Genomic DNA, 57671 nt, shown 5'->3' with positions numbered 1-57671 from the left:
ATGCTGGTAGTGGTGGCGACACTGTCTACACCAGTTGGAGTCACGTAGGCACGACAGCGACCAACTATACGGATGCCCTGGCCACAGGTACGGATTCCATTCACCTGAATTTCACCGCCGCCCAGTTGCAGGAGATCCTGACCAACGTCACGGCGCGTGACGATCTGCAGACCTTCCTGTTCAACGCCGATGGCAATGACCTGAATCTGGATGCGACCAGTTGGAACGCCACGGTCAGCCCCAGCGGTTACTTCGAAAATGCGTCTATTGGACTGGCCAATGTCTGGTCGACTAGGGACACCGCAACCCCATCGAACAACTACCTCGACATCAATACGACCTGGAAGGGCGTCATTGCAGCGAACAGTGGGGGCACCGGTGAGATTCTCGGCCTGACCGGTACGGCCAGCGCCGAGATGATTATCGCCAACGCAGCGGGCACGGTTTCCGGCCTGTCGGGCAATGACGTGCTGGTGGCGCAGAATGGTGGCAATACCCTCGATGGTGGCGCCAACAGCGATCTGCTACTAGGCGGTACCGGTGCGGACGTGCTGATCGGAGGCTCCGGAGTCGACATGCTGGCCGGTGGCGCTGGCGGTGACACCTTCCAGTGGGGCGCAGAGGCTGTAGGTGTAGCGAATGCCGATACCATCGCCGATTACAACTTCACAGAAGGCGACAAACTGGATCTCTCATCCCTGCTCAGTGGTTTCCAGGTGGGCGACAACGTGGCCAAGTTTGTCAAACTGTCGGTGTCGGGTGAAAACCTGCTGGTATCGATCGATACGACGGGCAGTGGCAATTTTGCCAGCGGTCAGACCTATACCCTGATCGGCGCCAGCGCGCAGGGCGCGGTGCCGGTGAAGGTGGTCTTCGGCGGTTACGATCACATACTGTCTGTCGACAGCAGCGCACCTTCTGCTCCTTCGGCTCCCGACTTGCAGGCGGTTTCCGACACCGGCACCTCGGCTACGGACAATATCACCAACGACAATACACCGACTGTCAGCGGCACAGGTGCCGAAGTCGGTGCCACGGTAACGCTTTACGACACCAATGGCACTACGGTACTGGGTACGACCACTGCTGCACTGGACGGCAGTTGGAGTATCACCAGCAGCGCACTAAGCAGTGGCTCACACACACTGACAGCCAAGGTGACCGACTGGGCGGGCAATGTCAGTCCGGCCTCAGGGGGGTTGGTGGTGACGATAGATACCAGCGTGGCAGCGCCGGTAGTTAGCGCAGTGACCGCCGACAATGGCAGCAGCGGCACGGATGAAATCACCAACGACAGCACGCTGATCATTAACGGCACGGCGGAGGCGAACAGCAGCGTCCAGGTATTCCGCGATGGCGTCAGTATCGGCACCACCACGGCCAATGGTTCGGGCAACTGGAGCTTCGATCACACAGGTACCACGTTGGCTCAGGGAGGCTACAGCTTCACCGCCCAGGCCACCGATGTGGCAGGCAATGTGAGCGCAGTGTCTGCAGCCTTGCCGGTGACTGTGGACACGACTGCGCCGATACAAACCGCCTCGATCAGCACGGTAACCGACAACGTCAACCCAGTGACGGGTGTGCTGACCAACGGCGGAGTTACCAACGACACTTCACTGGCGTTGGTGGGAACTTATAGCGGCACGTTGGGTTCAGGCGATGTGATCGCGATCTATGACGGTGCAACACGCCTGGGCACAGCCTCTGCATCGGGTGGTGCTTGGAACTATACGGACAGCACGCTCGCCAACGGCAATAGCGTCAGTTACACAGCGCGGGTCGAAGACGCGGCGGGTAACCAAGGAGTCGCCTCTGCGGCCTTCACTGTCACGATCGACACGGCAGCCCCTGTGGCGCCGACTTCGCTCAACCTAGCGGCGACGGACGATACCGGCTCGAGCAGCACCGACAACATAACCAAAAACACCAGTGCGCTGACCATTGATGGCGTGGGTGAAAACGGCGCGACCGTCACCGTGTTCCGTGACATTGACAACGATGGTGTGATCGATGGAGGCGAGAGTTTGGGCACGACTGTGGTGTCTGGCGGCGTATTCAGCCTGGATGTCTCGTTGGCACAGGGCACTCACAACGTCCGGGCAATCCAGACGGATACTGCTGGTAATGCCAGTGCCGCTTCGACCAGCAATGCTCTCAGTATCAGGGTGGATACCACGGCGCCGACGGCGGCGATTACACCGGACGATCAGAATGGTTCCACTCGCACCCAGACTGTCCAGTTCAGTGAGGCAGTGGTCGGATTCACTGCCGGCGACATTACTGTGTCGCAAGGTAGCGTTTCGAGCCTCACCGAGGTCGATAGCGATACCTACGACGTGGAAATCACCGGTGCGCCATCGGGTGGCACTAATATCACAGTGAGCATTGTGGCGGGCTCGTATACCGACGTGGCTGGCAATAGTGGCACTGCCGCAACGGTCACCAATGCGCCTGCCGGAATTGCTGGGGAGCCTATTAATCTTGCCCTGACCGACCTGGCCGACTACATCGGCACTGTCACCGTAACGGTTGCCGGCATGCCAGTGGGCTGGAGCTTAAGTGAGGGTAGCGATAACGGCGATGGCACCTGGACGGTAGTCACCGACGACCCGAGTCGCTTGACTGTGACCACAGCAACCGACTTCAGCGGCGCAATAGTGCTACCGGTGGCGATGACGTGGATCAACGTCGACGGCTCAACGGGCAGCATGCTGGTACGAGACAACGTGGAGGCCTACGCCCCCGGCTCGCCGATCTTTGCGTTGTCCCAGGATGACAACCTGAGCGGCTCGTCCGGTGCCGATACCTTCGTGTTCGCCCAGCCCATCGCCCACAACCAGGTCTATGGCTTCGATGTGGCGGCCGACCGGCTGGATCTGATCGGGTTTGGCGCAGGCCTGAACTTCGCCAGCCTGCAGATCGCAGACGATGGTCAGGGCAATGCCGTCATCACCCTGGGCCCTGACTCCAGCATCACCTTGCGCGGGGTGGATGCCGGGGCGCTGGGGGCGGCGAACTTCGTGTTCGACCTGGCCCCAGAGATGAGCAACAGCGGCACCATGATGCTGCACGATGGCGCCATGCTGCCGCTGGGGGGCTTCCTCGACAACAGCGGCAGCGTTCTCCTCGATTCTCACGGCCAGGCAACCCGCCTGGAAGTGCTGGTCGAGCACCTCACTCTGCGCGGCGGTGGTCAGGTGGTGCTGTCAGACAGTCCGACCAACCTGATCGTCGGCAGCACGCCGCAATCACGCCTGGTGAACGAGAACAACACCATCTCGGGCGCCGGCCAGCTGGGTGGCGGGCAGCTGATGCTGGCGAATGCGGGCCTCATCCTGGCCAACGGCCTGCATGCCCTGCTGCTGGATACCGGCAACAACGTCATCGACAACAGCGGCACCCTGGCAGCGACGGGGGCGGGGGGCATGACGGTGGCCAGCGCGCTGGATAACAGCGGACACCTGTGGGCCAATGGTGGCGATCTGCGCCTGCTCGGAGATGTGACGGGCGGCGGCAGTGCCACCATAGACGGCGATGGGACTCTCGCCTTCGGCGGGGCGGCCCGGCTTGGCAGCGTGGCCTTCCACGGTGACGGGGCAGGTACCCTGGCGGTCGAGGCGGATGATGCCATGTCGCTTGGCACCATCCTCGGCCTGGAGCAGGAGGATGGACTGCTGCTGAGCGATCTGATCTTTGGCGTCGATACCCGGCTCAGTTACAGCGCCAGTGCCGATGGCACCGGCGGCTTGCTGACGGTTAGCGACGGCACCCAGAGTGCCGCACTCCGGCTGCTTGGCCACTACTCGGAAGGGGACTTCCTGCTGGCCGGGGAGGCGGATGGCAGCGTCAAGGTCGGCTATGGTGGCGCCGCCAGCGGTACCCTGGTAGGTACCATGGAGGACGACGATCTGCAGGGGGGCGCCGGCAACGACATCCTGGTGGGCAGGGCAGGGAGCGACCTGCAGCACGGCGGCAGTGGCGCCGATACGTTCGCCTGGCTGCAGGGGGACCTCGAGGCCGGCAAGGTGACCTTGGACTATGTGGCTGACTTCAATCAGGGGGAGGGCGACAGGCTGGACTTGAGTGACCTGCTGGATCAGGATGGCAGCCAGACGATGGATTCCCTGAAGAGCCTGCTCTCCATGGTGCAGGAGACAGACGGGATCCATCTGCAGGTGCAGGACACCACCACCCATCAGGTGGCGCAGGACATAGTGCTGATGAACCACAGCTTCGGCTCCCTGACGGGGGATGCGAGCAGCACGGCCTCTCAGGTGATCGACTACCTGCTGAGCAACCACAGGCTTGATATCGACAACCCCTAAGCAGGAAGAGACGGGGAGAACAGCGGCGGGGCATCCCGCCGCTTTTTTATCTGCCCCATTGCCCGGCGATAAAAGGGGGAGGCAAGGTGCTCGCCAGGGAGGGGGCGCTCAGGGAGGGCCGAGGCCCGGGCTGCACCTAAATGGACTCGGCATGACGAGAGCGACTGGCCAGGTTTCGGCTCCTCGCCCCTTGACCTTCGACTCCGCGAGGGCGAGTGTCAGGCAGGGATCAGCCGCCCACCAGCTTGACTTGAAAGCCGGCCTTCTCCAGCTCGGCCTTGATAAGGTCCCGCTTGTCCCCCTGGATCTCGATGATCCCCTCCTTGAGGCCGCCGCCGGTGCCGCACTTCTTCTTGAGCAGGGTGGCGATGGTTTTCTGCTGTTCGGCCGGCACGCCGTGAATGGTGATGACACCGGCGCCCTTGCGCCCCTTGGTCTCGCGGCGGATGCGCACGACCCCGTCGGCGGGGAAGGGGGAGGCGCTCTGGGCGGGGGCGGATTCCTTGATCATGCCGCCGTCCGTGCTGTAGACCAGGCGGCTGTTGTTGTCGTGACTCATGGCAATACTTTGTCGGTTAGCTAAGCGGAGTTTGATTTTACGCAAATAAATGTTGAGGGCACAGCTTATAATCCTTCCCACTAAAAGCGAATTATTCTTGTTTAACTTCAGGAGCCCGTCATGGTACTCACAGAGTTGTCGCCGGGGCAGCGTGCTCGTATCAAGAACATGAACCAGCTTGGCCGCGCCTTGCGACGCAAGCTGATGGTGATGGGGCTCCTGCCCCAGACCGAGATCCTCTATCTGCGGGCGGCCCCCCTGGGGGATCCGCTCCAGATCCAGTGCCAGGGCATCTGCCTCTCCATGCAAAAGAGCCTGGCCCAGCAAATCGAGGTCGAACCGGTATGAACTACTCCCTGGTAACCGTAGGCAACCCCAACAGCGGCAAGACCTCGCTGTTCAACGCCCTGACCGGTGCCCGCCAGCAGGTGGGCAACTGGAGCGGGGTCACCGTCGACAAGAAGATGGGCGAGTTTTCCGCCAAGGGGCAGGATTACACCCTGATGGACTTGCCCGGTATCTACTCCCTGGCCAATCAGGAGGCGAGCCTGGACGAACAGATCGCCAGTCGCTTCGTGCAGGGCCAGCAGCCGGACCTGCTGCTCAACGTCATCGATGCCGCCAACCTGGAGCGCTCTCTCTATCTCACCCTGCAACTGCGGGAACTGGGTCTGCCCATGGTGGTGGTGCTCAACAAGATGGATCTGCTGCAAAAGCGCCGCATCACCATAGACGAGGGGCTGCTCGGCCAGGCGCTCGGTTGCCCCGTGGTGTCGCTCTCGGCCCACAATCGCCAGCAGGTGGCGGCCTTCAAGGAGCAGATCCACCAGTTCATCGGCCAGCCCCAGCCCGCCCTGGTGCTCGATTACGGTCAGCCGCTGGAAGGCGACATCGCCGAGCTCGAGACCCTGCTCGCCCCTCACCACCTCAGTGACCGCGGCCGTGCCCTGCGCCTGCTGGAGGAGGACGTTGCCATGCAGGAGACCCTGGCGGCGGGTCAGCAGGCGGCGGCCGACAACGTGGTGAGCCGTGCCCACCACGCCCAGGACATCGATCTGCAACTGGCAGATCTGCGCTACGGCCACATCCACCACTGGTGCCAGCAGGCGTGCCGTCAACAGGGCAAGCTCACTGTCGCCCAGAGCGAGCGGCTGGACAGGGTGCTGCTCAACCGCTGGGTGGGCATCCCCTTCTTCCTGCTGGTGATGTACCTGATGTTCATGTTCGCCATCAAGGTGGGCAGCGCCTTCATCGATTTCTTCGACATCCTGGGGGGCGCCCTGTTCGTGGACGGAGTGCACCACCTGCTGGGGCTGGTGTCGGCCCCCGACTGGCTGGGAGCCGTGCTGGCTGACGGGGTCGGAGCCGGTCTGCAGACGGTGGCGACCTTCATCCCCGTGGTGGGCTGCCTCTTCCTGTTCCTCGCCGTGCTGGAGAGCTCGGGCTATCTGGCCCGCGCCGCCTTCGTGGTGGATGCCCTGATGCGCCGCCTCGGCTTGCCCGGCAAGGCCTTCGTCCCCATGCTGATGGGCTTTGGCTGCACCGTGCCCGCGGTGATGGCGACCCGTACTCTGGGGTCGGAGCGCGAGCGGCTGATGACCTCGGCCATGGCGCCCTTCATGTCCTGCGGCGCCCGGCTGCCGGTCTATGCCCTGTTCGCGGTGGCCTTCTTCCCCGCGTCGGGCCAGAACCTGGTGTTCGGCCTCTACCTGCTCGGCATACTGGTGGCCGTGCTCACCGGCCTCTTCCTGCGCAGCACCCTGCTGCCGGGCAAGAGCGACTCCATGGTGATGGAGATGCCGGACTACGAGTGGCCCCGTCCTGTGGACGTGGGGCTGCGCACCTGGCAAAAACTCAAGGCCTTCATCTTCGGCGCGGGCAAGACCATAGTGCTGATGGTGGCGGTGCTGAGCGTGCTCAATTCGCTGGGCACCGACGGCAGCTTCGGCAACCAGGATCAGGAGAACTCGGTGCTGAGCAAGATCAGCCAGTCGGTGACCCCGGTACTGCATCCCATCGGGATACGGGAGGAGAACTGGCAGGCCACGGTCGGCATCCTCACCGGCATCTTCGCCAAGGAGGCGGTGGTCGCCACCCTCAACAGCCTCTATGCCGGCAGCGCCGGTGACGAGGAGGAGAGTGAATACTCCCTGCTCGGCAGCCTGAAGGAGGCGCTGGCCACCATTCCCGCCAACCTGGCGGACATAGATCCCGCCGATCCCATGGGGCTCAAGGTCGGGGAGCTGGCCGATCAGCAGGCGGCCGCCGAGGCCCAGGAGGTGGATACCTCCACCTATGGCAACATGCAGACCCACTTCGACGGGGCGGCCGGTGCCTTCGCCTACCTGCTGTTCGTGCTGCTCTACATGCCCTGTGCCGCCGCCATGGGCGCCCTGGTGCGGGAGACCGGTCGTCAGTGGGCCCTGTTCACCGCCGCCTGGTGCAACTACATGGCCTTCATGTGCGCCACCCTCTTCTACCAGCTGGCGACCTTTGCCGCTCACCCCGAGCAGAGCCTGCTCTGGACCCTGAGCTACGGGCTCTCCCTGGCGCTGCTGTGGTGGTTCGGTCGCCGCCACGGGGACATAGTTGCCCGCAAGGTGGTGACTCTGTGAGGGCGCAAACGAGGGGATGTCCCCATCAAGAGGAGGTTACGCCATGATATTGCGAGAGCTGGGTGATTATCTGGCGGCGCAGCAGAGGGTGAGCCGGCGGGAGCTGGCCCGCCACTTCCACACCTCGGAGGATGCGGTGGAGGCCATGCTCGGCGTCTGGATGCGCAAGGGCCGCGTCACCAAGCGGGAGACCCGGGTGTGCGGCGGCAGTTGCTGCGGCAAGAGCGAGGAGGTGATGTTCGAGTGGTGCGAATCCGGCCGGATCGGCCTGGTACAGCAGCGCTGAGCGCATTGCCGCCAGAGAGCGTCAGCTGACAACAAGAGACCCGCCAGTGCGGGTCTCTTTTTTTGTCTGTTGCCGACATGGCGGGAGGGTTGCTGGGCCATCACAGCCTGGCCAGCATCGCCTGGGTGACCAGCACTATGCCCTGCTCGGAGCGATAGAAGCGGCGGGCATCCTCGCAGGCGTTCTCCCCCACCACCAGCCCTTCCGGCAACCGGCAACCCTTGTCGATCACCACCCGGCGCAACCGGCAACCGGCCCCTATCTCGACCCCGGGGAAGATCACCGCCTGATCCAGGGTGCAGAAGGAATCGACCCGCACGTTGTTGAACAGCACAGAGCTCACGATGAAGGAGCCGCTGACAATGGTGCCGCCGGCGAACAGGGAGTTGATGGTCATGCCGTGCTGGCCGTTCTGATCCTGCACGAACTTGGCGGGGGCCGTCATCTTCTGGCTGGTCCAGATGGGCCAGTCCTGATCGTAGATGTCGAGCTCGGGGGTCACCGAGGCGAGATCCATGTTCGCCTCCCAGAAGGAGTCCACCGTCCCCACATCGCGCCAGTAGGGGCGTTTCTGCGGGCAGCAGCCGACGCAGGAGAGGCTGAACGGGTGGGCATAGGCGGTGCCCTCCTTGACCACCCGCGGGATCACGTCCATGCCAAAATCGTGGTGGGACTGCGGGTTGGCGAGATCCTCTTCCAGCAGCTGATAGAGGTAGTCGGCGTCGAAGATGTAGACCCCCATGGAGGCCAGCGCGGTGTCGGGTTTGCCCGGCATGGCGGGCGGGTCGGCGGGCTTCTCGACGAAGGCGTTGATCCTGCGGCTCTCGTCCACCGCCATCACGCCGAAGGCGCTGGCCTCCTGGCGCGGCACTTCGATGCAGGCCACCGTCACCCGGCTGCCCAGGTTGACGTGATCGAGCAGTATGGCGGCGTAATCCATCTTGTAGATGTGATCCCCCGCCAGCACCACCACATATTTGGGGCCGTGCTCGCGAATGATGTCCATGTTCTGGTAGACCGCATCGGCGGTGCCTCGATACCAGCTGACCTCGTCAATGCGCTGCTGGGCCGGCAGCAGCTCGATGAATTCGTTCATCTGGTAGCGCAGGAAGGACCAGCCCGACTGCAGGTGACGCAGCAGACTGTGGGACTTGTACTGGGTGACCACGCCGATCCGGCGGATCCCGGAGTTGATGCAATTGGAGAGGACGAAGTCGATGATGCGGAACTTGCCGCCAAAATGAACGGCCGGTTTTGCCCTGTTGTCCGTCAACTGCTGGAGCCGACTGCCTCGCCCCCCGGCTAACACCAACGCCATGGTCTCGTTCAATAACTGTCTGGACCTTGCTGTGTTGGCTGGTTGTAACAACATTGAATACCCCTTTATTGATATACCTCCTCAATGGTGCCTCCTTTGAGGCCTTTTTGAAAGGGTTTTCAACCCGGGTTGGGATTCAAACTGATTTTTTTGTCATTTATGTGAGCGCGCGCCATTGCCAATCAGGGGAGGGCTCGGTGTGTGGTCGAATGAAGGGCAGAGGGCAGCGCGAAGGGAGAGGGACCCGCCGTGCTCTTGTTGAGCACCCGGCCGCGACGGCGGCCGGGTGTGGCGGGGGAGGGGGCGCGCCTGACTAGAAGAGATCGTTGTTATCATCCTTGGTGGGCTCCAGGCTCCAGCCGCTGGCCGACGCACTGTTGCCTATCTGCCCCTTCTCGCGCCAGAGTTTTATCTTGAGGCGCAGGTTGTTCTGGGAATCTGCGTTCTTGACCGCCTCTTCTTCGTCTATCACCCCCTCCACCACCAGATCGAACAGGGTGCTGTCGAAGGTGACCATGCCAAGGGCCCTGGATTTCTCCATGATCTCCTTGAGGCCGCCAAACTCGCCGCGCTTGATGAGATCGCGAATGGTGTGGGTGCCGAGCATCACCTCCACTGCCGCCCGGCGGCCGCCCTCCGTGGTCTTCACCAGCCGCTGGGAGACGAAGGCCTTGAGGTTGTTGCCAAGATCGTTGAGCAGCTGGGGCCTGCGCTCCTCGGGGAAGAAGTTGATGATGCGGTCCAGCGCCTGGTTGGCGTTGTTGGCGTGCAGGGTGGAGATGGCAAGGTGGCCGGTTTCGGAGAAGGCCAGGGCATGTTCCATGGTCTCGCGGTCGCGAATTTCCCCGATGAGGATGACGTCCGGCGCCTGGCGCAGGGTGTTCTTCAGGGCCGCGTGGAAGCTGCGGGTATCCACCCCCACCTCCCGCTGGTTGATGATGCTCTTGCGGTGGCGATGGACGAACTCCACCGGATCCTCGATGGTGATGATGTGGCCGCCGCTGTTGCGGTTGCGATGGTCGATGAGGGCCGCGAGCGAGGTGGACTTGCCAGAGCCGGTGCCGCCGACGAAGAGCACCAGGCCGCGCTTCTCCATGATGGTGTCGAGCAGCACGGGGGGGAGCTTCAAGTCCTCGAAGCGGGGGATCTCGGTCTTGATGTTGCGCGCCACCAGGGAGACCTCATTGCGCTGCTTGAAGATGTTGACCCGAAAGCGGCCTATCTGGGGCAGGGAGATGGCGAGGTTCATCTCCAGCTCCTTCTCGAACTGCTGCTTCTGCTCCGAGTCCATGAGCTCGGCGGCTATCCTGGCCACCTCGCCCGGCTCGAGCGGCACCTCGTTCAGGGGGCGCAGGGCGCCGTTGAACTTGGCGCAGGGGGGGGCGCCGGTGGAGAGATAGAGGTCGGAGCCATCCTGCTTGGCCAGGATCTGTAGCATGTCTCGCAATTCCATGTGTTGCCTCGTCACTCAAAGAAATAGGGGGAGCAATGTGCTTGAGTGTACAGCCTCAGGCACCGGTCAGTTTCTCGCGAAACACAAAAAACACCGCGCCCAGGATGCACAGGCCGGCCCAGAGGTAGTCCCACTTCAGGTCCTCCTTCAGATAGAAGATGGAGAAGGGGACGAACACGGTGAGGGTGATCACCTCCTGCAGGATCTTGAGCTGACCGACGGTCAGCACTGTGTGGCCGATGCGGTTGGCGGGCACCTGCAGCAGGTACTCGAACAGGGCGATCCCCCAGCTCACCAGGGCGGCGATGATCCAGGGTTTGTGGTTCATGCTCTTGAGATGGGCATACCAGGCGAAGGTCATGAAAACGTTGCTGCAGATCAGCAGACCGATACTGGTGATGATAGGGTTCATTAGGTTCTCCTTTGAAATCAATGCATTTTATCTCGACTCCACGGGTTTCCATAAGTGGGGCTTGAGGGTATTTTTAACCCACAAGGATGTGGCAACAGAAGGTTGAAACTGGATGGGCAAGACAAGCTGGGGAGTGCTTGGTCTGTTGTTTGCCTGTATGACGCCCGTTACCGCGATGGCGAACGGAGCGCCAACCCTGACGGTGGTGACCGATGTCTGGCCCCCGTTTCGCATGCTGGCGCAGAACGACGAGTTCCATGGTCTGGATATCGACATTCTGCGCCAGTTGCAGGCTCGCAGCGGCATAGTGCTCACCCTCAAGCGGGTGCCCTGGGGACGGGCACTCAAGCAGATGCAGACGGGTCAGGCGGACTTGATGATAGGGTTGGCCCACACGCGAGAGCGGGCGGCCTTCATCGATTACCTGCAACCGGCCTATTACCAGTGCAGGCCGGCCTTCTACGGCAAGGCGGCGGCGGTGGCCACCCTGAAAACCTACGAGGATCTGCGCGGCAGGGAGATAGGCTATGTGCTCAACTCCGCCTATTTCGCCCCCTTCGACGACGACGGCCGGCTCGACAAGCACGGGGTGCCCACCGAGGATCAGTTGCAGCGCATGGTGGAGCGGGGTCATCTGCCCCTGATGATAGGCACCGACTGCCAGGTGGATTACGCCCTGAGCCAGCGCAACGACGCCGGCCTCATCAAGGCGGACTACCGCCCGCCCCACCCCGTGGTGCTCTACCTGGGCATGAGCAAGCACTCACCCCACCATGCGCTCGGGCCTGCGCTGGCGCAGGCGTTGCAGACCATGGTGGAGAGCGGCGAGATAGCGACGCTGGCCAAGCCTTACCAGCCTTGACCTTGGGTGGTAACGCGCTGTTATCATGCAGCTTTCCTGCTGGCCCCCGGTTCGGGGGCGGCACCTGTCTCATTTCGGGGATCCCGCGTGTATCTCGCTCTCATCCACCGCCAGCAGCGCTGGCAGCGCCACTGGTTGCTCGCCCTGTCGCTGCTCGTGCTCTCCCTCTTCCTGCTCTCCCTTGCCCTGGGGGAGTTCGTGCTGCTGCCCTGGCAACCCCTGGGGGAGCTGGAGCTGCGCATCCTGCTGGAGCTGCGGCTGCCGCGCGCCCTGCTGGCCCTGCTGGCGGGAGCGGCACTCGCCTGTGGTGGCGCCGTGCTGCAGGTGATGCTGCACAACCCTGTGGCCGAACCCGGCCTGCTCGGCGTCTCGAGCGGGGCTGGCCTCGCCGCCATGGTGGCGATGGCGGTGGCCAAGTCCCTCGGTGTCTACCTGCCGGGCTGGGGGCTGTCCCTCGCGGCCTTCGGCGGCGCCCTGGTGGTGACCATGCTGCTCATCCACCTGGCGCGCCGGGCCCGGCTCGGCCACACCCGGTTGCTGCTGTTCGGGGTGGCCATCGGCATCCTCACCAATGCGGCCATGACCTGGCTGATGTACTTTGCCGACGACGGCTCACTGCGGGAATTCATGTTCTGGATGATGGGCAGCCTCTCCTATGGCAGCCAGCAGCTCGCCTGGTGGTGGCTGGTGCTGCCGCTCACCCTCGGCTGGCTCTGCTGGCAGGGCCGGGCGCTGCAACAGCTGCTGCTGGGGGAGACCCAGGCCAGGCTGATGGGGATGAACGTGGACCGCATGCGGGTGCGGCTGGTGCTGGCGGTCTGCCTGCTCACCGGGGTGGCTGTGTCCCTGTGCGGCGTCATCGGCTTCGTCGGCCTGGTGGTGCCCCACCTGCTGCGGCTGTGTGGCGGCAGCGATCAGCGCTTCCTGCTGCCCGCCTCGGCGCTCGGCGGCGGCGCCCTGCTGCTTGGCGCCGATCTGGTGGCGCGCTCGGCCCTTCATGCCGGTGAGCTGCCCATCGGCGTCATCACCGCCTCGGTCGGGGCGCCGCTCTTTATCTACCTGCTGCTGAGGCAAGATGCCGATGTCCCCCGTTAACTCCTCCCCCGATCCCCTCTGGCTGCTGGAGGCGCGGGCCCTCGGGATCCCCGCGCGGCTCTCCCCCCTGGATCTCGCCTGGGCGGGGGGCCAGCTGGTAGCCCTGCTCGGCCCCAACGGCAGCGGCAAGTCGACCCTGCTCGGCGTCCTCGCCGGCATTCTGCCCGCCGAAGGGGCCGTGCTGCTGGGAGGGGAAGTGCTCACTGATCTGAGCTGGCCGGAGCTTGCCAGGCGCCGCGCCATGCTGCCCCAGCGTCAACCCCAGCTGTTCCATATCCCGGTGTTCCAGGTGCTGAGCCTGGGGCTGGATGAGGAGGGGTTGCCCGAGGCACAGGGCAGGGCGGTGGCCGAGATCTGCGCCGCGCTGGAGCTGGATACCCTGCTGGCGCGGGACTTCAGCCGTCTCTCCGGCGGGGAGCAGCAGCGGGTGCTGATCGCCCGCACCCTGCTGCAACTGTGGCCAGGCCTCAACACAGATGGGCGGGTGCTGCTGCTGGACGAGCCCCTGGCGGGACTGGATCTGCATCATCAGCTGGCCCTGCTGCGGCTGCTCAAGCAGCTGGCCGGGCAGGGGTTGCTGGTGGTGATCGCCATCCACGACATCAACCTGGCCATCGACTGGGCGGATCGCATCCTCTGCCTGCAACAGGGTCGGGTGGTGAGCGAGGGGGGCGTGGAGGTCATCGACGAAGCCTTGCTGGAGCGGGTGTTCCAGATCAAGACGGATCGCGTCGAGGCGGCCGGCCGCACCTGGTTTATGCCGAGCCTGTGAGGCGGGCTTCCCCCTCATCCCCACCCCCTTCTCCCATTCTTTTAAGATAAGTGGGAGAAGGGGGCCGCTCCGTATGCTGTGGAGACAGCATTGATAACCTGCAGAGGCTGAGCGAAGCCAAGGGGGGTGAGTGAGTCACTGTGGAAATGAAAAGAGCCAGGCATCCGTGATGCCTGGCTCTTTGAATGGGCAGATAGCGCGTTGAGCGGTGGCTCAGGCTTTCTGCTTGTCCAGCCGCACCTGAGCCGCCTCGGCCAGCATGGTCAGCAGAGTCTCGGAGTCTTCCCATGCACGATAGCCAGGCATCCGTGATGCTCTGGCCCAAGGAGGATGACGCAGATGTTAACCCTGGCGGGCTTTCTCCAGCCGCACCTGGGCCGCCTCGGCCAGCATGGCCAGCAGGGTCTCGGTGTCTTCCCACGCACGACAGCCAGGCATCCGTGATGCTCTGGCCCAAGGAGGATGACGCAGCCGTTAACTCTGGCGGGTTTTCTCCAGCCGCACCTGGGCCGCTTCGGCCAGCATGGCCAGCAGAGTCTCGGTGTCTTCCCACGACAGGCAGGCATCCGTGATGCTCTGGCCGAAGGTGACGGCGCAGCCGTTCTCCACGTCCTGCCGCCCTTCCACCAGGAAGCTCTCGGCCATGATGCCGGCGATGCCGGTGCGGCCGCGGCGCAGCTGATCGCAGATATCCTGTGCCACCAGCAGCTGGCGACGGTGATCCTTCATGCTGTTGCCGTGGCTGAAGTCCACCACCAGCCGCTCGGGCAGGCCCACGTCGGCCAGGGCCTCACAGGCCTCGTCGATGCTGGCGGTGTCGTAGTTCGGCCTGTGGCCGCCACGCAAGATCACGTGGCCATAGGGGTTGCCGGCGGTACGGTAGATGGTCATCTTGCCGTCCTTGTCCGGGGAGTAGAAGATGTGGCTGTGGCGGGCGGCGCGCACCGCATCGATGGCGATGCGGGTGTTGCCGTCGGTGCCGTTCTTGAAGCCCACCGGGCAGGAGAGGGCGGAGGCCATCTCGCGGTGCACCTGGGATTCTGTGGTGCGCGCGCCTATGGCGCCCCAGGTGATGAGGTCGCTGATGTACTGGCCGGTCACCATGTCGAGGAATTCGGTGGCGGTGGGCATGCCCATCTCGTTGATGTCCACCAGCAGCTGGCGGGCCAGCTTCAGCCCTTCATTCACGTCGAAACTGCCGTCGAGGCGCGGATCGTTGATGAGCCCCTTCCAGCCGACGATAGTGCGCGGCTTCTCGAAGTAGGTGCGCATCACTATGCACAGACTCTCTTTATACTGCTCGCGCAGGGTGTTGAGGCGCTGGGCGTATTCACGGGCGGCGGCCGGATCGTGGATGGAGCAGGGGCCGACGATGACCAGCAGGCGCTGATCCTCACCAGCCAGAATGGCTTCTACATCGTGGCGGGCATCCAGCAGGTTCTGGGCGACGGTGTCGTTTAACGGGAAGGCGTGCGCCAGCTCGCTCGGAGTGATCAGGGACTCCAGGCGACGGGTGCGCAATTCATCGGTGTGAATGGACATACGACTCTATTCTCGAGTGAATAAGGGGGGCGGGATGCCAAAATGCAAGGGGATAAAATAAAGCAAAAATCCCCCGATGGAAACCTTGGGAGGCTCTGATAGGATGTGAGCCTAAAAGCCATTTCAAATGAGGTAGTTATCGTGGCAAAGCCAGGCGCGACCGGGGTTACCCGCATCATCAACGCAACCGGTTACAGCATGAAGGGTCTCAAATCGGCCTGGATTAACGAGGCGGCCTTCCGTCAGGAGCTGGTGCTTGTCTTGGCTCTGATGCCGCTGGCTGGCTGGCTCGGCAACTCTCTCAACGAGATCCTGCTGCTCATCTGCATCAGCTGGCTGGTGGTGATCGTCGAGGTGCTCAACTCCGCCATCGAGGCGGTGGTGGATCGCATCGGCTCCGAACATCACGAGCTGTCGGGGCGCGCCAAGGATCTCGGCTCCGCCGCCGTCTTCATCGCCCTGGCCCTCAATGCCCTGGTGTGGGGTGCCTTGATTGGCCGCAATCTGCTGGGCTGGTGGTAGCTTGCGAGAGCAACCTTCCTCCTGACATAAAAAAGCCCGTCATCGAGACGGGCTTTTTGCTGGCCTGGCGCCGGGCTCAGGTATTAGTGCAGGATCCGGGCACGTATGGTGCCGTTGATCTCCTTGAGACGGGAGAGCGCCTTCTCGCTGTGCTCGGTTTCCACGTCGATCACCACATAGCCGATCTCGCTGCTGGTCTGCAGGTACTGACCGGCGATGTTGATCCCCTCGTCGGCGAAGATCTGGTTGATCTGGTTCATCACGCCGGGCTGGTTGCGGTGGATGTGCAGCAGGCGGCTGGAGCCCTTGTGGCCCGGCAGGGAGACTTCCGGGAAGTTGACGGCGGAGAGGGTGGAGCCGTTGTCGGAGTACTTGACCAGCTTGTTGGCCACTTCCAGACCTATGTTCTCCTGGGCCTCTTGCGTCGAACCGCCGATATGGGGGGTCAGGATCACGTTGTCCAGGCCGCGCAGCGGGGTCAGGAACTCCTCGTCGTTGGACTTGGGCTCGCTCGGGAAGACGTCGATGGCGGCGCCGGAGAGGTGACCGCTCTTGATGACGTCGGCCAGGGCATCGATGTCCACCACGGTACCGCGGGAGGCGTTGATGAAGATGGCGCCCGGTTTCATCATGCGCAGCTGCTCGGCGCCGATGAGATCCTTGGTGGAGGCGGTCTCAGGCACGTGCAGGCTGATGACGTCAGACATGTTGAGCAGCTCCACCAGGTTCGGCACCTGGATGGCGTTGCCCAGCGAGAGCTTGTTCTCGATGTCGTAGTAGTAGACCTTCATGCCGATCATCTCGGCGATGATGCCAAGCTGGGTACCGATGTGGCCGTAGCCTATGATGCCGAGCTTCTTGCCGCGAGCTTCGACGCTGCGGTTGGCGAGCTTCTCCCAGACGCCGCGATGGCACTTGGCGTTTTTCTCGGGGATGCCGCGCAGCAGCAGCAGTATCTCCCCCAGCACCAGTTCGGCCACGGAGCGGGTGTTGGAGAAGGGGGCGTTGAAGACGGGAATGCCGCGCACGTGGGCGGCATCCAGGGAGACCTGGTTGGTGCCGATGCAGAAGCAGCCGATGGCGACCAGCTTGCCGGCGGCATCCAGCACCTTCTCGGTGATCTGGGTGCGTGAACGCAGGCCCACGAAATGTACGTCACGAATGCGCTCGATCAGATCCTCTTCCGACAGTGAGGTCTTCAGATACTCGACATTGGTGTAGCCGGCTGCCCGAAAGGTCTCTACCGTGTTGGGATGCACCCCCTCCAGCAGCAGTACTTTGATCTTATCCTTGTCCAGCGAAAACTTGGCTGTCATGACGTTCCCTCTATTGTTTGAAAAATGCGTTCAGGCTTGCGGTGTGAAGAAAACCGTAAAGTAGCAAAAACGTTTGGGAGAGGGAATATTTGTGACGAAAGTCAAATTCTTTGAAGTTATCAACGTTTTTTGCAGCCTGCCTGGTGCAACCCATTGAGCCATAAATAGAAACGGCGCCATCAGGCGCCGTTGTCCATTTGGGGCAGTCAGATTGACTGACCCGGGCGGGGCTTGCCCCGGAGGAGAGGTCCGGGGAGCAGGCCTTAGTTGGTGATCACACCCTCGGGGGTGCCGATCAGTACCACGTCGGCGCCGCGATGGGCGAACAGGCCGTTGGTGACCACGCCCACGATGGCGTTGAGCTGCACTTCCAGCCCTTTGGCGTCGGTGATGGCCATGCCCTTGACGTCCAGAATGATGTTGCCGTTGTCGGTCACCACACCCTCACGCCACACCGGGTTGCCACCCAGTTTCCTGATCTCGCGGGCCACGTATTCGCGGGCCATGGGGATCACCTCCACCGGCAGCGGGAACTGGCCCAGCACCTCGACTGTCTTGGTGTTGTCGATGATGCAGATGAACTGGTCGGCCACGGCCGCGACTATCTTCTCGCGGGTCAGGGCGGCACCGCCCCCCTTGATCATGTCGCGGGTCCCGTTGATCTCGTCGGCGCCATCCACGTAGACGGAGAGGGCATCGATGTCGTTGAGGTCAAACACCGGGATGCCGAACCCCTTGAGGCGCTCGGTGGAGGCGATGGAGCTCGATACCGCGCCCTTGATCTCGTCCTTCATGGTCGCCAGTGCGTCGATGAAGTGATTGACGGTAGAGCCGGTGCCCACCCCGACTATGGTGCCGGGTACCACGTATTTGAGCGCAGCCCAACCGGCCGCCTTCTTCATTTCATCTTGAGTCATGATGGATCCTTATGGAAAAAGCGGGCGCATTATATCCAAGCATCCTGCCCAGAGCGACCATGGCGGTCACGTTCCGGGGCAAAAAGCCCCAAGATGTAAATCGTTTGCCTGTTTATTGAACCGAGGGGGCCGAGCTCCCCGTCAGGGTCATCCAAAGTGCCAGCTGCGGCTGGGGGTGATGATCTGGGGCAGCGGCACGTCCCACTGCGCCTGGGGCACGGCGTCCACCTGCTGGCAGTCGTGGGCGAGCCCCAGGGGCCTTGGGCCCAGCCCGTGTTCGTGCCAGCAGGCCAGGGTGCGATCGTAATAGCCGCCCCCCATGCCGAGCCGGTTGCCCTCGGCATCGAAGGCCACCAGCGGGGTGCAGATGAGATCCAGCATGCTGTGGGGCAGCACCTGCTGCACATCGAGTTCGGGCTCGGCGATGCCATAGCGGTTGCGGGTCATGGGGCTGGTGGCGGTGTAGCGCAAGAAGAGCAGGTGACCCGGGGTGAAGGGGTGCAGCACCGGCAGGTAGACCTCCTTGCGCTGGCTCCAGAGCCAATGAATGGCGGGCAGGGGATCGAGTTCGCCGTCATTGGCCAGATAGAGGGCGATGCGTCTGGCCGCCAGGATCTCGGTATGCTGCTGGAAGCGAAGGACCAGCTGCAGGGCCGCCGCCTGCTGCTCGGCCTGACTCAGGCTCTTTCTGCGCTGGCGTATGAGCTGGCGCAGGCTTTGGCGTTCGGGTTGGGTATCCGGCATGGGGACTCCTTGACGAGGATGGGCTGGGGCTACCTTAGCAAGGGGCTGACGGGATGAAAAGTCGATGGCAGGGCCGCCGGCGAGGCGGCCCCGAAGGTCAGATGTCAGACGCGCTGGGCGGCGGGGGCCACAGCGCCTGTCTGGTGCTTGAGGAAGACGGCCACGATGGCGGCCAGGGCCAGCGCCATGGGGTAGAAGCTCATGCTCACCACGGCCAGCGGCGAGAGGGCGAAGATGGAGCCCAGCAGCAGCGCCTGGGCGCCCCAGGGGATCAGGCCCTGCACCACGCAGGAGAAGATGTCCAGCATGGAGGCGGCGCGGCGCGGGGTGACCCCGTGATGATCCGCCAGATCCCTGGCCACCTTGCTCGCCACTATGATGGCGACCGTGTTGTTGGCGGTGCAGAGGTTGGTCAGCCCCACCACGCCGGCGATGCCGAGCTCGGCCGCCTTCTCGTTTTGCTCGCCGTCGTGGGCACGGGTGAAGCGGGCGATGAGGGCGGCGATGCGGGCGCTGATCCAGGCAAGGCCTCCCTGGCGCTCCATCAGGGCGCCGAGGCCGCCGATGAGCATGGAGAGCAGGAAGATCTCCTGCATGCTGGTGAAGCCCTGGTAGATGTCCTTGCTGAACTGGCCGAGGGGATAGCCTCCGATCATGCCAACACCACCGGCGGCCAGGATGCCAAGGCCGAGCACCACGAAGACGTTCATGCCACCGAGCGCCAGCACCAGGATCAGCAGGTAGGGCATCACCTTGAGCAGGTCAGCGCTGGCGTTGGCGGCGGGGGCCTCACCGGTGGAGCCCAGCAGCAGGTAGAGCAGGATCACCAGCACGGCGGCGGGGGCGGCAATCTTGACGTTCTCGCGGAACTTGTCCTTCATCTCGCAGCCCTGGCTGCGGGTCGCCGCTATGGTGGTGTCCGAGATAATGGAGAGGTTGTCGCCGAACATGGCGCCGGAGAGAATGGTGCCCGCCATCAGCACGGGATCGATGCCGGTGGCCTGGGCGACGCCGAGGGCCACGGGGGCCACTGCCCCTATGGTGCCCATGGAGGTGCCCATGGCGGTGGCAATGAAGGCGGAGATGAGGAACAGACCCGGCAGCAGGAACCAGCCCGGGATCAGGGAGAGGCCGAGGGCGACGGTGGCATCCACCCCGCCGGTGGCCTTGGCCACGGTGGCGAAGGCGCCCGCCAGCAGATAGATGAGGCACATGGCCATGATGTTGCTGTCACCCACCCCCTTGAAGAAGGTCTCAAGGTTCTTGTTGAAGCCCTCCTTGCCCAGCATCAGCGCCAGCATGACGGCGGGCAGGGCGGCCACGGGGGCGGGCAGCTGGTAGAAGGCGAACTCGACCCCCTGCAGGGTCAGCCAGGTGCCGGTACCGATGAAGAGAGCAAGAAAGACCAGAAGGGGCAGCAGGGCTCTGGCACTGGGTTGGGTCTGGATCATGTGTTCCTCGAAACTTGAACAATGACCTCCTGTCGCAGCCTGTGTTGGCCCGGATATGTTCGGACACAGGGTAGGCATCCTGCCGCTATGGGGGGCTTACAGTAGTGAGTCGGGGGCATCTGGTCAAGATAGACGTCCAGATGGATAGGCCTTTTTCTTTTGTGATTCTGATACGCTGATTAAATCCGTCAAATATTCGGAGTTAATCATAATTTGTTGTTGATATGGCGGCGCCAAGCCGACGGCCACGGAAGGCTTTTCAAAGCCGGCGCGGGCTGGTAAAACGGTCTCTTTCCATAATAAAGAGATGAGAGGGTGGAGATGGACAATCCGATCCGTGTGGCCGTGATGGGCTGTAATGGTCGTATGGGCAAGGTGCTGCTGGAGGCCATCACCAACGCCGAGGGCGTGGTGGTCGGTGCGGCGCTGGAGCGACCCGGCTCTGCCGTGATAGGCCTGGATGCGGGTGAACTCAATGGCCTGGGCCGGCTTGGGGTCATCATCAGCGACAGCCTGGACAAGGTGCGTGACGAGTTTGATCTCATCATCGACTTCACCCGCCCCGAGGTGACCCTGGCCAACCTGGCCTTCGCCCTGGCCCATGGCAAGCAGATGGTGATAGGCACCACCGGCTTTGATGACGCAGGCAAGGCCGCGCTGCACGAGGCGGGCAAGCAGATCGGCATCGTCTTCGCGTCCAACTACTCGGTCGGCGTCAACCTGGTGTTCAAGCTGCTGGAGCAGGCCGCCAAGGTGATGGGGGAGTACACCGACATCGAGATCATCGAGGGGCACCATAGACACAAGGTGGATGCGCCGTCCGGCACCGCGCTCTCCATGGGGGAAGTGGTGGCGAAAACCCTGGGCCGGGATCTCAAGGAGTGTGCCGTCTATGGCCGCGAGGGGATCACCGGGGAGCGGGATCGCAACACCATCGGCTTTGCCACCATCCGTGCCGGGGATCTGGTGGGGGAGCACACCGTCATGTTTGCCGACATCGGCGAGCGGGTGGAGATAAGCCACAAGGCCTCGAGCCGCCTGACGTTTGCCAATGGCGCCGTGCGGGCGGGCAAGTGGCTCGGCCAGCAGGGGGCGGGTCTCTACAACATGCAGGACGTACTTGACCTCAAATAGGGCACAGCGGGAGCCCGACCAGGGCTCTCCTCTCCCCGATCTGGTTGTCAGACCCCGGCTTGCCGGGGTTTTGTTTATGGTTTTTGTAAAAACAAGCGTTAAGCACCGCTTTTGTGGTGAACCTGCCTAAATCGCCCCCTTCCCATTTCTTCGCCACACTCCTGCGACAAAAATGTCATCAGAGGGTAACGGGAACGGGTCTCAATCTTCCCTGTAGCCCGCTTTTTTCACACCAGGTCAAATAGACTAAAAATGCAATCAAAGAAAAACGTTTTCTATTTTTCGGAGTCAGTTTTCTATCGCCAAATGGCACTTTTTGGCTTTCGTTGTTTGTTTTTTAAATTCATATCTATCTGTTTATTAGAGATAAAATATCGATTTTTGTCTGCCAGGTGGCATGGGTGGGTGCTTTTGTTTCGGGTTTTGGCTTTTCTTTTTGGGGAGGGGGTTGCAAAGCGCCTTAGTGCATAGATAATGGGTAATGTTGCTTGTTTATTGAATTTAGATGCATTTCAAACGAGAAAAGACGTTGAAATGAGATCGTTTTTGAGTAGAATGCGCCCAATTTGCCAGAAATCTGCCGGGTTTGAGCCCTGTTTCAAACAGCGTCCGGACCCGCAACACCCAGGTAAATTGCTGAATTTAAAGCTAAATAACTGGAGGTTGTCTTGAATCACACTGCATTGCTAGTGCTGGAAGATGGAACTGTGTTCAAAGGCGTGTCGATAGGCGCCGAGGGATGTTCCGTTGGTGAAGTGGTTTTCAATACGTCGATGACGGGCTATCAGGAAATCCTCACCGATCCCTCTTATTCCCGTCAGATAGTCACCCTCACTTACCCCCATATAGGCAACACCGGCACCAACAGCGAAGATGAAGAGTCCAGTCAAATCCACGCGCAGGGATTGATCATCCGGGACCTTCCGATACTTGCCTCCAATTTCCGCAATCAGCAATCCCTCTCCGATTACCTCAAGTCCCACAACATCGTTGGCATCGCCGACATCGATACCCGCAAACTGACCCGCATCCTGCGCGAGAAAGGCGCTCAGGCTGGCTGCATCCTGGCCGGGAAACAGGTCGATGAAGCCCATGCCCTCGAACAGGCCCGCGCCTTCCCAGGTTTGAAGGGAATGGATCTGGCCAAAGAGGTGACGGTTGGTGAAGCGTACAACTGGAGCGAAGGGAGCTGGCAGCTCGGCAAGGGGCACGTCACCCCGGCGGCCGATGAGCTCAAGTACCACGTGGTGGCCTACGACTTTGGCGTCAAGCGCAACATCCTGCGCATGCTGGTTGACCGTGGTTGCCGCCTGACCGTGGTGCCGGCCAAGACCCCGGCCGCCGAGGTGCTGGCGATGAACCCGGATGGCATCTTCCTCTCCAACGGCCCCGGTGACCCCGAGCCGTGCGACTACGCCATCGAGGCCATCAAGACCTTCCTCGGTACCAACACCCCGGTGTTCGGCATCTGCCTGGGTCACCAGCTGCTGGGTCTGGCCTCCGGCGCCAAGACAGTCAAGATGAAGTTCGGTCACCACGGTGCCAACCACCCGGTGAAGAGCCTGGACGACAACACAGTGATGATCACCGCCCAGAACCACGGCTTTGCGGTGGACGAGAACAGCCTGCCGGAGTGCCTGCGTGCCACTCACGTCTCCCTGTTCGACGGGTCCCTGCAGGGCATCCACCGCACCGATCGTCCGGCCTTCAGCTTCCAGGGTCACCCCGAGGCGAGCCCGGGCCCCCACGATTGTGCCGGTCTGTTCGACCACTTTATTGAATTGATTAAGCAGTATCGCGCCTAAGAGGATAAAGAGAGCCATGCCAAAACGTAACGACCTACAGAGCATCCTGATCCTCGGCGCCGGCCCCATCGTCATCGGTCAGGCCTGCGAATTCGACTACTCCGGCGCCCAGGCCTGCAAGGCTCTGCGCGAGGAGGGATACCGCGTCATCCTGGTGAACTCCAACCCGGCCACCATCATGACCGACCCCGAGATGGCGGACGCCACCTACATCGAGCCCATCACCTGGGAAGTGGTGCGCGAGATCATCAAGAAAGAGCGTCCGGATGCCGTGCTGCCCACCATGGGTGGCCAGACCGCGCTCAACTGCGCGCTGGATCTGGAGAAGCACGGCGTGCTGGCCGAGTTCGGTGTGGAGATGATAGGTGCCACCGCCGATGCCATCGACAAGGCGGAAGATCGTCGTCGCTTCGACATCGCCATGAAGAGCATCGGCCTGGAGTGCCCGCGCGCCGGCATCGCCCACAACATGGAAGAGGCGTGGAAGGTGCAGCAGATGGTCGGCTTCCCCTGCATCATCCGTCCCTCCTTCACCATGGGTGGCTCCGGTGGCGGCATCGCCTACAACACCGAAGAGTTCGTCGAGATCTGCGAGCGGGGCCTGGATCTCTCCCCGACCAAGGAGCTGCTCATCGATGAGTCCCTGATCGGCTGGAAAGAGTACGAGATGGAAGTGGTGCGGGATCGCAACGACAACTGCATCATCGTCTGCGCCATCGAAAACTTCGACCCCATGGGCATCCACACCGGTGACTCCATCACGGTCGCGCCAGCCCAGACGCTGACCGACAAGGAGTACCAGCTGATGCGCAACGCCTCCATGGCGGTGCTGCGCGAGATCGGCGTCGAGACCGGCGGCTCCAACGTCCAGTTCGGCATCAATCCCAAAGATGGCCGCATGGTCATCATCGAGATGAACCCGCGGGTGTCCCGCTCCTCCGCGCTGGCCTCCAAGGCGACCGGTTTCCCCATCGCCAAGATCGCCGCCAAGCTCGCCATCGGTTACACCCTGGACGAGCTGATGAACGACATCACCGGCGGCCGTACCCCGGCCTCCTTCGAGCCGGCGATTGACTACGTGGTCACCAAGATCCCGCGCTTCAACTTCGAGAAGTTTGCCGGTGCCAACGACCGTCTCACCACCCAGATGAAGTCCGTGGGCGAAGTGATGGCCATTGGCCGCAACTTCCAGGAGTCCCTGCACAAGGCGCTGCGCAGCCTCGAGACCGGCAAGACCGGCTTCGACCCCATGGTGGATCTCAATACCCCCGACTCCCTGACCCGCATCCGCCACGAGCTGCAGGATGCCGGTTGTGACCGGATCTGGTACATCGCCGATGCGTTCCGCGCCGGTCTCTCCATGGACGGCATCTTCAAGCTGACCAAGATTGACCCCTGGTTCCTGGTGCAGATTGAAGAGCTGGTGAAGCTGGAAGAGCAGGTGAAAGAGCGTGGCATGGCTGGCCTGGACGCCGACTTCCTGCGCACCCTGAAGCGCAAGGGCTTCGCCGACGCCCGTCTGGCCAAGATCCTCGGCGTGGCCGAGGGCGAGGTACGCAAGGCCCGTGCCCGCCACAACATCTTCCCGGTCTACAAGCGGGTCGATACCTGCGCCGCCGAGTTCGCCACCAACACCGCCTACATGTACTCCAGCTATGACGAGGAGTGCGAAGCGGCGCCGACCAATCGCGACAAGATCATGATCATCGGTGGCGGCCCGAACCGCATCGGTCAGGGCATCGAGTTCGACTACTGCTGCGTGCACGCGGCCCTGGCCCTGCGCGAAGACGGTTACGAGACCATCATGGTTAACTGCAACCCGGAGACCGTCTCCACCGATTACGACACCTCCGACCGTCTCTACTTCGAGCCGGTGACCCTGGAAGACGTGCTGGAAATCGTGCGGGTCGAGCAGCCCAAGGGCGTCATCGTCCAGTACGGCGGCCAGACCCCGCTCAAGCTTGCCCGTGCCCTGGAAGCGAACGGCGTGCCTGTCATCGGCACCAGCCCGGACGCCATCGACCGTGCCGAAGACCGCGAGCGCTTCCAGTCCGCCGTCGAGCGCCTCGGCCTCAAGCAGCCGGAAAACGGCACCGTCACTGCCCTGGAGCAGGCGGTGCAGGTAGCCGCCCGCATCACCTACCCGCTGGTGGTTCGCCCCTCCTACGTGCTGGGTGGCCGCGCCATGGAAATCGTCTATGACGAGCAGGATCTGCGCCGCTACTTCGCGGAAGCCGTGAGCGTCTCCAACGAGTCGCCGGTACTGCTGGACCGCTTCCTGGACGACGCCACCGAGGTGGACGTGGACGCCATCTGTGACGGCGTGGACGTGGTCATCGGCGGCATCATGGAGCACATCGAGCAGGCCGGTATCCACTCCGGTGACTCCGCCTGCTCCCTGCCGCCCTACACCCTGTCCAAGGCCATCCAGGACGAGATGCGCGAGCAGGTGCGCAAGCTGGCCCTGGAGCTCGGCGTGGTCGGCCTGATGAACGTGCAGTTCGCGGTCAAGGACAACGAGATCTACCTCATCGAGGTGAACCCCCGTGCCGCCCGTACCGTGCCCTTCGTCTCCAAGGCCACCGGCGCGCCGCTGGCGAAGATCGCCGCCCGGGTCATGGCCGGCCAGAGCCTGCAGGATCAAGGTTTCACCACCGAGATCATCCCGCCCTACTACTCGGTCAAAGAAGTGGTGCTGCCCTTTGCCAAGTTCCCGGGTGTCGACCCTCTGCTGGGGCCGGAAATGCGCTCCACCGGCGAGGTGATGGGGGTGGGCAGCAGCTTCGCCGAGGCGTATGCCAAGGCGCAGCTGGGTGCCGGCCATCAGGTGCCGAGCGAAGGCCGTGCCCTGCTCTCCGTGCGCCACGGCGACAAGGAGCGGGTGGTCAACCTGGCCGCCAAGTTGCTGGAGCTCGGTTATGACCTCGATGCCACCCACGGCACCGCGGTGACCTTAGGTGAAGCGAGCATCAACCCGCGTCTGGTGAACAAGGTGCATGAAGGCCGTCCGCACATTCTGGATCGCATCAAGAATGGCGAGTACACCTACATCGTCAACACCGCCGAGGGGCGTCAGGCGATTCAGGATTCCAAGCAGCTGCGCCGCGGCGCCCTGCAGCACAAGGTGGCCTACACCACCACGCTGCACGCGGCCTTCGCCACCTGCATGGCCATCAGCGTCGATGCCACCGCCAACGTGAACTCGGTGCAGGAGCTGCACCACAAGGTCAAGCACCGCTAAGGTGCGCGCGGCCAGGGTGGCTTCCAGCCCTGGATGCAAGCCTGACAACACCCCGCCAGCGATGGCGGGGTGTTTCTTTTGGCGGGGGCGACGGATCCCGGGCGCATCGGCTCCTCATGCACGGGGTGGCGTAAACAGAGGTAATGAAGGGTGATAAACCCCCTTAAATTGGCTGAATGCAATCATAAGTTGCCTATTTGGTGCCATTGGCAACAATCTTCGCAATCACTCACCCCGAACGCCTCCCTATACTGGTTTCTCATCACATGCGTGAGCAAACAAGGTCGTCCGCACCGGCAAGCATTCAGTGTCAGAGGGTTGCGAGAGGATCAGGGCCAGCGTTATCGCGCCAGCCTGGCAGGCCCCTTCCACCGATAGGGACCAATGGAAACCGGCTGTGGGGTTACCGCCGCATCGCCAGTCAGGGTCAGCGTTATCGCGCCAGCCCGCTCCCCCTCTGTTACCTGCCCGGTCGTCTGGCGCCTCAGCATATCTGCCAAGGGAATCTGAATATGAGCTTCGATCATCGTAAATACCGCCCGGCCCCCGTCATCGCTCTGGCGGACAGACAGTGGCCCAACCGGGTGCTTGAGCGCGCGCCGCTCTGGTGCGCCGTGGATCTGCGGGACGGCAACCAGGCGCTGGTCGAGCCCATGACGGTGGCCCAGAAGCTGCAGATGTGGGCGCTGATGGTGCACATCGGCTTCAAGCACATCGAGGTGGGCTTCCCCGCCGCCTCCCAGCCGGACTTCGACTTCGTGCGCGAACTCATCGAGCGCAATCTCATTCCCGACGACGTCACCATCCAGGTGCTGGTGCAGGCCCGGGAAGATCTCATCGCCCGCACCTTCGAATCCCTCAAGGGGGCGAAGCGGGCCATCGTCCACGTCTACAACTCGGTCAACCCGACCCAGCGCAACTATGTGTTCAACTCAGGAAGGGAAGGGGTCAAGGCCATCGCGGTGCAGGGGGCGCGCTGGGTGCGGGAGTATGCGGCCCGCAACCCCGGCACCGAGTGGAGCTTCCAGTACTCCCCCGAGAGCTTCAGCAGCACAGAGGTGGAGTTTGCGGTGGAGGTGTGCGACGCCGTGATCGACCAGTGGCGATCGGCCTGCCGCCCCATGATCCTCAACCTCCCCGCTACTGTGGAGGTGAGCACCCCTAACGTGTTTGCGGATCAGGTGGAGTGGTTCTGCCGCCACCTCAAGGCGCGCCCCGAGGTGAGCATCTCCATCCACACCCACAACGATCGGGGCTGCGGGGTGGCCGCCGCCGAGCTGGCGGTACTGGCGGGAGCGGATCGCATCGAGGGTACCCTGCTTGGCAACGGCGAGCGCACCGGCAACATGGACATAGTTACCATGGCCATGAACCTCTACAGCCAGGGCATAGATCCCGAGCTGGATCTCTCTGACATGGATGCCATAGTCGCGACCGTGGGAGCCTGCACCCAGATTGCCCTGCACCCGCGCCACCCCTATGCCGGCGAGCTGGTCTACACGGCGTTCTCCGGCAGCCACCAGGACGCCATCCGCAAGTCCCTGGCGGCCGAGAAGCCCGATGCCTACTGGGATGTGGCCTATCTGCCGATCGATCCCGCCGATCTTGGCCGCAGCTACGAGGCGGTGATCCGCATCAACAGCCAGTCCGGCAAGGGAGGGGTCACCTATCTGCTGGAGCGCGACCTCGGCCTGCAACTGCCGCGCTGGTTGCAGATCGACTTCAGCCGCCGGGTTCAGGCCCAGGCCGAGGCGAGTAGCAGCGAAATCAGCCCGGAGCAGATCCGCGCCCTGTTCGAGCAGCACTACCTCGAGCCGCTGCACGGTTATCGCATCGGCCGCTTCCAGCTCGGCCACGACAGCCAGGAGACCCTGCGCCTCGAGTTGCAGACGCCGGACGGCAGCTTGCAGCTCTGCGGTGAGGGGGAGGGGGCCATCACGGCCCTGGTCAACGGCTGGGAGCGCCAGACCGGCATGCACATAGACGTGCTGGATTACTCGGAGCATGCCCTCAGCGCCGGCACCGAATCCCGCGCCGCCGCTTATGTGCTGCTGAGCGTCGACGGTACCCGCATGTGCGGGGTAGCCATAGGCCGTGACGTGGTCAACGCCTCCTTGCAGGCGGTGATCAATGGCGCAGCCCAGATCCGCGCCCTGCGCCAGAGTGCCTGAGGGGCGGGCGTGACTAGGATGAGGCCAGCCCCGTGAAGGACGCCCTCCACACCGCCTGTGCCGGGGGTTAGCCGTCGCTCACAGGGCGGTGTACAGCGCAAATTGACACCAGGATCCCTTCACCAATGTGGTGAGGGGATTGTTTTTTATGGAAAAGTCGGTTCACAATACGAGCGCCGCGCAACCAGGATTGGCCTTGCGGTTCATCGGGAGCTGGCGGCTGGGTGCAGCCGTCTGGGACAGAGGAAGTGCAGGTTTGGAGCCATAACAATGATGAAGACTCCCCTCAGGTTATCCGTACACCCCGCCCGGTTCTTCTCGCTCTCCCCTGGTCGCCGCCTCGCCCTGCTGATCCTGCCCTGCCTGCTGCTGCTGACGGGGGGCCTGGATGCCGCGAGCTTCGCGCGCCTGCCCGAGCATAACCTCTACACCATCGGCGCCCTGGCCGAGGCCATCAACGTACTGACCCTGCTGTTCATGTTCTGGGTGGTGCAGTGTGCCCAGATCTCGAACCGCACCTACCTGTTTCTCTGCGCCGGTCTGGGGGGCTGGCTGGTGTCGGGGACCATAGATCTGGTGGACGAGGCCTACTTCCAGCCCTGGTGGCTCTCCACCGTCGAGGACAGCCTGCGCACCCTCGGCATGCTGGCCACGGCCTGGGGCGTGCTGCTGATGGTGCAACAGATGTATGGCGTCCAGACCCGGCTGGCCTCGCTCGCCATGTCCGACGAACTGACGGGTCTCTCCAATCGCCGTGCGTTTCGCGCCGTGCTGGAGGCCCATCTGGATCAGGGGACGCCGCTGCTGCTGCTGGATCTCGATCACTTCAAGCAGATCAACGATCGCTACGGCCACGGCATAGGTGACAATGTGTTGCAGGAGTTCAGCGCCTTGCTGTGTCAGCACTGCCCGCCGGATGGGGTGGTGGCGCGCCTGGGAGGCGAGGAGTTCGCCATCTGGCTGCCCGGCATGCTGAGCGACAAGGCCCGGGCACTGGCGGAGCAGATAAGAGCCGCCACCGAGGCCCTGGTCGCCTGCGAGGAGGTGAGGTTCACCGTGAGCATCGCCGTCGGCATCGGCCAGGCGGGGGAGACGGTCGAGACGCTGGTCAAGCGCACCGATCTCGCGCTCTACCGGGCCAAGCACCTGGGGCGCAACCGGGTCGAGCTGGCGTGATGACGCCAGAGGGTGCCGCAGCGCTGGGCCCCGGCCGTCCTGCTGCCTTCAGATTGCCCGGGCCATCCACTACAATGACCACCTGTTTGCATTCGGGGCCCCCCATCCGGGATGAGGGGCCCGCACCCGCACTTTATCGGAAGCCCTCATGATCCCCTCTCACCCTTTATCTTTCGCCCCCTGGCGCCTCTGTGCACTGCTGGCTGCCGCCGTGCTGGCGGGCTGTGCCAGTGAACCGACCGCTCCTACAGCAGAGGAGGCCGCCGTCATCGCCAAGCAACCCAAGGCCATGCAGCCGCGCAAGCCTGCGGACATGAAGAGCCGCATAGTGCGCTTCCTGCCGCGCCAGGTACAAGACAAGCCGGGCTGGGCCAACGACGTGGTGACGGCGCTCAGCACCCAGGGGCTGACGGTGAGCGATCACAATGTCTGCTCGGTGCTGGCGGTGGCGGAGCAGGAGGCCACCTATCAGGCGGATCCCGTGGTGCCCGGCCTTGGCAAGATAGCCTGGAAGGAGATCAATGCCCGGGCGGCCAAGCTGCTCATCCCCGAGTTCGTGGTACGCACCGCCCTCTCCATCAAGTCCCCTACTGGCAAATCCTACGCCGCGCGCATCGATGCCCTTCGCACCGAGCGGGAGATGAGCGAGATCTTCGAGGACATGATAGGGGCCGTGCCCATGGGCAGGCAGCTCTTTGGCAACCTCAATCCGGTGCGCACCGGCGGCCCCATGCAGGTGAGCATCGCCTTCGCCGAGGCCAATGCCCGTGGCTACCCCTATCCGGTCAAGGAGTCCATCCGCCACGAGGTGTTCACCCGTCGCGGCGGCATCTGGTTTGGTACCAAACACATCTTCGGTTATCCCGCCGACTACCCGGACACCCTCTACCGTTTTGCCGACTTTAATGCGGGCTGGTATGCGAGCCGCAACGCCGCCTTCCAGGCCGCGGTGAGCCGGGTCAGCGGCAAGCCCCTGGCCCTGGACGGGGATCTGGTTCGCTACGACTCCGACCTGCCCGGCAAGACCGAGCTCGCGGTGCACAGCATCGCCAGCCGCGTCAACATGAGCAAGCAGGCCATCCACCAGAGCCTGCTCAAGGGGGACAGTGCCGACTTTGCCCAGACCGACCTCTATCATCGGGTCTTTACCCTGGCCGACAAGCAGGCGGGCAAGCGGCAACCCCGCGCCGTGCTGCCCGGCATCCAGCTGAAAAGCCCCAAGATCACCCGCAACCTCACCACCGCCTGGTTCGCCAAGCGGGTGGATGACAGGGAGCAGGCCTGCGTCAGAAAGATGGCGACGATTAGATAACTCGGGTTTTACTTTGGAAGGGGGTTTCAAAGCGGGTTGACACTATTAATGCCAACCCGCTGACCTAACTAATAGGCTCTCCAGCGGAAACCTTTGGCTTGCATGCAATCGGTGATGACTTCGTTTTTTTCCTCGTCAGAAATATTGTTTAGCCGGATCTCATACTTGCATTGAGATAACGCAGTAAGAGTATCATCGTGTGACACCCCCTCTTTTTTCCATGTCGGCTGCGGGTCAGATGCGCAGGATGCGACTAGCATGCTCATGCTGGCAACAGTCGCTATTACCGACATTTTTTTAATATTCATTAATCAACTCCCTTTGAATAGATGGTGTTTTGGTTTGTGGTTTTTGTTGAAAAAAGAATGAAGGCCATGACAGTGTTATGCATCTACGTGCTTATTAGAGTGGTGTAATCCCCCTGCATGTCGGGTATGCGCTGCATCCCCAGAACTGATTGCCTCTGTTTTCTCCCCGGCTGGCGGTACGCAAGACCATGGCATTGCCACATCTGGGGCAAGTCGGACTCGGGTCACCGAGCGGTTGGGTGGTGACAGGGGAGGGCGCCGCCCTCTTTTCGGCAGACACTGCCGGGGCGGATAACGGCTTGCGTGACGATTCGTCGTGACGCGCCTTCAGCCGGGCCACATGCTGCCTGTGGGTCTGCCAGTTGGCCGCCAGCCGCCCTTGCTGGATGGTCTCGACCACTTGCGTGACCTCGGCAGGGGTCAATACCTGGGTGGTTTTCCCTTTGATATGGCGGATCAGCCCGTGGTTCATCACGTTGTCCGGCATGGGGGTCTTGAAGGTGCAGTCGCCAATGAAGTAGATGACGGAGTGGAGCTGATGATCCGCTACCCCCAGCAGGGATTTGAGGGTCATCATGTGCAGATGGTTCTGGTGCAGGGGATTCTGGAAGCTGTGCTTGCGGCGATAGATCTGCTGGGTCCAGCTTTTATGGGCCGGGTTGCCGAATATCCAGCCTTTCATGTTCTTGGTCTCAATCACGAATATCCCGAAGTGGGAGACGATCACATGGTCTATCTGGGTGCTGCCCTGGGGGATGGGCAGGGTCACGTCCTTGAGCAGGTGATAGTCCCGCTGGTCGAGAAAGAACCGAATGCTGACGTTGATAAACCATTCACCGATCATGCCCTTGAACCAGGGGCTTTTGACGAGCGTCGCCAGCAACAGCAGTGGCAGCAGATACCAGAGCTGGCCGAGCAAGGGGTAAACAACGGCAGTGACGTCCATTTCACTCTTCCTTCATGAGGGTTAACCCTCGATAGAAATCAGGCTGCGGCACTTGGGGTATCCCGGACAACCCCAAAATGAGTTTCCTTTGGTATCTCCCCGTTTGCTGGTGCGCAGCACCATGGTGGTACCGCATTTGGGGCAGGCTGGTGCTGGCCCAGCATTGACCACCGCAGCTTCGCTTTCGTCACTGTTGTTGGCGACTCTTTCCAGCGATATGCGAACCTCTTCACTGATCCGGATGATCCGCTGGGCTTCATCATAGGCATCGCGGTAGAGCTCTCCGTCGTCCGAGCGCCGGATCAGGACTCCCATCTCGTTGTTGTTCACCTGACTGAACTCGTAGAGATTCAGACTGGCAATGATGCACATCTCTTCATTCAGGTAGCACTTGGCATGGAGGTTCTTGCAAAAACTGGTGCGGATATAGGTGAGCTCCTTGAGCCAGCTGATCTCTTCCGGCTGGAGTTCACTCTTGCCATAGACGATACGGACATCGATCTTGAGGCGGTTCTTGTCGGTCAGCAGCTCCTTGATCCTGTCATTGAGCTTGAGAAAGGGGCTGATCAGAATTAACCGCTCCTTGGCATCCTTTATCAGCTCTTCGAGGAAATAATTGGTTGCGCTGGTATTCAGAAATTTGGCCATAACAAGCTCCCTATCCTTGGAAATGTCATGTGTTCTCTGGTCACAGTAGGCAGTCAGCCTGACCGCAATCCTCTGTGTGGTTCTGCTTCACGACTTCATCGGCGTCCCGTATCCCCATGCTAGGAGATACAGGTGGGGCCTGATAGCGGCAATTGAGTCAAATGTGCGTTCAGTCAGAGATTTGGTGATGGGGACGGGTCATGTCGGCGTGCCGCGCTAGAAACTCATCGCCAGCCCGATGGAGTAGCCGCTGGTGTTGTGGCTGAACATATAGCGGGCCACCAGCCGGGTCCGGGTGATAAAGATGTCGTACTTGCTGCTGTCGAGCTCTAGGCCAAGGCCCAGGGAGTTGAGGCTGTTGAAGCCAAGCAGGCCGCGCTGCTCTCCCAGGTACTCGGTTCTGGCGCCCTCCAGCACATAGCGCAGCGGGCGATCCAGCAGGGTCCAGGTGAAGAGCGGAGCCCGGCGACGCAGGTAGAGCCCGAGGTTCTCCGCCTCGGCCTGCCCCGTGATGCTGTCGGCGGTGCCGGTGAAGCTCTGCAGATGCTGATAGGAGTAGCGCAGCTCGACATCTATGTCCTGGGGCTTGGAGAAGAGCTCGTAGTCGAGCATCAGGGATCCCCCCAGGCCATACACATTGAGCCGGCCGCCGTCGAGGAAGTCGAGGTTCCTGCCCGTCCTGTACTGGAGCAAGGCGGCACCGATGCGCAGATCGCTCGCCACCGTGCCCAGGGTGAAGTTGGCGATGGGGCGCAGCACCAGGTTGCCGCCAAAGCGGTCGCGGTGCAGGCTGAAGTCCCAGCCGATGCCGCCGGTGGCGCTCAGGCTGTTCCATTTGGTGGGGATGGTGCGGCTCTCGTTGCCGTCGGTAAACACGAACTGGGGATCGTAGCGGCTGTAGCCCAGGGTGCCCTCCAGATAGATGGGGAAGCCCTCGCTCATGGTGGCGCCGCCGCCGAGCTGGGTGATGGTCAGGGCCGAGCTTTCGTTGGTGCCGCCCCCTATGTCCAGGTTGCTGGCGGTGATGTCCGGCACCACGGTGAAGCTCATCAGGGAGACGACCGCATTGGCCCGCTGCTGGACGAGGGCCCCGTCATTGGCCAAGGCGGTCTGGCTGAAGAGTCCGAGCCCGCTCAGCAGAAGCATGCCTGCATGAAGATGAGAAGAGGGGAGATGCGCCATACCTAGCTCCATGGACCTCCTCGTCCACTGAGGAGTCCTTACACTGTAACGGTTTTCTACCGTCATGGCAGCCCGCCTTGGCGCCAACTGACTATATTCTTTGCCATTTTACGGCGCAGACCCGAGGGGGCTCTGGTGGCGAGACAACCTTGCCGCCAGCGCACCGGGTTGCCGGTGCCGGATGACGGCGTATCCACATAAATGGCAGACATTAATTTATTGTTCAGTTCCCCGGGTGTATAACGGGCCTCCCGCAGGAACTTATGGGGGGGGTACCAGGGAGGGGTGGCCAGACCGGGCCTTTGGGCCGTCATGACGGATGCGCATTACGATGATGGGAGTCATACCAGATGCAGGACATGCTGCTTGCCATATGGCATCAGGACTTTGAGCAATTAATACAACTGCAGGCGGTCGGTCTGCTCGTCACCTGTCTGGTGGTGATCCTCTTTCTGGAATCGAGCTTCGTCTTTTTGCCGCTGCCGGGGGACAGCCTGGTGCTGCTGGCCGGTGGTCTGGTGGGCATGGGAGTGCTCGGGCCCGAAGTGGTGTTCCTCTATCTGCCCCTGGCCGCCGGCATCGGCAGCGTGATGGCGTATTGGCAGGGCCATGCGCTCCATGGCACCCGCTTCATGGGCCAGGTGGAGCGGGTGATCCCGGAAGGCAGCCTGCCCCGCGCCTCCCGGCTGCTCGATCGCTATGGCTTCTGGGCCATGTTCGTCTCCCGTTTCATCCCCTTCGTCAGGGTGCTGACGCCCATGCTGATGGGGATCTCCCGCCTGAACCTGCTGCGGGTGGCCATGAGCAGCTTTGCCAGCGCCTTCCTCTGGGCCCTGGCCCTCAGCATGGTCGGCAAGTTCATGATGGCGACGCCGCTGCTGGCTGACCACCATGAACTGCTGACCAAGTGCCTGCTGGTGACCTCCTTCGCCCTCTTCGTCATCGCCGTGGCCGCCATCGGCATGCGGCTGTTCAGGCGCTCGGCCAAGAGAGCGCGCTGAGTTGAGAGGGGGACGGGCCTGCCGCCCGTCCCTTCTCCCCGAGCCGTCAGGCGGCTCGCCCTGGTGGCGTAAAAATACAGGCCATTTGAGGCGGAAATCCTGATGCCTATCTGTTACACTTCGCGCCCGCCATTTTCCGGCTCATCTTCTGACGTCATGTCAGACCCAGCCGTCCTTGGCCCCAAGCCTCGCCGAGGCCGTGCCACACGCCGGCCCAGGCCACTTAAGCCAACTACAGCTCAGCTGGAACACAGGAACCCATTATGAGATTTGAATCGTTCGATTTTGCCCCCGAGATTTTGCGTGCCGTCTCAGAGTGCGGTTATCAGGAGATGACCCCTGTGCAACAGCAGGCGATCCCGACCATTCGCCGTGGCAGCGACGTGCTGGCCAGCGCCCAGACCGGGACCGGCAAGACGGCGGCCTTTGCGCTGCCCATACTGCAACGCCTGGTGGATAACCCGGCCCCGGCCCAGCCTTCCAACGCCCGGGTGCTGATCCTGACCCCGACCCGCGAGCTGGCCGCCCAGGTGGCGAGCAACATCAACGACTTCGCCAAGTATCTGGACATCAGCGTGCTGACTCTGGTCGGCGGTGGCAAGCAGGATGTGCAGGCCCGCAAACTCAAGGCGGGGGCGCACATCATAGTGGCGACCCCGGGCCGCCTGCTCGAGCACCTGACCGCCTGCAACCTCAGCCTCTCCGGTGTCGAGACCCTGGTGCTGGACGAAGCGGATCGCATCCTCGACATGGGCTTCAGCGCCGATGTGCAGCAGATCCTGCAGGCGGTGAGCAAGACCCGTCAGAACCTGCTGTTCTCCGCCACCTTCTCCGACGCCGTGAAGAAGCTGGCCAACCTGATGCTGGACAGACCGCAAATCATCAGCGTCAACAAGCAGAACTCCACCGCCGACACCGTCAGCCACACCGTCTATCCGGTGGAGCAGAAGCGCAAGCGCGAGCTGCTCTCCGAGCTCATCGGCAAGCAGAACTGGCAACAGGTGCTGGTGTTCGCCAGTACCCGCGAGAGTTGTGACGTGCTGGTGGAAGAGCTGAACCTCGACGGCATCAAGTCCGCCGTGGTCCATGGCGAGAAGGCCCAGGGCAGCCGTCGCCGCGCCCTGCGCGAGTTCATGGAAGGCAAGGTGCGGGTGCTGGTGGCCACCGAAGTGGCCGCCCGTGGTCTGGACATCCCGGATCTGCAGTACGTGGTCAACTACGATCTGCCCTTCCTGGCGGAAGATTACGTTCACCGCATCGGCCGTACCGGCCGTGCCGGCAAGAGCGGCATGGCCGTCTCCTTCGTCAGCCGCGAGGAGGAGCGCACCCTGCTGGAGATCGAGGCGCTGATCGGCCAGAAGATCCGCCGCATCATGGTGCCGGGCTACGAGGTGAGCAGCCGAGACGAGCTGATCAAGCAGTTGCAGGAGCGCCGCCGTTTCGGCAAGCGCCCGCAGCGGGAAGACAACGCCGCCGCCCAGGTGATGGCCGAGGCCAAGCTGCAGGGCCAGCGTCTCAAGCGTCTGGCGGCCGCCAAGAAGCCTCGCCAGTCGAAGTAAGCGGACAAGATGATGCAGGGGAGCCTTGGCTCCCGACTCAAGGCGCCGTTGGCGCCTTGATGCTGTTTACCGATCACCCAGAGGACGTGCGATGACCCCGCCAGTCAAGAACCCGCAAGATTACAATGAGGCCCTGCTCGACATGGCCACCCAGAGCCTGGCCGAGCTGGCCCGCACCGCAGAGCAGAAGGCGGGCAAGCGCACCCCGGCGCAAGAGAGCCATTTCCTCTGCACCTGGATGGCGGACTCCCTCAAGGAGAAACGCTTCTCCCGCCTGGTGATGGAGGACTTGAAAGCCTGGGTGCAGCTGGGTCGCACCCTGGGGGCCGGGGCCGATCTCAAGGGACTGCTGTCGCGCATCGTCTGCCAGTATGGCCGGGCCATGGCAGAGCCCGGGCAGTTGGGCGCCAGGCTCGCCACCCTGGTCGCCGAGCTGGAGAGCGCGGGTTGGCTGGTGTTTACCGACAGTGAACTGAGCGCCAGGCAGCGGCTGCTGAGCCAGGGCCAGTCCAGCCTGGTCATCTCCGCCAGCGAGTATCAGGGCCATATCGAGGGGGGAGAGCTGGTGAAGCCTCTTACCCTCTATGTGCGCGGGGATGAAAAACAGCTGGCCGAGGCGGCCTTCAAGCTGGGGCTGCTGCTGAGCCAGGGTGACAAGAAGAGCACCCTGGTCAAGCACCACAAGGCCTACCGGCTGGTGCCGGGCAATGCCCAGCCCGCCCTGGCGCTCCTGGCCGAAGGCTGAGCCTGATCTGAGCCCTGACGTTCATGCCTCTCTCATTACCCCGGCCCAGTGCCGGGGTTTTTGATGGCCGGCCGCCAGCGAAAATGGCGGCAGGGGGAGCTGACTCTGGTGCAGGATCCGCTGCGGCTCGCCGCCTGCACTATGAGGTGCCCTGGGGGAGGGGAGAGGCCGCGCCGAGCAGCCCCACAGTGCGGGCGGCGATGGCCAGATAACGAGGCGATGTGTCCTGCTCCCGCCAGCAGCAGTGCACCAGCTTGATCACATGGTCGTCCAGGCTCTCGATTGCCCGCGGCAGCACCTGCGCCCAATCCAGCCCGGTCGTATCCGGCCAGCGCTGGGACTGCAACCTTGGCGCCCCGACGGTGATGTAGGCGGCGGCCACCGCCTGCCACATCAGGCTCTGCCAGGGCGCTTTGAGCGCCGCTGGCAGGTGGCGCGCGACTATGGCGGCGGCCCGGCTGCCGGTCACCAGATGCAAGACGGTGAAGTTGCCGGTCTGCCAGTAGAGGGGCAGGGCGGCCTCGGCCAGCTGTGCCAGCATATCTTCCCCGTTATCGAGGCTTTGCGGCAGCGCGTTCGGCCAGCGGGGATCGGCCGCCACCTGCCGCAGGCGGGCGGTGATCCACTCTCCCTCCCAGCGCGACCCCTCCCAATGGGCCGCCAGCCCCGCCAGCAGGCGGGTGACGTCCCGGCAGGGGGCACCCGTTCCGGCGGGCAGGATCAGCGCCTTGCACTGCCAGGCGGCCAGCGCTGCCGCCTGCTCCCCCAGGTGGCCGTTTTCCAGCGCACAGGCGAAGCGAATAAGCGGATGAAAGGCGCCGCCTGCCGGGGAGAAACGCTGCGCCAGCAGCTCTTCGAAGCATGGCAGCCAGCCCTCTTCGGCGAATCGGGTCAGCAGTTGCTGGCGCAGTGCCACGAAGCGGGTCTCATCCTCTTCGCCCTGGTTGTTTTCCCCGGCGGGCAGGGCTTGAGTGGTCTGCCAGTGGGTAAAGAAGCGCTGCAACTGCCGGGGGCTGGCCCCCATCTCGTGCAGGGCGTGCAATGCCATGGGGCAGTGGTTGGTGGTGCCGCGACCATTGAGGGCAAAGGCTCGATTGGCATCGAGCAGATGATGAAGATCATGCATAATCATTTGACTCCTTTCATAAGGGGAGACAGGATTGTGCAAGTTAAAGCTAACTTGAGGTCAAGCGTGGCGATGGAACGCAAATGGCTGGCCATCGGCCAGATAGCCAAACGCTCGGGCGTCAAGGCCAGCGCCCTGCGCTTCTACGAGCAGAAGGGGCTGATCCAGAGCCTGCGCAGCGAAGGCGGCCAGCGGCTCTATCCGCAGGATGTGCTGCGGCGCATCGCCTTTATCCGGGTGGCGCAAGGGATGGGCCTCAGCCTCGACGAGATAGCGGCGGCCCTCAGCGGGTTGCCCGATGGCCGCACGCCGGATCGCGGCGACTGGGAGCGGATCGCCGGTCAGTGGCAAGTTCTGCTGGACAGCCGCATAGCCGCCCTGCAACTGATGAGACGCAAGCTCACGGCCTGCATCGGCTGTGGCTGTCTGTCGCTGGAGCACTGCGCCCTCTACAACCCTGAGGACAGGGCCGCCAGCCAGGGAAGCGGCCCTCGTTACTTGCTGGGGGATCTGCCCCCCGCCACCGATTGAACCGCGCAGGCCATGGGCAGTGCCGGGTCAGCCTGGATGACTTTCAAGGAGGAAACATGGATCTGGAACAACTCAAACGGGAGCTGGAGCGCTTTGGCGAACAACATGACGAGGCGCAGCCATCCCGGGGCTGCAAGATGCTCAACATCACCCGTGACACCGGCGAACTGCTGGCGCTGCTGGTGCAGACGAGGGGCGCGCAGGCGGTGCTTGAGATAGGGACTTCAAACGGTTACTCCACCCTCTGGCTGGCCGAAGCGGTGAAGAGACTGAATGGCCGGGTCACCACCATAGAGCGGGATGAGAATAAGATCTCTCTGGCAGAGGCCAACTTTCAGCGTGCGGGACTGAGCTCCTGGATCACCCTGCTGGCGGGGGAGGCCGGCAGCCTGTTCCCCGGCCTGCCGACGGCGGGTTATCAGCTCATCTTTCTGGACTCCGATCGCCAGCACTATCAGGGATGGTGGCCCGAAATACGGCGCCTGCTTGCCACTCGCGGCCTGCTGGTGGTGGACAATGCCATCTCCCATGAGAGCGAGATGAGGGACTGGATGGCGCAGGTGAGGCGCGATCCCGATTTTCTGACCTCGCTGGTGCCGGTGGGTAAGGGGGAGTTTCTGGTGGTGAGACGCTAGGGCGCATCACCGAGAGTCAGGCATAAAAAAACAGCCCCGCATTGGCGGAGCTGTCTGCTTGGGAAGACTCGGTCGGCAGCTTACACCGACAAATAGTCCATGATCCCCTCGGCGGCCTTGCGGCCCTCGTAGATGGCGGTCACCACCAGATCCGAGCCGCGCACTGCGTCGCCACCGGCGAACACCTTGGGGTTGCTGGTCTGGAAGGCATGTTCGGCCTGCTCGGGAGCCTTGATGCGATCCCGGCTGTCGAGCTCGATACCGTGATCACGCATCCAGGGCTGGGGGTTGGGCTGGAAGCCAAACGCCATCACCACGGCATCGGCGGCCAGCACCTGTTCGGAGCCCTCGACCACCACAGGATTGCGACGGCCGTTGGCATCCGGGGTGCCAAGCTCGGTGCTCACCACCTTGATGCCGCAGGTGCGGCCATGGGCATCGAGTTCGACCCCGACAGGCTGGAGGTTGAACATGAATTCCACCCCTTCCTCCTGTGCGTTCTTTACCTCCCGCTTGGAGCCCGGCATGTTCTCGGCATCGCGGCGGTAGGCGCAGATCACCCGATCGGCCCCCTGGCGGATGGCGGTGCGCACGCAGTCCATGGCGGTATCGCCGCCGCCCAGCACCACCACCTGCTTACCGGCGAAGTCGATGTAATCGCTCTGCGCCTTCTCGAAGCCCAGCAAGCGGTTCGCGTTGGAGATGAGGTAGGGCAGGGCGTCATAGACTCCCGGCGCCTCTTCGTTGGCAAAGCCACCCTTCATGTACTTGTAGGTGCCGACCCCGAGGAAGACCGCATCGAACTCGCCAAGGAGGTCGGCGAAGGTGACATCCTTGCCCACCTCGGTCTCGAGACGGAACTCCACCCCCATCCCCTCGAAGATCTCGCGACGGCGCTGCATCACCTCTTTTTCCAGCTTGAAGGAGGGGATGCCGAAGGTCAGCAGACCGCCGATCTCCGGGTACTTGTCGAACACCACCGGGGTGACGCCGTTGCGCGCCAGCACATCGGCACAGGCGAGGCCGGCGGGGCCGGCGCCGATGACGGCGACCCGCTTGCCGGTCTTCACCACCTTGGAGAGATCCGGGCGCCAGCCCATCTCGAACGCCTTGTCGGTGATGTATTTTTCGATGTTGCCTATGGTCACGGCGCCGAATCTGTCGTTCAGGGTGCAGGCACCCTCACAGAGTCTGTCTTGCGGGCAGACGCGACCGCACACCTCCGGCAGGCTGTTGGTCTGGTGGGAGAGCTCCACCGCCTCCAGGATGCGCCCCTCGTTGGCCAGTTTCAGCCAGTTGGGGATGTAGTTGTGCACCGGGCACTTCCACTCGCAATAGGGGTTGCCGCAGTCGAGGCAGCGATCCGCCTGCATGCCGACCTGGGCCTGGTTGAAGGGCTCGTAGATCTCCACGAACTGGATCTTGCGGATCTTGAGCGGCTTCTTGGGCGGGTCGACCCGCTGGACATCGATAAACTGGAATACGTTCTGGCTCATAGGGTTCCCTCCTTATTGCGCCTGGATTCTGAGTTCTGCACTAGAGCGGCTGGTGTGACCAAGCAGGGACTTGACGTCGCTGGACTTGGGCTTGATCAGCCTGAACTTGGGCACATAGGAGTCGAAGTTGGCCAGGATCTCCTCGGCGCGCGAGCTGCCTGTCTCGTTGAGGTGCGCCGTGATGATGCCGCGCAGGTGCTCCTGGTGGATGGCAAGGTCAGCCACGTCCAGCAGTTCTACCAGCTCGGGGTTGGTACGCTTGGCAAAGTTGCCGCACTCGTCCAGCACGTAGGCAAAGCCCCCAGTCATGCCGGCCGCGAAGTTGACGCCAGTGGTACCGAGTATGGTCACAATACCGCCTGTCATGTATTCACAGCCGTTGTCGCCAATCCCCTCGACGACCGCGAGGGCCCCGGAGTTGCGCACCGCGAAGCGCTCGCCCGCGGTGCCGGCGGCGTAGAGCTTGCCGCCGGTGGCGCCATAGAGGCAGGTGTTGCCTATGATGGCCGCCTCGTGGGACTTGAACGCCACGCCGACGTGGGGTTTGACCACCAGCTTGCCGCCTGTCATCCCCTTGCCCACGTAGTCGTTGGCATCACCCGTGAGTATCATCTCGAGGCCGCCGGCGTTCCAGACGCCGAAGCTCTGGCCTGCGGTGCCGTTGAAGTGCACCTTGACCGGATCGGCCGCCATGCCCTGGTTGCCGTGGCGTTTGACTATCTCGCCGGAGAGGCGCGCACCCACCGAGCGGTCTGTGTTGCGGATGTCGTAGCGGAACTCGCCGCCACTCATGTTTTCTACCGCCTCCAGCAGGTCGTCCACCATCTTGAGGTTCAAGGGCCCCTTGTCAAAGGTGGGGTTGTGCTGCTGGCTGAACAGGCTGGAGCCTGCCGGTGCCACCGGGCTTGCCAGAATACCGGACAAGTCCAGCTTGGCCTGACGGGCGGTGAGGCCGGGCAGGGCTTCCAGCAGATCGGTACGACCGATGAGGTCGGTCAGCTGGGTGACGCCGAGCTCTGCCATCAGCTCGCGGGTCTCTTCGGCGATGAACTTGAAGTAGTTCATCACCATCTCCGGCAGGCCGGTGAAGTGCTCGCGGCGCAGCTTCTCATCCTGGGTGGCGACGCCGGTGGCGCAGTTGTTCAGGTGGCAGATGCGCAGGTATTTGCAGCCGAGCGCCACCATGGGGCCGGTGCCAAAACCAAAGCTCTCGGCGCCGAGGATGGCCGCCTTGATGATGTCGAGGCCGGTCTTGAGACCGCCATCCACCTGCAGGCGCACCTTGTGGCGCAGGCCGTTGGCCACCAGGGCCTGCTGGGTCTCGGCCAGCCCCAGCTCCCAGGGGGAGCCGGCGTACTTGACCGAGGTGAGGGGGCTTGCACCTGTGCCGCCGTCGTAGCCGGAGACGGTGATGAAGTCCGCATAGGCCTTGGCCACGCCGCAGGCGATGGTGCCGACGCCGGGCTCGGAAACCAGTTTCACCGACACCAGGCAGTCCGGGTTGATCTGCTTGATGTCGAAGATGAGCTGGGCCAGATCCTCGATGGAGTAGATGTCGTGGTGGGGCGGCGGGGAGATCAGGGTCACGCCGGGCACGGAATAGCGCAGCTTGGCTATCTGGGCCGTCACCTTGTCACCGGGCAGCTGGCCACCCTCGCCGGGCTTGGCGCCCTGGGCCACCTTGATCTGTACCACGTCCGCGTTCATCAGGTAGTGGGGGGTGACGCCAAAGCGCCCCGAGGCCACCTGCTTGATGCGGGAATTCTTCTCGGTGCCGAAGCGCTTGGGATCTTCACCGCCTTCGCCCGAGTTGCTCTGACCGCCGAGGCGGTTCATGGCCACCGCCAGCGCCTCGTGGGCCTCGGGGCCGAGGGCACCGATGGACATGGCGGCGGAGTCGAAGCGGGGGAACAGCTTGACCGCAGGCTCAACCTGCTCCAACGCCACCGGGTTGTCGACCTTCTTCAGGGCGAGCAGATCGCGCAAGGTGGCGACGGGGCGCTCGTTCACCAGGCGGGCGTACTCCTTGTAATCGGCATAGTTGCCGGAGCGCACCGCCACCTGCAGGGTCTGCACCACATCCGGGTTGTAGGTATGGTACTCGCCGCCGTGGACGAATTTCAGCAGCCCGCCCTGGGTCAGCGGCTTGCGACCGAGCCAGGCCTGGCGCGCCAGATTGACCTGATCCTGCTGGATGTCGGTGAAATCGGCCCCCTGGATGCGGCTGGAGACGCCGCGGAAGCAGAGCTCGACCACGGCGCTGGACAGCCCCACGGCTTCGAACAGCTGGGAGCAGCGGTAGCTCGCCACAGTGCTGATGCCCATCTTGGACATCACCTTGTAGAGCCCCTTGTTGATACCGTTGCGGTAGTTGAGCATGGCCTGGCGCAGGCTCATCTTCAGCACCCCTTCCTCGACCTGTTTGGCCAGGGTCTCGTAGGCGAGATAGGGGTAGATGGCGGTGGCGCCAAAGCCCAGCAGCACGGCGAAGTGGTGCGGGTCGCGCACACTCGCTGTCTCCACCAGGATATTGGCGTCACAGCGCAGGTTGCTGTCCACCAGGGTGCGCTGCACTGCCCCCACCGCCATGGCGGCCGGGATGGGCAGAGTGTCGGCACTGATGTCCCGATCAGACAGCACCAGCAGCACTGTGCCATTGCGCGCCTTCTCGGCCGCGTCGGCACAGAGCCGCTCCAGGGCCGCCTGCAGCCCCTCTTCGGGCTGGTAGTTGAGGCTCAGCACTGCGTGACGGTAGTGCTCCCCTTCCAGCGCCAGCAGCTGGTGGAAGTCGGAGTAGAGCAGGATAGGCGACTGGAACAGCACCCGGTGGGCGTGGCCGAAGGTCTCGTTGAAGACGTTCTGCTCGCGGCCGATACAGGTGGCCAGCGACATCACGTGGTTTTCCCGCAGCGGGTCTATGGGCGGGTTGGTCACCTGGGCGAACATCTGGCGGAAGTAGTCGTACAGGGTACGCTGGCTGGAGGAGAGCACCGCCATCGGGGTGTCATCCCCCATGGAGCCCACCGCTTCCTGGCCGTTTTCACCCAGTACCCGGATGATCTGATCCAGCTCCTCATAGGAGTAGCCGAACAGCTTCTGATAGGTTTTCAGCTGATCGTCGGAGAACTCGCGGGCGCCGGTGCTGGCGTCATCCATCTGCTCGAACGGCACCAGCCGCTTGCAGTGCTTGTCCATCCACTGTTTGTAGGTGTGACGGCTCTTGAGATCGTCATCGATCTCGAAGCTGGTCCAGATCTTGCCGTTGCTGGTATCCACTACGAACAGCTCGCCCGGGCCGACCCGGCCCTTCTCCAGCACTTCGTCCGGGGTGTAGTCCCAGGTGCCGACCTCGGACGCGAGGGTGATGAACTTGTCCTTGGTGATGACGTAGCGGGCCGGACGCAGGCCGTTTCTGTCGAGCGCGCAGGTGGCGTAGCGACCGTCGGTCATGACGATGCCGGCCGGGCCATCCCAGGGCTCCATGTGCATGGAGTTGAAGTCGTAGAAGGCGCGCAGGTCGTCATCCATGTTCGGGTGCTTCTGCCACGCAGGCGGGATCAACAGGCGCATGGCGCGGAACAGGTCCATGCCGCCGGCCAAGAAGAGATCCAGCATGTTGTCGAGGCTGGAAGAATCCGATCCCGTGGTGTTGACGAAGGGGGCTGCCTCCTGCAGATCCGGGATCAGCGGGGTGGCGAACTTGTAGCTGCGCGCCTTGGCCCACTGGCGGTTGCCGGCGATGGTGTTGATCTCGCCGTTGTGGGCCAGATAGCGGAACGGCTGCGCCAGCGGCCAGCGCGGGCTGGTGTTGGTGGAGAAACGCTGGTGGAACACGCAGATGGCGGCCTGCATGCGGATGTCGGCGAGATCCAGATAGAAGCGCGGCAAATCCACCGGCATGCACAGTCCTTTATAGACGGTGACCAGGTTGGAGAGGCTGACCACATAGAAGTAGTCGTCGCTGATGCGTTTCTCGATGCGGCGACGCACTATATAGAGGCGGCGCTCGAGATCCTTGTCGACCCAGCCGGGAGGCGCGTTGACAAAGACCTGTTCAATGCTTGGCAGGGACGCCTTGGCGATGGGACCGAGCACATTGGTATCGATGGGCACCTTGCGCCAACCGACCAGACTCAGGGTCTCTCTTTCCAGCTCCTCGTCGATGATGTCGCGGGTCTGCTGGGCCAATACGGGGTCCGGGTTGAGGAACAGCATACCCACCGCGTAGTTGCGGCCCAGGTGCCATCCCTTCTCTTCGGCGACAGCGCGATAGAAGCTGTCCGGTTTTTGCAGCAGCAGACCACAGCCATCGCCGGTCTTGCCGTCGGCGGAGATGCCGCCGCGGTGCTGCATGCGAGCCAAGGCTGACATCGCGAGACGGACAAGCTTGTGGCTGGCTTCCCCTTCCATGTGGGCCAACAGGCCGAAGCCACAGTTATCCCTCTCCAGCTTTGGATCATATAGTGACATTGCATTTCTCCCTTGCTCGGCCTTCCATCGCACTGTCATCAACAGATTGCATAAATTGCGATTGGCTCTTGTGGTTCCGTCCGCCTGAGGTGGCGAATCTCCAAACTAATGGGATTTTCGAGCAAGGTCAATTGGACATCCCGCTTGTTTGCAATGTTACACCGCCATAACAAAATGCGGGTTTCAGAGACTCCATTCGGTTTTTCATATATAAAAATCTATTAAGATAATTTTCTTTAGTTTATTGAACTGGAAATGGTGGTTTTGGTGGTTGACTGCTTCGCGTCACCTGACTGTAGTAATTTTACCAATCCATTCCGTCGGGGGTGGGCGGGGATCACATTTCAGAATCCTGAGCCTTGCATTTATCCGGATGCGGGCTAAGCGAGATTTTTGCAGTGCTAACAGCCGGTTAGAGAGGGGTAATTGCTCCACTGCTCCCTCTTTGCCGAAGGCTTGTGGTTTCCAAAAGTAACCTTAAAACCCTGTCTGTGGGTATTTATCGCACGCAATGTGAATATTTATATGGTTTTTGGGGGCGGGGCGGCTTGATCCAGCTCAGCCTGGGGGCGGGCCTCTGCCAGTACAATGACAGCTCATATCGGAGGTGTCATGCAGTTACACGAACTCATCAATACATTCGGCCAGGATCTCAAGCAGCGTCATGGCCAGAAGATCCACAAACTCTCCATCCACGGCGCCTTCACCTGCCCGAATCGGGACGGCACCCTGGGCCGCGGCGGCTGCACCTTCTGCAATGTCTCCTCGTTTGCCGACGAATCGACCCAGCAGCTTTCTGTCGTGCAACAACTGCTGGCACGCCGGGACGAAGTGACCCGCGCCAAACGCTATCTCGCCTACTTTCAGGCCTATACCAGCACCTATGCCGAGGTGGAATACCTGCAACGCATGTATGAGGAGGCGTTGTCGGTCAGCGACATGGTGGGGCTCTGTGTCGGGACCCGGCCCGACTGCGTGCCGGATGCGGTGCTGGATCTGCTGGCGGGTTATCAGGCCCGTGGCTACGAGGTGTGGCTGGAGCTGGGGCTGCAGAGCGCCCATGACAAGACGCTGCAGCGCATCAACCGGGGCCACGGCTACGCCGCCTATGCCGATGCGGTCGAGCGGGCCCATAGGCGCGGCATCAAGGTCTGTGCCCATCTGATCGTTGGCCTGCCCGGCGAGGTGCCCATGGATAGCCTTGAAACCCTGCATCGCATCGTTGCGACCGGGGTCGAGGGGATCAAGCTGCATCCGCTCCACGTGGTGGAAGGGAGCACCCTTGGCAAGGCGTGGCAGGCAGGGCGGCTGGAGGTGCTGACCCTGGAACAGTATGTGGAGGCGGCGGTGGCCATGATCCAGCACACGCCCCCCGAGGTGGTCTATCACCGCATCTCGGCGTCGGCGCGCCGTCCAACCCTGCTGGCTCCAGCCTGGTGCGAGAATCGCTGGACCGCCATGACCGAGATCGCCGCTGAGCTGACTCGTTCAGGCCCCCAGGGGCATGCCCTGGGCCGACCCTTCTCGCTCGCTCCTTTTAATGAGTGACGACTCTAATTTCATTAAAAAAACAGAGGGTTATTAGATGAAATTCAGTCTTTGCAGTATAGTTTCGTTCAAGTCGCCTTGATAAGATGGTCGGCTTGAAAAAGATATTGTTATCAATAACTCTTTAGTAATTAATGGACCGGGCAGGACATCTCGCACTCCTTGCCGTCATCAGATGACGTGCGTGGCTCCTCTATCCCCGGCTTGACGATGTGTGAGTCTGGCGATGGCATTCGATGCCACTGCCCAGTGCGCTAATTGGGTTGTCGGTTCGCGATGATGGGATCTGCTCTGCATTCACAGGTCGCCACCAGGTTCCGGGTGATGATTTCCCTGCGACAACCGTCTGAATCATGTTTTGACAGGATGCTATGCAAGCAGAAACCAGCCATATAGATGAACTATTGGAATGCCTGGTCTTTTTGACCCGTTTTTATGGCGTACCCAATAGTCAGGATGCCCTCACCACGGGCTTGCCACTGGTCTCGGGCCGTCTGAGTACGGCGCTCTTCAGCCGCGCAGCCGAGCGTGGCGGTTTGTCCGCCCGTGAGGTGATCCAGCCACTCGAAAACATCTCTCCCCTGCTGCTGCCCTGCGTCTTGCAGACGCGGCAGGGCGGCGCCTGCATCCTGCTGGAGTGGAACAAGGAGAGGAGCCAGGCCAAGGTCATCTTCCCCCAGGCCGGTGATGCGGCGCAGTGGGTCAGCACTGCCCAGCTGGGTGACGAGTACAACGGCCGGCTGTTCTTCGTCAAGAAGCAGTTCAAGTTCGATGAACGTTCCCCCAAGGTGCTGGAGACCCGGGATGGTCACTGGTTCTGGAGCACGCTGTTTGAATCCCGTGGCATCTATCGCGATGTGCTGATTGCCTCCATCCTCATCAACCTCTTTGCGGTGGCCAGCCCCCTGTTCACCATGAATGTCTACGACAAGATCGTGCCCAACCTGGCGTTCGACTCCCTCTGGGTGCTGGCGGTCGGGGCCATGGTAGTGTTCACCTTTGACTTCGTGATGCGCCAGTTGCGCAGCTACTTCATCGACATTGCCGGCAAGAAATCGGACGTGCTGCTGTCAGCCAAGATCTTTGCCAAGGTGATGGGGATGAAGATGGAGTCCCGCCCGGCCTCGACGGGGGCGTTCGCCAAGCATCTGCAGGAGTTTGAATCGGTGCGGGAGTTCTTCACCTCCGCCACCGTATCGACCCTGATTGATCTGCCGTTTGCGGTGTTCTTCCTCTTCATCATCTGGCTGTTTGCCGGCGTCATGGTGGTGGTGCCCATCGTCGCCATGCTGATCCTGGTGGCCTACAGCTTCTATATCCAGGCACCGCTCAAGCAGTCCATCGAGGAGGGCTCCCGTCTGGCCTCCCAGAAGAACGCCAACCTGATCGAAAGCATCTCCGGCCTTGAGACCGTCAAGATCTTCGGCGCCGAGAGCATGTTCCAGCACCGCTGGGAGCAGGCGGTGTCCCACATCTCTACCTGGGGCGTGCAGACCCGTCGCATCACCAATTCCATGTCTTCCCTGGCGAGCTACATCCAGCAGGTGGTGACCGTGGGGCTGGTGATTGTAGGTGTCTATCAGATATCGGAAGGGCTGGTGACCATGGGGGGCATGATCGCCGCCGTCATGTTGTCCAGCCGCGCCATCGCGCCCATGGTGCAGCTCTCCGTGCTGTCGACCCGCTACAACCAGGCCAAGTCCGCCCTGGAGATCCTGGAGAAGATCATGATGACACCGGGCGAGCAGGAGGAGGGCAAGCAGTACATTCACCACCCCATCATCCAGGGCCGCATCGAGTTCGAAAACGTCTCCTTCAAATATCCGGGCATGGAAAGCAGCACCCTGCACAACATCAACCTGCGCATCGAGCCGGGCGAAAAGGTCGCCATCATAGGACGGATCGGCGCGGGTAAAACCACGCTGGAAAAGTTGCTGATGGGGCTCTACCGACCGACAGACGGTCTGGTGCGCCTCGATGGCTTCGAGCTGGATCAGCTGCCACCGGCCGCCATTCGCCGCAACATCGGCTGTGTGCCGCAGGATGTGACCCTCTTCTTTGGCTCGGTGCGGGACAACATCATGCTGGGCAACCCGCTGGTGGATGATGCCCGGGTCGTGCGCGCCGCCAAGCGGGCCGGCGTTACCAACTTTACCAATCGGGATCCCAATGGGCTGGACCGGCAGATAGGCGAGGGCGGGCGTCAGCTATCAGGTGGTCAGCGTCAGGCCATTTTGCTGGCCCGTGCCCTGCTCAACGATCCGCCCATCCTGGTGATGGATGAGCCAACGTCCAACATGGACAACCAGTCAGAGATGCATGTGAAGCAGGAGCTGGCCAGGCTGGGGCCTGAAACCACGCTGATCCTCATCACCCACAAGACGTCCATGCTGGATGTGGCCTCCCGGGTCATCGTCGTGGAGCAGGGGAAGATAGTGGCTGACGGCCCCAAGGAGACGGTGCTGCAACAACTGAAGGAAGGCAAGGTGCGGGTACAGGAGACGGCCAATGGCTAACAACTGGTTCAAGAAAACGGCACCAGACACAGTGTTGCCCGCCTCCGAGCACCTCGAGTATGTCGACGACGGTGCCGCCGCCGTCTTGCTGAGCACGCCAACCCGCGCCAAGGTGCTGCTCTGGGCCTGCTTCCTGTTCTTCATGAGTGCCATCATCTGGGCCGCCTGGGCCGAGCTTGACGAGGTCACCGTCGGTCAGGGCAAGGTCATTCCATCTCGCCAGCTGCAGGTGATCCAGAACCTGGAAGGGGGGATCGTCAAGGAGATCTTCGTCAAGGAGGGGGACATAGTCGAAAAGGGGCAGCCTCTGCTGCGCATAGACGATACCCGCTTCAAGTCGGATTTTCGCGAGCGTGAACAGGAGCTGGTGATCCTCAAGGGCGACATCGCCCGTCTGCGTGCCGAGATCCGCAGTGTGGTGGTCAAGAGAGAACCCAACCTCGGCTGGCGTGAGCAGGTGGTCATCGACAAGCAGCCCATCGACTTCCCCGAAGGGTTCGAGAACGTCTTTGCGGAATACGTGGCCCGTGAAAAGTCGGTTCAGGACGAGCGGCTCAACAACCTGAACAACCAGCTCTACATACTCGGCCAGCAGATCGAGCAGAAGGAGCAGGAGACCATAGAGCTCAATGCCAAGATAAGGACAGTGAGCCGCAGCGTGGATCTGGCCCGTCAGGAGCTGAACATCAGCCGGCCTCTCGCAAAAGAGGGTATAGTTCCTCAAGTGGAGCTAATTAAACTGGAACGACAGGTCAACGAGATGCAGGGCGAGCTGGAAGCCAACCGCCTGCTCATCCCCAAACTCAACTCGGTGCTGCGGGAGACCATCTCCAAGCGCAATGACATCGCCTTGAAGTTCAGAGCGGACTCCCAGACCGAGCTTAATGAACGCCAGGGCAAGCTGAGTCAATTGTCCGAGGGCCAGGTCGGTCTGCGGGACAGGGTCGATCGGACCAGCGTGATAGCGCCTCTCAAGGGCACCATCAAGAAGCTCAAGATCAATACCCTGGGGGGGGTCGTGCAGCCGGGCATGGATCTGATGGAAATCGTGCCGCTGGAGGATACCCTGCTGGTGGAAGCCAAGGTTTCCCCCAAAGACATCGCCTTCCTGCGACCCGGACTGGAGGCCGTGGTCAAGATAACTGCTTATGATTTCACTGTTTATGGAGGTTTACATGGCAAGGTTGAGCAGATAAGCGCCGACTCGATCCAGGATGAGGAGGGCAACTCCTTCTATCTGGTTCGGGTGCGTACCGAGAAGAGTTATCTGGGCGATGAGCTTAACGCACTTCCCATCATCCCCGGTATGTTAGCCAGTGCAGATATTATTACTGGTAAAAAAAGTGTCCTAGACTACTTGCTCAAGCCCATCCTGCGGGCTAAGCAGTCGGCACTGAGAGAACGATAAGCCAACAATCTAAAAACAACATGACTGGAGATACCATGAAGAAGACGATTGTTGCCATGCTGGTTAGTGGCACCATACTGTTCCCGGGCCTGAGCCAGGCACAGACACTGGAACAGTCAGTGGCACAGTCACTGGCTACCCATCCGAAAATCAAGGAAGCTTTTGATCTCTATCAGGCACGACTGTACCAGCATGATGGAGCCAAGGGCGGCTACTATCCCACCATCGATCTGCGTGGCGGCGTTGGCTACGAGAAGACCGACAGCCCCTCGACCCGTGCGGCGCCCGCCAACTCGCAGACGATCGATGATTCCATGACTCGTAAGGAAGCCGGGATCAGCCTGCGCCAGATGCTGTTTGATGGCTTCGATGTCAGCAGCAACGTGGCCCGGACCGATGCTGCCGCCCAGGCCCAGCGTCTGGCCATGATCTCCGAGGCGGAGAACACTGCCCTGCGGGTGGCCGAGGTGTACCTCAACATGCTGCGCCAGCAGGAGATCCTGGAGCTGTCCAAGCAGAACCTGGAAACTCACGAGCAGATCCGCAGTGACATCCAGAAACGGACAGACTCAGGTTTGGGTTCGACGGCGGACCAGACCCAGATCGATGGTCGTGTGGCTCGTGCCTACTCCAACCAGGCGGCCGCGGAGAACAACTATCGGGATGCCGAGAGCGAGTTCATCCGGGTCGTGAATGAGGTGCCCAAGGATCTGGTACAACCGGCCCCCAACAGCCAGTTGATCCCCGCCACCCTGGAGGACGCGCTGAAGACGGCCACCGAGGTTCACCCGACCCTGCTCTCCTCCCTGCAAGACATCGAAGAGGCCAAGTATCAGCATGAAGGCTCCAAGTCCGGGTTCTACCCGAACGTGGCCTTCGAGGTGGATCAGAACTGGAACGAGGACATCGATGCGGTCAAGGGACGCAACGACGATCTCACCGCCATGGTCCGGATGCGCTACAACCTGTTCCGTGGCGGCTCCGATCTGGCTGAAAGCAAGGCCACCTCAGCACTCTATTCCCAGGCAAAAGACATTCACCTGAATGCCTTCCGTCAGGTGGAAGAGGGGACCCGTCTCGCCTGGAATGCCAAGGAGTCGCTGGCCAAGCAGAAAGTCTTCCTGAAAGAGCACGTGGATGCCAGCTACGACACCGTACAGGCGTACAAGAAGCAGTTTGGTCTGGGACAACGGACCTTGCTGGACGTGCTGAACACGGAGAACGAACTGTTCGAGGCTCGCCGCAGCTACATCACGGCCGAGTATGATGCCCTGCTGGCGGATTACCGTATCCTCAATGCCACCGGGGGACTGCTCAATGCCATGAATGTACAGCAGCCCGCTGACTGGCAGGCCAACAACAACTGATGGTCATCGTGCTGATGCCATATCAGTCAGAAGAAATGGCTGCAGCTTGCTGCAGTCATTCTTTTATGCGTTTGGCTCTCAACTGAAGATTGCAATGGCATGCCGCAGGGGAAACATGTGACATCGTGGTGCAAGGCTGGGAGCCGCGGGCTCTTCTGGCCAGCATGGCTCATCCGCCCCGTGCAGCGTTGGCGGCTCCAGCTGTTGTGGCTGGTGCTGCTGTCTATCCCTCTGTTGCTCAGCGCCAGCCAGCCCTTGTCGTCGGAAGATCTGAAGCTGGTCAAGCGGGCGGAGGAGACCTACGGCCCTCGTGCAGGCAAGCGGGTCACCAGCTGGCGCACGCTGGCCATGCAGAACCGGGCTGCGGGTCTGACGGAACGGCAGAAACTGGAGAAAGTGAACCAGTTTTTCAATCAGATGCGGTTTATCGATGACATCAAGCTGTGGCACAAGAAGGATTACTGGGCGACCCCGCTGGAGTTTTTGGGTGCGGCTGGCGGAGATTGTGAAGACTTCAGCATTTCCAAATACTTTACGCTGCTGGAACTTGGCATTCCGGATGAAAAAATGCGGATGGTATATGTCAAGGCATTGGATTATAACCAGTTTCATATGGTTGTTGCCTATTATGAGACGCCAGCATCAGTGCCTCTCATTCTGGACAACCTTGTCGGCGCCATTCGCCCGGCCAGTCAGCGGGCGGATCTGGTGCCAATTTACAGCTTTAACGGTAGTCACTTGTGGTTGATGAAGGCGCGTGGTCAAGGGGAACTGGCCGGGCAATCATCCCGCTTGGGATTATGGACTGACTTACGCAATCGCATGACTTCAGGGCGATTGGCTCGGCCTGTGGTGAATTTGGATGATTAACCTATGACGCTCTACAGACAACTATTGGCAACCATGCTGTTACTGTTCGGATTGCTGTTTGCCGCCACCTATTGGGTACAGTTCAATTCGACCCGCAACTATCTGGCACAGCAGCAGGAGACCACAGTCATCAACACCTCCACCGCCCTGGGTCTGGCGTTGACGCCTTATCTGGAGAACGGGGACAAGGTGAGTGCCGAATCCGTCATGAAGGCCGTGTTCGACGGTGGCTACTATCGGCTGGTCCGCCTCGATCTGCTGGCTTCCAAGGATGTCATCGAGTTGGAAAACAGCAGCGACATTCAGGGGGTGCCGCAGTGGTTTATCAGGCTGGGCCTCTTCCCTGAGGTATCCAACGAATCCATTCTGACCTCGGGTTGGCTGCAACTGGGCAAGCTGAAGATAGTGGGCCATCCGGGACAGGCCTACTACGAGCTCTGGAAGGGGATGAGCGAGTTGGCGACCTGGTTCCTGGTGGGCTTCCTGATCACCACCATACTGCTGATGCGGGCACTCAACTACCTGCTCAAACCGCTCAAGCTCATCTGCGAGCAGGCGGTCGAGATAGAGCTGCACCACTTCGGGCACGCCATTCCCGAGCCCAAGAGCCGCGAGTTGAAACAGGTGGTGCAGGCCATCAACACCCTCTCGAGCAAGCTGGCGGTGCAGTTCAAGGAGCAGGCCGATGAAGCCGAAAACCTGCGCGCCCGCGTCTATGTGGATGCGGTATCCGGGCTCGGCAACCGCTCCTACTTCGTGGGGCAGGTCAATGCCTGGATCGCCGAGGCGGGACAGGGGGGCGTCATGCTGGTGGCCGTCGACATGCTGGATGATCTCTATCGTGAGGAGGGCTATGCCGCGCGGGACAACATGGTCAAGTCCATCGCCCAGGTGCTCAGGGAGTTGCTGGACGGCTGGGATGGTGCGGCGCTGTCCCGGATCTCGGCCACCGAATATGCCCTGCTCTGTCCTACTGATGATCTGTCGCAGCTCAAGGATCTGGCGGAGCTTATCAATAGCCGTATCGCCGATCTGGTGGTCAATCCCATGGGTGAGAGCGGTGCGCTCTCGGTCGTCGGGATCGCCGGCCGTGATGGCGATGATGATCTCTCCGCCCTGCTGACCAAGGCGGACAATGCGCTGGGCAAGGCGCGCAACGAGCGGCGGGGTGCCGTCGTCATGGAAGGGGGCTCGGATCAGGGATTGATGGGGCGTCTGGCCTGGCGTGATCTGGTACAGGATGCAATGGCCCGAAACCTGTGGCGCTTCAAGGCGCAGCCTGCCTACCGCTTCGATGATGGCACGCGCCTGCATGCGGAGCTGTTTGCTTCCATCTCGCGCGATGGGACCGACTATTTCGCCGGCCAGTTCTTGCCCGCCATAGAGCAGTTCCAGATGGGCGCCGAGTTTGACAAGGCCGTACTGGAAGCCTGCGTGCCCTTGTTCAGGCAGCAACCCGAGCTGGTGCTGGCGGTCAACATCACCGCAGGGTCGCTTTGCTCGGATGAGTTCCTGACCTGGCTGAGAGGCTATCTGGCCGTGAACGGCGAGTTGAAGGAGAGGCTGCTGTTCGAGATCCCTGAGGCCGCCATCATGAAACACAAGCAGCATGTGACCAACCTGGTCGACGTGCTGCGAGAGCAAGGCTTCCTGTGGGGGGTCGATCACTATGGTCGCCACTTCCAGTCCCTGGGGTATCTCGAGGAGCTGGCTCCTGCCTACGTCAAGGTGGATCATGGCTATACCAGCCAGGTCATGGAGCCGGGCGCCGATACCTCCTTCCTGGCTGCGGTCTGCCGGGCAGCCCACAATGCGGGTGTCACGACCATCGCCACCCGAGTGGAAGGTCAGCAGCAGGTCGAGGTGCTGGCCAACCTGCACATAGACGGTTACCAGGGCTTCGTTCATCCGGCATTCCCACTGCCGTGAATCAGGCAATCATATTGAAAGGGGCCCCAATGGGGCCCTTTTTTATATCCATTTAGAATATATGAAGGTGCTTTTCTGCGATGGAGATACAGAAAGCCTGAAAGACGAGTTGTTAGTTTATTGATTTATCTGTGTAAAAAATATCCATTCGATTCGCTGCATCGGATGAAGCCAAACAGATTCAATGTTGTACATTTTTGCAACTGAAGCCCGATGAACGCGCATCTAGAGTGTAGGCATCAAGATCTGTCACCCTGGAGCAATGGATATGCGCACCCAAATCATCGACAAAACCGTCGTCGTCTCTTCCGTGGAAGGCAATGTTCAGATCCTGCTTGCCGATGGCAGCAGCCGTCCTCTCCAGCCTGGCGAGATATTGCAACCGGGCGCCAAGCTCAATATTGCCGACGATGCGAAATTGATGTTGGCACCCTACGATGACAACCCCGGACAGGCCGCAGCCACCCCTGCCGAGACAGATACACCGGCCGAAGGGCAACCCTCATCATCGGTCGAGAACAGCAACCTCCCTCCAGAAATTGCGGCCTTGCAAGAATCCATCCTGCAAGGGGTCGACCCGACCAAGAACTTTGAAGCCGCCGCAGCCGGCGGGGCGCCTGCCGCAGGTGGGGGTGGCGGCATCGGCGGGGTAGCGGGGGCCAGTGGCAACGGCGGCTTTGTCGTCATCGATCGTATCGGTGATGCAACCATAGCCGAGGCCGGATTCGATACCAGTTATGATGCCTTGCTCGATCAGAATGTGCTGCAGGAAGACGATCTCCTGCCAGAGAATGAGCTCGATGATCTGGATGAATCTGAAGTCACCCAGGAAGACCAAGCCATCAGTGGCAACCTGCTGATCAACAGCAGCAACTCGGATGGTCCTCAAGACACATCCATTGTTTCCTATAGCTGGGGCAGCAACATCGGCATTCTGGCCGGTGTCGAGAGCTCATTGGAGGGGATAGGCACCCTCATCATCAATGCCGACGGCTCCTACACCTTCACTCCGGCACTCAACTACACAGGCCCTGTGCCGCCGGCCAACTACATAGTGACCGATGGCGACGACACCAATAACTCCATTCTGACCATCACCATTACCCCCACGGATGAGACAGTCTCCTTGGGCGGGCTGCAGGTCGAAGGGGGCGAGCTTGTTCTGAGTGAAACCGCATTGGCCGATGGCAGCAGCCCGAATGCTGCAGGCCTGACCAAGAGCGGCGCCTTCACCTTCAATGCGGCAGATGGCATCCAGAGCCTGGCTCTGGGTGGCGTGGTACTCATCAGTAACGGCCAGGTCATCAGTAGCTTCCCGCAGGCGATCCCGAGCCCTCTGGGCAATCAACTGTTGGTGACAGGCATCAGTTACAACCCGGTGACAGGCGCTGGCACTGTGACTTACAGCTACACCCTGAGCGATAACGAGGCTCACACTCAGCCTGCCAATGACACTGCCCTGACCGAAAGTTTCAACGTCGCGCTGACGGACAGCGACGGTGACAGCACCAGCGCCAGTCTGGATGTGGTGATACTTGATGACGTGCCCAGCGTGAGCCTGCTCCCTGGGGCCGGTGAGCTGGGTGTGGTCAGCGTGGACGAGAGCTTGCCTGCCTTGGGTGGTGCAGGCAGCGATGGCATAGGCAGTGCAACCCTGGCGGCAGCCGTGGTGCAAGCCCAGTTCAGCCATGCGTTCGGTGCGGATGGTGCGGGCAGCATCGGCTACAATCTGACCCTCACTGGCAGCAATGTGGCGAGCGGCCTCTATGCGGTTGATCCGCTGGCCGCCAATGGCCAGGGCACTCAGATAGTGCTCAACCAGGTAGGCAATGTCATCACCGGCAGCGCCAACGGGGTGAGCTACTTCACCCTTACCATAGATCCGGCCACCGGTGCCGTGACCCTGAACCTGTTGGACAATATCTGGCAAGGTGATACCAGCAGCCATGATGACAGCGTCAGTCTGACCCTGAACAGCGGCGTGCTGACCCTGGTGCAGACCGTCACCGATGCCGACGGTGACAGTGTCAAGGCCAGCCTCGATCTGGGAGTCAGTGGGGTGTTCCGCTTCGAGGACGATGGCCCGGCTTCAGGCTTGGCCGTCGAGCTCCAACGTCCAGGCTTTATTGTGGTGGATGAGAGCCTGCCAGCCCTGGATGGGGCAGGCAGTGATGGTATTGCAAGCGCGGTGTTGAGTGGTGCCGCCGTACAGTCCCAATTTACTCATGCCTTTGGCGCAGACGGGGCGGGCAACATCGGCTACAACCTGGCCCTCACTGGCAGCAATGTGGCGAGCGGCCTCTATGCGGTTGATCCGCTGGCCGCCAATGGCCAGGGCGCGCAGATCCTGCTCAA

At 61.9% G+C, this 57671-nt stretch carries 42 protein-coding genes and 1 pseudogene (1 of these 43 running past the window's edge); 26 read left to right on the top strand and 17 right to left on the bottom strand.

All coding sequences use genetic code 11. From position 1 onward, the window contains the following. Positions 1 to 4328, top strand: partial view of an Ig-like domain-containing protein gene (locus HB860_RS09865; RefSeq protein ID WP_247626518.1) — the 3' portion only. Its footprint begins 1384 nt before the window's first position; the window shows 4328 of its 5712 coding nt (coding positions 1385-5712); its start codon lies off the left edge, out of view; it ends in the stop codon at positions 4326 to 4328. A 229-nt stretch (positions 4329 to 4557) separates the two neighbouring features. On the opposite strand, the gene HB860_RS09860 is transcribed toward HB860_RS09865, so the two are convergent. After that, entirely contained in the window at positions 4558 to 4887 is a 330-nt protein-coding gene (locus tag HB860_RS09860; protein WP_247626517.1) for a translation initiation factor, read from the bottom strand. Between the two features lie 120 nt (positions 4888 to 5007). Here HB860_RS09860 and HB860_RS09855 point away from each other — a divergent pair, with 120 nt between their 5' ends. The 3 genes from HB860_RS09855 to HB860_RS09845 are packed head-to-tail and all read left to right on the top strand — an operon-like array spanning position 5008 to position 7788. Beyond that, a complete protein-coding gene (locus HB860_RS09855; protein ID WP_171273620.1) occupies positions 5008 to 5235 on the top strand; it encodes a FeoA family protein in 228 nt (75 codons plus the stop codon). Then, positions 5232 to 7502 carry a Fe(2+) transporter permease subunit FeoB gene (gene feoB / locus HB860_RS09850; protein WP_247626516.1) on the top strand — a complete coding sequence of 757 codons (2271 nt, stop codon included), beginning with the start codon at positions 5232 to 5234 and terminating at the stop codon, positions 7500 to 7502. Before HB860_RS09855 ends, feoB begins: the two co-directional genes overlap by 4 nt. 43 nt (positions 7503 to 7545) lie before the next feature. Next, a complete protein-coding gene (locus tag HB860_RS09845; RefSeq protein ID WP_247626515.1) occupies positions 7546 to 7788 on the top strand; it encodes a FeoC-like transcriptional regulator in 243 nt (80 codons plus the stop codon). Between the two features lie 100 nt (positions 7789 to 7888). Here the strand turns inward: HB860_RS09845 and glgC are convergent, their stop codons facing one another. The 3 genes from glgC to HB860_RS09830 form a co-directional block, all read right to left on the bottom strand. Next, positions 7889 to 9160, bottom strand: coding sequence for a glucose-1-phosphate adenylyltransferase (gene glgC / locus HB860_RS09840; RefSeq protein ID WP_247626514.1), 1272 nt, complete (start codon positions 9158 to 9160; stop codon positions 7889 to 7891). Between the two features lie 259 nt (positions 9161 to 9419). Then, positions 9420 to 10559 carry a PilT/PilU family type 4a pilus ATPase gene (gene tapW / locus HB860_RS09835; RefSeq protein WP_247626513.1) on the bottom strand — a complete coding sequence of 380 codons (1140 nt, stop codon included), beginning with the start codon at positions 10557 to 10559 and terminating at the stop codon, positions 9420 to 9422. Between the two features lie 55 nt (positions 10560 to 10614). Continuing rightward, positions 10615 to 10971 (bottom strand): DMT family protein, encoded by a 357-nt coding sequence (locus HB860_RS09830; RefSeq protein WP_042654692.1) that lies wholly within the window; start codon positions 10969 to 10971, stop codon positions 10615 to 10617. A 112-nt stretch (positions 10972 to 11083) separates the two neighbouring features. On the opposite strand from HB860_RS09830, the gene HB860_RS09825 reads away from it, so the two are divergent. The 3 genes from HB860_RS09825 to HB860_RS09815 all read left to right on the top strand — a co-directional run bounded on the left by HB860_RS09825 (position 11084) and on the right by HB860_RS09815 (position 13700). Beyond that, complete coding sequence (locus tag HB860_RS09825) at positions 11084 to 11833, top strand: substrate-binding periplasmic protein (protein WP_202046069.1); 750 nt, start codon at positions 11084 to 11086, stop codon at positions 11831 to 11833. A gap of 87 nt (positions 11834 to 11920) precedes the next feature. After that, the gene (gene btuC, locus HB860_RS09820) at positions 11921 to 12928 is read left to right on the top strand and encodes a vitamin B12 ABC transporter permease BtuC (RefSeq protein ID WP_247626512.1); all 1008 of its coding nucleotides are present in this window, start codon (positions 11921 to 11923) and stop codon (positions 12926 to 12928) included. Beyond that, on the top strand, positions 12915 to 13700 hold the full coding sequence (locus tag HB860_RS09815) for an ATP-binding cassette domain-containing protein (protein ID WP_247626511.1): 786 nt from the start codon (positions 12915 to 12917) through the stop codon (positions 13698 to 13700). The genes btuC and HB860_RS09815 overlap by 14 nt, the downstream gene beginning before the upstream one ends. A 342-nt stretch (positions 13701 to 14042) precedes the next feature. Here the strand turns inward: HB860_RS09815 and HB860_RS22355 are convergent. Continuing rightward, positions 14043 to 14166 (bottom strand): annotated as a pseudogene (locus tag HB860_RS22355) (3-deoxy-7-phosphoheptulonate synthase); the annotation flags it as partial. Positions 14167 to 14174: 8 nt separating this feature from the next. After that, positions 14175 to 15242, bottom strand: coding sequence for a 3-deoxy-7-phosphoheptulonate synthase (locus HB860_RS09810; RefSeq protein WP_247626510.1), 1068 nt, complete (start codon positions 15240 to 15242; stop codon positions 14175 to 14177). A gap of 141 nt (positions 15243 to 15383) precedes the next feature. Between HB860_RS09810 and HB860_RS09805 the strand changes: the two genes are divergently transcribed. Beyond that, positions 15384 to 15764 (top strand): diacylglycerol kinase, encoded by a 381-nt coding sequence (locus HB860_RS09805; RefSeq protein WP_005328065.1) that lies wholly within the window; start codon positions 15384 to 15386, stop codon positions 15762 to 15764. A gap of 83 nt (positions 15765 to 15847) precedes the next feature. On the opposite strand, the gene serA is transcribed toward HB860_RS09805, so the two are convergent. The 4 genes from serA to HB860_RS09785 all read right to left on the bottom strand — a co-directional run bounded on the left by serA (position 15848) and on the right by HB860_RS09785 (position 20192). Beyond that, complete coding sequence (gene serA, locus HB860_RS09800; RefSeq protein WP_139436667.1) at positions 15848 to 17080, bottom strand: phosphoglycerate dehydrogenase; 1233 nt, start codon at positions 17078 to 17080, stop codon at positions 15848 to 15850. Between the two features lie 263 nt (positions 17081 to 17343). Next, positions 17344 to 17997 (bottom strand): ribose-5-phosphate isomerase RpiA, encoded by a 654-nt coding sequence (gene rpiA / locus HB860_RS09795; protein WP_247626509.1) that lies wholly within the window; start codon positions 17995 to 17997, stop codon positions 17344 to 17346. A gap of 147 nt (positions 17998 to 18144) precedes the next feature. After that, positions 18145 to 18741: a 5-formyltetrahydrofolate cyclo-ligase gene (locus tag HB860_RS09790; RefSeq protein ID WP_247626508.1), complete on the bottom strand. Its 597-nt coding sequence runs from the start codon at positions 18739 to 18741 to the stop codon at positions 18145 to 18147. A gap of 104 nt (positions 18742 to 18845) precedes the next feature. Then, positions 18846 to 20192, bottom strand: coding sequence for a Na+/H+ antiporter NhaC family protein (locus tag HB860_RS09785; RefSeq protein ID WP_139436671.1), 1347 nt, complete (start codon positions 20190 to 20192; stop codon positions 18846 to 18848). Positions 20193 to 20513: 321 nt separating this feature from the next. Between HB860_RS09785 and dapB the strand changes: the two genes are divergently transcribed. The 6 genes from dapB (at position 20514) to HB860_RS09755 (ending at position 31031) form a co-directional block, all read left to right on the top strand. After that, positions 20514 to 21326 carry a 4-hydroxy-tetrahydrodipicolinate reductase gene (dapB, locus tag HB860_RS09780; RefSeq protein WP_247626507.1) on the top strand — a complete coding sequence of 271 codons (813 nt, stop codon included), beginning with the start codon at positions 20514 to 20516 and terminating at the stop codon, positions 21324 to 21326. A gap of 668 nt (positions 21327 to 21994) precedes the next feature. Then, entirely contained in the window at positions 21995 to 23131 is a 1137-nt protein-coding gene (carA, locus tag HB860_RS09775) for a glutamine-hydrolyzing carbamoyl-phosphate synthase small subunit (RefSeq protein ID WP_247626506.1), read from the top strand. Between the two features lie 16 nt (positions 23132 to 23147). Then, positions 23148 to 26372 carry a carbamoyl-phosphate synthase large subunit gene (gene carB / locus HB860_RS09770; protein ID WP_139436677.1) on the top strand — a complete coding sequence of 1075 codons (3225 nt, stop codon included), beginning with the start codon at positions 23148 to 23150 and terminating at the stop codon, positions 26370 to 26372. Between the two features lie 512 nt (positions 26373 to 26884). After that, entirely contained in the window at positions 26885 to 28543 is a 1659-nt protein-coding gene (gene leuA, locus HB860_RS09765; protein WP_202046061.1) for a 2-isopropylmalate synthase, read from the top strand. 270 nt (positions 28544 to 28813) lie between these two features. Continuing rightward, positions 28814 to 29719, top strand: a complete 906-nt coding sequence (locus tag HB860_RS09760; RefSeq protein ID WP_247626505.1) for a GGDEF domain-containing protein — start codon at positions 28814 to 28816, stop codon at positions 29717 to 29719. Positions 29720 to 29867: 148 nt separating this feature from the next. Next, on the top strand, positions 29868 to 31031 hold the full coding sequence (locus HB860_RS09755; protein ID WP_247626504.1) for a DUF1615 domain-containing protein: 1164 nt from the start codon (positions 29868 to 29870) through the stop codon (positions 31029 to 31031). A gap of 68 nt (positions 31032 to 31099) precedes the next feature. Here the strand turns inward: HB860_RS09755 and HB860_RS09750 are convergent, their stop codons facing one another. The 4 genes from HB860_RS09750 to HB860_RS09735 all read right to left on the bottom strand — a co-directional run bounded on the left by HB860_RS09750 (position 31100) and on the right by HB860_RS09735 (position 34115). After that, complete coding sequence (locus HB860_RS09750; RefSeq protein WP_247626503.1) at positions 31100 to 31339, bottom strand: hypothetical protein; 240 nt, start codon at positions 31337 to 31339, stop codon at positions 31100 to 31102. 94 nt (positions 31340 to 31433) lie between these two features. After that, positions 31434 to 32285: a nuclease-related domain-containing protein gene (locus HB860_RS09745; RefSeq protein WP_247626502.1), complete on the bottom strand. Its 852-nt coding sequence runs from the start codon at positions 32283 to 32285 to the stop codon at positions 31434 to 31436. A gap of 21 nt (positions 32286 to 32306) precedes the next feature. Continuing rightward, positions 32307 to 32933, bottom strand: coding sequence for a topoisomerase DNA-binding C4 zinc finger domain-containing protein (locus tag HB860_RS09740; RefSeq protein WP_247626501.1), 627 nt, complete (start codon positions 32931 to 32933; stop codon positions 32307 to 32309). Positions 32934 to 33149: 216 nt separating this feature from the next. Beyond that, on the bottom strand, positions 33150 to 34115 hold the full coding sequence (locus HB860_RS09735) for an autotransporter domain-containing protein (RefSeq protein ID WP_162519211.1): 966 nt from the start codon (positions 34113 to 34115) through the stop codon (positions 33150 to 33152). Positions 34116 to 34465: 350 nt separating this feature from the next. Here HB860_RS09735 and HB860_RS09730 point away from each other — a divergent pair, with 350 nt between their 5' ends. From HB860_RS09730 to HB860_RS09720, 3 genes are all read left to right on the top strand, one after another. Then, positions 34466 to 35116, top strand: a complete 651-nt coding sequence (locus HB860_RS09730) for a DedA family protein (protein ID WP_139436690.1) — start codon at positions 34466 to 34468, stop codon at positions 35114 to 35116. A 263-nt stretch (positions 35117 to 35379) separates the two neighbouring features. Further along, a complete protein-coding gene (locus HB860_RS09725; protein WP_162519212.1) occupies positions 35380 to 36675 on the top strand; it encodes a DEAD/DEAH box helicase in 1296 nt (431 codons plus the stop codon). Positions 36676 to 36766: 91 nt separating this feature from the next. Then, complete coding sequence (locus HB860_RS09720) at positions 36767 to 37420, top strand: DUF2913 family protein (protein WP_247626500.1); 654 nt, start codon at positions 36767 to 36769, stop codon at positions 37418 to 37420. 139 nt (positions 37421 to 37559) lie between these two features. Here the strand turns inward: HB860_RS09720 and HB860_RS09715 are convergent, their stop codons facing one another. Beyond that, the gene (locus tag HB860_RS09715) at positions 37560 to 38552 is read right to left on the bottom strand and encodes a questin oxidase family protein (RefSeq protein WP_247626499.1); all 993 of its coding nucleotides are present in this window, start codon (positions 38550 to 38552) and stop codon (positions 37560 to 37562) included. Positions 38553 to 38618: 66 nt separating this feature from the next. Here HB860_RS09715 and soxR point away from each other — a divergent pair, with 66 nt between their 5' ends. Together soxR and HB860_RS09705 are read left to right on the top strand one after the other, a co-directional pair. Beyond that, positions 38619 to 39077, top strand: coding sequence for a redox-sensitive transcriptional activator SoxR (soxR, locus tag HB860_RS09710; RefSeq protein WP_247626498.1), 459 nt, complete (start codon positions 38619 to 38621; stop codon positions 39075 to 39077). Between the two features lie 56 nt (positions 39078 to 39133). Further along, on the top strand, positions 39134 to 39712 hold the full coding sequence (locus HB860_RS09705) for an O-methyltransferase (RefSeq protein WP_247626497.1): 579 nt from the start codon (positions 39134 to 39136) through the stop codon (positions 39710 to 39712). 80 nt (positions 39713 to 39792) lie between these two features. Here HB860_RS09705 and HB860_RS09700 read toward each other — a convergent pair whose 3' ends face one another. Together HB860_RS09700 and gltB are read right to left on the bottom strand one after the other, a co-directional pair. Further along, positions 39793 to 41208, bottom strand: a complete 1416-nt coding sequence (locus HB860_RS09700) for an FAD-dependent oxidoreductase (RefSeq protein WP_247626496.1) — start codon at positions 41206 to 41208, stop codon at positions 39793 to 39795. Between the two features lie 12 nt (positions 41209 to 41220). After that, positions 41221 to 45678: a glutamate synthase large subunit gene (gltB, locus tag HB860_RS09695; RefSeq protein WP_247626495.1), complete on the bottom strand. Its 4458-nt coding sequence runs from the start codon at positions 45676 to 45678 to the stop codon at positions 41221 to 41223. A 612-nt stretch (positions 45679 to 46290) separates the two neighbouring features. Between gltB and HB860_RS09690 the strand changes: the two genes are divergently transcribed. The 7 genes from HB860_RS09690 to HB860_RS09660 form a co-directional block, all read left to right on the top strand. After that, positions 46291 to 47226 (top strand): TIGR01212 family radical SAM protein, encoded by a 936-nt coding sequence (locus HB860_RS09690; protein WP_247626494.1) that lies wholly within the window; start codon positions 46291 to 46293, stop codon positions 47224 to 47226. Between the two features lie 371 nt (positions 47227 to 47597). Continuing rightward, positions 47598 to 49742 carry a type I secretion system permease/ATPase gene (locus HB860_RS09685; protein WP_247626493.1) on the top strand — a complete coding sequence of 715 codons (2145 nt, stop codon included), beginning with the start codon at positions 47598 to 47600 and terminating at the stop codon, positions 49740 to 49742. After that, entirely contained in the window at positions 49735 to 51150 is a 1416-nt protein-coding gene (locus tag HB860_RS09680) for an HlyD family type I secretion periplasmic adaptor subunit (RefSeq protein WP_139436706.1), read from the top strand. The genes HB860_RS09685 and HB860_RS09680 overlap by 8 nt, the downstream gene beginning before the upstream one ends. Before the next feature lie 35 nt (positions 51151 to 51185). Further along, positions 51186 to 52517, top strand: a complete 1332-nt coding sequence (locus HB860_RS09675; protein WP_139436708.1) for a TolC family outer membrane protein — start codon at positions 51186 to 51188, stop codon at positions 52515 to 52517. Positions 52518 to 52616: 99 nt separating this feature from the next. Continuing rightward, positions 52617 to 53387: a transglutaminase-like cysteine peptidase gene (locus HB860_RS09670; protein ID WP_247626492.1), complete on the top strand. Its 771-nt coding sequence runs from the start codon at positions 52617 to 52619 to the stop codon at positions 53385 to 53387. 3 nt (positions 53388 to 53390) lie between these two features. Next, positions 53391 to 55316 carry an EAL domain-containing protein gene (locus tag HB860_RS09665; protein ID WP_247626491.1) on the top strand — a complete coding sequence of 642 codons (1926 nt, stop codon included), beginning with the start codon at positions 53391 to 53393 and terminating at the stop codon, positions 55314 to 55316. 268 nt (positions 55317 to 55584) lie between these two features. After that, on the top strand, positions 55585 to 57671 hold a 2087-nt coding region (locus tag HB860_RS09660; RefSeq protein ID WP_247626490.1), incomplete at its 3' end, for a retention module-containing protein.

The organism is Aeromonas genomosp. paramedia (assembly GCF_023093515.1).
In the GTDB taxonomy this organism is placed as follows: Bacteria; Pseudomonadota; Gammaproteobacteria; order Enterobacterales; family Aeromonadaceae; genus Aeromonas.
The sequence above is the reverse complement of the archived record's forward strand: the minus strand, read 5'-3'. Positions and strand labels throughout refer to the sequence as shown.

Excerpts from the sequence above, each read along its gene's own strand:
- HB860_RS09860 (WP_247626517.1), bottom strand. The coding sequence starts at position 4,887 with ATGAGTCACGACAACAACAGCCGCCTGGTCTACAGCACGGACGGCGGC.
- HB860_RS09855 (WP_171273620.1), top strand. The coding sequence starts at position 5,008 with ATGGTACTCACAGAGTTGTCGCCGGGGCAGCGTGCTCGTATCAAGAAC.
- feoB (WP_247626516.1), top strand. The coding sequence starts at position 5,232 with ATGAACTACTCCCTGGTAACCGTAGGCAACCCCAACAGCGGCAAGACC.
- HB860_RS09845 (WP_247626515.1), top strand. The coding sequence starts at position 7,546 with ATGATATTGCGAGAGCTGGGTGATTATCTGGCGGCGCAGCAGAGGGTG.
- glgC (WP_247626514.1), bottom strand. The coding sequence starts at position 9,160 with ATGTTGTTACAACCAGCCAACACAGCAAGGTCCAGACAGTTATTGAAC.
- tapW (WP_247626513.1), bottom strand. The coding sequence starts at position 10,559 with ATGGAATTGCGAGACATGCTACAGATCCTGGCCAAGCAGGATGGCTCC.
- HB860_RS09830 (WP_042654692.1), bottom strand. The coding sequence starts at position 10,971 with ATGAACCCTATCATCACCAGTATCGGTCTGCTGATCTGCAGCAACGTT.
- HB860_RS09825 (WP_202046069.1), top strand. The coding sequence starts at position 11,084 with ATGGGCAAGACAAGCTGGGGAGTGCTTGGTCTGTTGTTTGCCTGTATG.
- HB860_RS09815 (WP_247626511.1), top strand. The coding sequence starts at position 12,915 with ATGTCCCCCGTTAACTCCTCCCCCGATCCCCTCTGGCTGCTGGAGGCG.
- HB860_RS09810 (WP_247626510.1), bottom strand. The coding sequence starts at position 15,242 with ATGTCCATTCACACCGATGAATTGCGCACCCGTCGCCTGGAGTCCCTG.
- serA (WP_139436667.1), bottom strand. The coding sequence starts at position 17,080 with ATGACAGCCAAGTTTTCGCTGGACAAGGATAAGATCAAAGTACTGCTG.
- rpiA (WP_247626509.1), bottom strand. The coding sequence starts at position 17,997 with ATGACTCAAGATGAAATGAAGAAGGCGGCCGGTTGGGCTGCGCTCAAA.
- HB860_RS09790 (WP_247626508.1), bottom strand. The coding sequence starts at position 18,741 with ATGCCGGATACCCAACCCGAACGCCAAAGCCTGCGCCAGCTCATACGC.
- HB860_RS09785 (WP_139436671.1), bottom strand. The coding sequence starts at position 20,192 with ATGATCCAGACCCAACCCAGTGCCAGAGCCCTGCTGCCCCTTCTGGTC.
- dapB (WP_247626507.1), top strand. The coding sequence starts at position 20,514 with ATGGACAATCCGATCCGTGTGGCCGTGATGGGCTGTAATGGTCGTATG.
- carB (WP_139436677.1), top strand. The coding sequence starts at position 23,148 with ATGCCAAAACGTAACGACCTACAGAGCATCCTGATCCTCGGCGCCGGC.
- leuA (WP_202046061.1), top strand. The coding sequence starts at position 26,885 with ATGAGCTTCGATCATCGTAAATACCGCCCGGCCCCCGTCATCGCTCTG.
- HB860_RS09760 (WP_247626505.1), top strand. The coding sequence starts at position 28,814 with ATGATGAAGACTCCCCTCAGGTTATCCGTACACCCCGCCCGGTTCTTC.
- HB860_RS09755 (WP_247626504.1), top strand. The coding sequence starts at position 29,868 with ATGATCCCCTCTCACCCTTTATCTTTCGCCCCCTGGCGCCTCTGTGCA.
- HB860_RS09750 (WP_247626503.1), bottom strand. The coding sequence starts at position 31,339 with ATGAATATTAAAAAAATGTCGGTAATAGCGACTGTTGCCAGCATGAGC.
- HB860_RS09745 (WP_247626502.1), bottom strand. The coding sequence starts at position 32,285 with ATGGACGTCACTGCCGTTGTTTACCCCTTGCTCGGCCAGCTCTGGTAT.
- HB860_RS09740 (WP_247626501.1), bottom strand. The coding sequence starts at position 32,933 with ATGGCCAAATTTCTGAATACCAGCGCAACCAATTATTTCCTCGAAGAG.
- HB860_RS09735 (WP_162519211.1), bottom strand. The coding sequence starts at position 34,115 with ATGGCGCATCTCCCCTCTTCTCATCTTCATGCAGGCATGCTTCTGCTG.
- HB860_RS09730 (WP_139436690.1), top strand. The coding sequence starts at position 34,466 with ATGCAGGACATGCTGCTTGCCATATGGCATCAGGACTTTGAGCAATTA.
- HB860_RS09725 (WP_162519212.1), top strand. The coding sequence starts at position 35,380 with ATGAGATTTGAATCGTTCGATTTTGCCCCCGAGATTTTGCGTGCCGTC.
- HB860_RS09720 (WP_247626500.1), top strand. The coding sequence starts at position 36,767 with ATGACCCCGCCAGTCAAGAACCCGCAAGATTACAATGAGGCCCTGCTC.
- HB860_RS09715 (WP_247626499.1), bottom strand. The coding sequence starts at position 38,552 with ATGATTATGCATGATCTTCATCATCTGCTCGATGCCAATCGAGCCTTT.
- soxR (WP_247626498.1), top strand. The coding sequence starts at position 38,619 with ATGGAACGCAAATGGCTGGCCATCGGCCAGATAGCCAAACGCTCGGGC.
- HB860_RS09705 (WP_247626497.1), top strand. The coding sequence starts at position 39,134 with ATGGATCTGGAACAACTCAAACGGGAGCTGGAGCGCTTTGGCGAACAA.
- HB860_RS09700 (WP_247626496.1), bottom strand. The coding sequence starts at position 41,208 with ATGAGCCAGAACGTATTCCAGTTTATCGATGTCCAGCGGGTCGACCCG.
- gltB (WP_247626495.1), bottom strand. The coding sequence starts at position 45,678 with ATGTCACTATATGATCCAAAGCTGGAGAGGGATAACTGTGGCTTCGGC.
- HB860_RS09690 (WP_247626494.1), top strand. The coding sequence starts at position 46,291 with ATGCAGTTACACGAACTCATCAATACATTCGGCCAGGATCTCAAGCAG.
- HB860_RS09685 (WP_247626493.1), top strand. The coding sequence starts at position 47,598 with ATGCAAGCAGAAACCAGCCATATAGATGAACTATTGGAATGCCTGGTC.
- HB860_RS09680 (WP_139436706.1), top strand. The coding sequence starts at position 49,735 with ATGGCTAACAACTGGTTCAAGAAAACGGCACCAGACACAGTGTTGCCC.
- HB860_RS09675 (WP_139436708.1), top strand. The coding sequence starts at position 51,186 with ATGAAGAAGACGATTGTTGCCATGCTGGTTAGTGGCACCATACTGTTC.
- HB860_RS09670 (WP_247626492.1), top strand. The coding sequence starts at position 52,617 with ATGCCGCAGGGGAAACATGTGACATCGTGGTGCAAGGCTGGGAGCCGC.
- HB860_RS09665 (WP_247626491.1), top strand. The coding sequence starts at position 53,391 with ATGACGCTCTACAGACAACTATTGGCAACCATGCTGTTACTGTTCGGA.